At 37.8% G+C, this 57,671-nt stretch carries 37 protein-coding genes and 1 tRNA gene (1 of these 38 running past the window's edge); 18 read left to right on the top strand and 20 right to left on the bottom strand.

The window, feature by feature from the left end; all coding sequences use genetic code 11:
• The 3 genes from F6K23_RS02640 to F6K23_RS02630 all read left to right on the top strand — a co-directional run.
• On the top strand, window positions 1–5,274 hold the 3' portion of the coding sequence (locus F6K23_RS02640; RefSeq protein WP_293150256.1) for a phytase. 744 nt of this gene lie to the left of the window's left edge; only the last 5,274 of its 6,018 coding nucleotides appear in the window; its start codon lies off the left edge, out of view; it ends in the stop codon at window positions 5,272–5,274.
• A gap of 377 nt (window positions 5,275–5,651) precedes the next feature.
• The gene (locus F6K23_RS02635) at window positions 5,652–6,950 is read left to right on the top strand and encodes an AAA family ATPase (protein ID WP_293150254.1); all 1,299 of its coding nucleotides are present in this window, start codon (window positions 5,652–5,654) and stop codon (window positions 6,948–6,950) included.
• The gene (locus F6K23_RS02630) at window positions 6,947–7,618 is read left to right on the top strand and encodes a retron system putative HNH endonuclease (RefSeq protein WP_293150252.1); all 672 of its coding nucleotides are present in this window, start codon (window positions 6,947–6,949) and stop codon (window positions 7,616–7,618) included. Before F6K23_RS02635 ends, F6K23_RS02630 begins: the two co-directional genes overlap by 4 nt.
• A 182-nt stretch (window positions 7,619–7,800) precedes the next feature.
• Here F6K23_RS02630 and F6K23_RS02625 read toward each other — a convergent pair whose 3' ends face one another.
• The gene (locus tag F6K23_RS02625; protein ID WP_293150250.1) at window positions 7,801–8,676 is read right to left on the bottom strand and encodes a Uma2 family endonuclease; all 876 of its coding nucleotides are present in this window, start codon (window positions 8,674–8,676) and stop codon (window positions 7,801–7,803) included.
• Between the two features lie 322 nt (window positions 8,677–8,998).
• Here F6K23_RS02625 and purN point away from each other — a divergent pair, with 322 nt between their 5' ends.
• A complete protein-coding gene (purN, locus tag F6K23_RS02620; protein WP_293150248.1) occupies window positions 8,999–9,649 on the top strand; it encodes a phosphoribosylglycinamide formyltransferase in 651 nt (216 codons plus the stop codon).
• A 444-nt stretch (window positions 9,650–10,093) separates the two neighbouring features.
• Here purN and galT read toward each other — a convergent pair whose 3' ends face one another.
• From galT to F6K23_RS02605, 3 genes are all read right to left on the bottom strand, one after another.
• Window positions 10,094–11,104: a galactose-1-phosphate uridylyltransferase gene (gene galT / locus F6K23_RS02615; RefSeq protein WP_367267597.1), complete on the bottom strand. Its 1,011-nt coding sequence runs from the start codon at window positions 11,102–11,104 to the stop codon at window positions 10,094–10,096.
• Between the two features lie 245 nt (window positions 11,105–11,349).
• Window positions 11,350–12,330, bottom strand: a complete 981-nt coding sequence (locus F6K23_RS02610) for a pentapeptide repeat-containing protein (protein WP_293150244.1) — start codon at window positions 12,328–12,330, stop codon at window positions 11,350–11,352.
• A 1,035-nt stretch (window positions 12,331–13,365) separates the two neighbouring features.
• Window positions 13,366–16,116: an AAA-like domain-containing protein gene (locus F6K23_RS02605; RefSeq protein WP_293150242.1), complete on the bottom strand. Its 2,751-nt coding sequence runs from the start codon at window positions 16,114–16,116 to the stop codon at window positions 13,366–13,368.
• Window positions 16,117–16,577: 461 nt separating this feature from the next.
• On the opposite strand from F6K23_RS02605, the gene F6K23_RS02600 reads away from it, so the two are divergent.
• Together F6K23_RS02600 and F6K23_RS02595 are read left to right on the top strand one after the other, a co-directional pair.
• Window positions 16,578–16,934, top strand: coding sequence for a hypothetical protein (locus F6K23_RS02600; protein ID WP_293150240.1), 357 nt, complete (start codon window positions 16,578–16,580; stop codon window positions 16,932–16,934).
• A 144-nt stretch (window positions 16,935–17,078) separates the two neighbouring features.
• Window positions 17,079–18,107 carry an LD-carboxypeptidase gene (locus F6K23_RS02595; RefSeq protein ID WP_367267606.1) on the top strand — a complete coding sequence of 343 codons (1,029 nt, stop codon included), beginning with the start codon at window positions 17,079–17,081 and terminating at the stop codon, window positions 18,105–18,107.
• Window positions 18,108–18,301: 194 nt separating this feature from the next.
• On the opposite strand, the gene F6K23_RS41395 is transcribed toward F6K23_RS02595, so the two are convergent.
• From F6K23_RS41395 to F6K23_RS02575, 6 genes are all read right to left on the bottom strand, one after another.
• A complete protein-coding gene (locus F6K23_RS41395) occupies window positions 18,302–18,694 on the bottom strand; it encodes a zinc ribbon domain-containing protein (RefSeq protein WP_367267596.1) in 393 nt (130 codons plus the stop codon).
• Window positions 18,613–19,464 carry an RNA-guided endonuclease InsQ/TnpB family protein gene (locus tag F6K23_RS02590; protein ID WP_367267595.1) on the bottom strand — a complete coding sequence of 284 codons (852 nt, stop codon included), beginning with the start codon at window positions 19,462–19,464 and terminating at the stop codon, window positions 18,613–18,615. Before F6K23_RS02590 ends, F6K23_RS41395 begins: the two co-directional genes overlap by 82 nt.
• Window positions 19,448–19,546, bottom strand: a complete 99-nt coding sequence (locus F6K23_RS41390; protein ID WP_367267594.1) for a helix-turn-helix domain-containing protein — start codon at window positions 19,544–19,546, stop codon at window positions 19,448–19,450. Before F6K23_RS41390 ends, F6K23_RS02590 begins: the two co-directional genes overlap by 17 nt.
• Window positions 19,547–19,864: 318 nt before the next feature.
• Window positions 19,865–20,383 carry a hypothetical protein gene (locus F6K23_RS02585; RefSeq protein WP_293150236.1) on the bottom strand — a complete coding sequence of 173 codons (519 nt, stop codon included), beginning with the start codon at window positions 20,381–20,383 and terminating at the stop codon, window positions 19,865–19,867.
• Between the two features lie 336 nt (window positions 20,384–20,719).
• On the bottom strand, window positions 20,720–21,211 hold the full coding sequence (locus tag F6K23_RS02580; RefSeq protein WP_293150234.1) for a hypothetical protein: 492 nt from the start codon (window positions 21,209–21,211) through the stop codon (window positions 20,720–20,722).
• Window positions 21,212–21,812: 601 nt separating this feature from the next.
• Entirely contained in the window at window positions 21,813–22,739 is a 927-nt protein-coding gene (locus tag F6K23_RS02575) for an NAD-dependent epimerase/dehydratase family protein (RefSeq protein ID WP_293150232.1), read from the bottom strand.
• A gap of 375 nt (window positions 22,740–23,114) precedes the next feature.
• Between F6K23_RS02575 and F6K23_RS02570 the strand changes: the two genes are divergently transcribed.
• From F6K23_RS02570 to F6K23_RS02555, 4 genes are all read left to right on the top strand, one after another.
• A complete protein-coding gene (locus tag F6K23_RS02570) occupies window positions 23,115–26,546 on the top strand; it encodes a response regulator (protein WP_293150230.1) in 3,432 nt (1,143 codons plus the stop codon).
• Window positions 26,547–26,614: 68 nt separating this feature from the next.
• Window positions 26,615–28,654: a sensor histidine kinase gene (locus F6K23_RS02565; RefSeq protein WP_293150228.1), complete on the top strand. Its 2,040-nt coding sequence runs from the start codon at window positions 26,615–26,617 to the stop codon at window positions 28,652–28,654.
• Window positions 28,655–28,983: 329 nt separating this feature from the next.
• Window positions 28,984–29,175 (top strand): hypothetical protein, encoded by a 192-nt coding sequence (locus F6K23_RS02560; RefSeq protein ID WP_293150226.1) that lies wholly within the window; start codon window positions 28,984–28,986, stop codon window positions 29,173–29,175.
• 171 nt (window positions 29,176–29,346) lie between these two features.
• Window positions 29,347–29,817 carry a phosphate-starvation-inducible PsiE family protein gene (locus tag F6K23_RS02555; RefSeq protein ID WP_293150224.1) on the top strand — a complete coding sequence of 157 codons (471 nt, stop codon included), beginning with the start codon at window positions 29,347–29,349 and terminating at the stop codon, window positions 29,815–29,817.
• 379 nt (window positions 29,818–30,196) lie between these two features.
• Here F6K23_RS02555 and F6K23_RS02550 read toward each other — a convergent pair whose 3' ends face one another.
• From F6K23_RS02550 to F6K23_RS02520, 7 genes are all read right to left on the bottom strand, one after another.
• Complete coding sequence (locus tag F6K23_RS02550; RefSeq protein WP_293150223.1) at window positions 30,197–30,883, bottom strand: hypothetical protein; 687 nt, start codon at window positions 30,881–30,883, stop codon at window positions 30,197–30,199.
• A gap of 1,154 nt (window positions 30,884–32,037) precedes the next feature.
• A tRNA-Glu gene (locus tag F6K23_RS02545) sits at window positions 32,038–32,110 on the bottom strand.
• A 99-nt stretch (window positions 32,111–32,209) separates the two neighbouring features.
• On the bottom strand, window positions 32,210–33,643 hold the full coding sequence (locus tag F6K23_RS02540; protein WP_293150222.1) for an S-layer homology domain-containing protein: 1,434 nt from the start codon (window positions 33,641–33,643) through the stop codon (window positions 32,210–32,212).
• Window positions 33,644–33,713: 70 nt separating this feature from the next.
• On the bottom strand, window positions 33,714–34,583 hold the full coding sequence (locus tag F6K23_RS02535) for a DUF4231 domain-containing protein (RefSeq protein ID WP_293150220.1): 870 nt from the start codon (window positions 34,581–34,583) through the stop codon (window positions 33,714–33,716).
• A 490-nt stretch (window positions 34,584–35,073) separates the two neighbouring features.
• Window positions 35,074–35,871 (bottom strand): pantothenate kinase, encoded by a 798-nt coding sequence (locus F6K23_RS02530; protein WP_293150218.1) that lies wholly within the window; start codon window positions 35,869–35,871, stop codon window positions 35,074–35,076.
• 607 nt (window positions 35,872–36,478) lie between these two features.
• On the bottom strand, window positions 36,479–37,414 hold the full coding sequence (locus F6K23_RS02525; protein WP_293150216.1) for a hypothetical protein: 936 nt from the start codon (window positions 37,412–37,414) through the stop codon (window positions 36,479–36,481).
• A 902-nt stretch (window positions 37,415–38,316) separates the two neighbouring features.
• On the bottom strand, window positions 38,317–39,819 hold the full coding sequence (locus tag F6K23_RS02520) for a bifunctional orotidine-5'-phosphate decarboxylase/orotate phosphoribosyltransferase (protein ID WP_293150214.1): 1,503 nt from the start codon (window positions 39,817–39,819) through the stop codon (window positions 38,317–38,319).
• Window positions 39,820–40,163: 344 nt separating this feature from the next.
• Between F6K23_RS02520 and F6K23_RS02515 the strand changes: the two genes are divergently transcribed.
• From F6K23_RS02515 to miaB, 7 genes are all read left to right on the top strand, one after another.
• Window positions 40,164–40,877 (top strand): hypothetical protein, encoded by a 714-nt coding sequence (locus F6K23_RS02515; RefSeq protein WP_293150212.1) that lies wholly within the window; start codon window positions 40,164–40,166, stop codon window positions 40,875–40,877.
• A gap of 36 nt (window positions 40,878–40,913) precedes the next feature.
• Window positions 40,914–41,372: a hypothetical protein gene (locus tag F6K23_RS02510; RefSeq protein WP_293150210.1), complete on the top strand. Its 459-nt coding sequence runs from the start codon at window positions 40,914–40,916 to the stop codon at window positions 41,370–41,372.
• Between the two features lie 216 nt (window positions 41,373–41,588).
• Entirely contained in the window at window positions 41,589–41,987 is a 399-nt protein-coding gene (locus tag F6K23_RS02505) for a type II toxin-antitoxin system RelE/ParE family toxin (RefSeq protein ID WP_293150208.1), read from the top strand.
• A 5-nt stretch (window positions 41,988–41,992) separates the two neighbouring features.
• A complete protein-coding gene (locus F6K23_RS02500) occupies window positions 41,993–42,706 on the top strand; it encodes a helix-turn-helix domain-containing protein (RefSeq protein WP_293150206.1) in 714 nt (237 codons plus the stop codon).
• 98 nt (window positions 42,707–42,804) lie between these two features.
• Window positions 42,805–43,590, top strand: coding sequence for a Uma2 family endonuclease (locus F6K23_RS02495; RefSeq protein WP_293150204.1), 786 nt, complete (start codon window positions 42,805–42,807; stop codon window positions 43,588–43,590).
• Between the two features lie 132 nt (window positions 43,591–43,722).
• Window positions 43,723–49,158: a tetratricopeptide repeat protein gene (locus F6K23_RS02490; RefSeq protein ID WP_293150202.1), complete on the top strand. Its 5,436-nt coding sequence runs from the start codon at window positions 43,723–43,725 to the stop codon at window positions 49,156–49,158.
• Window positions 49,159–49,256: 98 nt separating this feature from the next.
• On the top strand, window positions 49,257–50,612 hold the full coding sequence (miaB, locus tag F6K23_RS02485; RefSeq protein WP_293150200.1) for a tRNA (N6-isopentenyl adenosine(37)-C2)-methylthiotransferase MiaB: 1,356 nt from the start codon (window positions 49,257–49,259) through the stop codon (window positions 50,610–50,612).
• Window positions 50,613–50,991: 379 nt separating this feature from the next.
• Here miaB and F6K23_RS02480 read toward each other — a convergent pair whose 3' ends face one another.
• Window positions 50,992–51,435 carry a hypothetical protein gene (locus F6K23_RS02480; protein WP_293150199.1) on the bottom strand — a complete coding sequence of 148 codons (444 nt, stop codon included), beginning with the start codon at window positions 51,433–51,435 and terminating at the stop codon, window positions 50,992–50,994.
• Window positions 51,436–51,768: 333 nt separating this feature from the next.
• On the opposite strand from F6K23_RS02480, the gene F6K23_RS02475 reads away from it, so the two are divergent.
• Window positions 51,769–52,509 carry a dienelactone hydrolase family protein gene (locus F6K23_RS02475; RefSeq protein ID WP_293150197.1) on the top strand — a complete coding sequence of 247 codons (741 nt, stop codon included), beginning with the start codon at window positions 51,769–51,771 and terminating at the stop codon, window positions 52,507–52,509.
• A gap of 278 nt (window positions 52,510–52,787) precedes the next feature.
• Here F6K23_RS02475 and msrA read toward each other — a convergent pair whose 3' ends face one another.
• Both msrA and F6K23_RS02465 read right to left on the bottom strand, forming a co-directional pair.
• Window positions 52,788–53,321 carry a peptide-methionine (S)-S-oxide reductase MsrA gene (msrA, locus tag F6K23_RS02470; protein ID WP_293062660.1) on the bottom strand — a complete coding sequence of 178 codons (534 nt, stop codon included), beginning with the start codon at window positions 53,319–53,321 and terminating at the stop codon, window positions 52,788–52,790.
• A 713-nt stretch (window positions 53,322–54,034) separates the two neighbouring features.
• On the bottom strand, window positions 54,035–57,671 hold a 3,637-nt coding region (locus F6K23_RS02465; protein WP_293150195.1), incomplete at its 5' end, for a hypothetical protein.

Genomic DNA, 57,671 nt, shown 5'->3' with positions numbered 1-57,671 from the left:
AATTTTGGAGGTTTGAATCCTGGTAATTCTTTTGTGATTATGGGAGACAAAAATGCTGACCCAGTTGATGGAGATAGTTTCAATAATGCTATTAATCAATTATTAGGGAATCCTCTGGTTAATACTTCAGTAACTCCTGGTAGTAATGGGGGAGTTGATGCTACAAACCGTCAAGGAGGAGAAAGTGCAAATCATGGAGGCAACCCTGCTTTTGATACGGCAGATTTTAATGATGCGGAAGGTTCTGCTGGAAATTTACGAGTTGATTATGTTTTGCCTTCAGAAAATCAAGAAATAGTTGATGCTGCTGTTTTTTGGCCGGAGGAAAATAACCCTTTATTTGACTTAGTAGGAGATTTTCCTTTTCCTAGTTCAGACCATCGTTTAGTTTGGGCAGATGTTACTAATGAAAATCGTAAAACTGTCACAAATATTGAGTTTATTGGGGGGGTAGAATTTGAGACTGGGTTGGATTTTCAAGGTACAGAAGTAGGTGGTATTTCTGGTATTAGTTATGATAAAGGTTTGGGAATTTATTATGCTATTTCTGATGACCGGAGTCAGAATAATGATGCCCGTTTTTATACTGTTGATATTGATTGGAGTGATGGTACTCTTGATGATGGAGATGTTGAATTTACAGATTTTACTACTCTATTAAATAATGATGGAGTACCATTTCCCGAAAATGGTGTTGACCCGGAAGGAATTGCTTTTAATGGTGAGAATTTATTCATCTCTTCGGAAGGAAATGTTAATGAGGGTATCGACCCATTTGTTAATCAATTTTCTTTAGGAGGAGAACAATTAAATGAGTTGACAATTCCAGATAAATTTTTACCTAATGAAGATGGCACTCAAGGCATCAGAAATAATCAGGCGTTTGAGAGTTTAACAATTACTCCTGACCGACGTTATCTCTACACAGCAACAGAAAGTGCTTTAGTACAAGATGGTGAACGTCCTACTCTGGAAAATGAGAGTACTTCTCGGATTATTAAATACGATTTAGAAACTGGGGAAGCTATTAAAGAATTTCTCTATTTTGTTGACCCTATTCCTGTTGCTCCAGACCCAGAAGATGGTTTTGCTGATAATGGCTTAGTTGAATTACTTGCCCTTGATAATAGCGATACTTTATTAGCTTTAGAAAGGTCTTTTACTGTGGGGGTTGGTAATAATATTCGCCTCTATGAAGTCCAGTTACAAAATACAACAAATATCCAAAATTTTGACAGTTTAATTAATCCTGATGACCCTGATGGAGAGTTATTTGATGTTGATGCTATAGCTGAAAAACGACTATTACTAGATTTCGGAGAATTAGGCATTCGTTTAGATAATGATGAAGGGATGACATTCGGACCTGTTTTGCCTGATGGGTCTCAGTCTTTGGTGGTAGTTAGTGATAATAATTTTAATGCTGGAAATCAAATTACTCAATTTTTAGGTTTCTCCCTAGATATTGATAGTATTCCTGTTGTTTATCCTACTGTTGAAACTCCAGACACGAACAGAATTGAAACAGGTATTGATTCAGATGACCCAGCAATTTATCTACATCCTAATAACCCAAGCCAAAGTTTAGTTATTAGTACATTAAAAGATGCTGGTTTAGAAGTTTATGACTTAAACGGTGAAGTTTTACAAGAAATTTATCCTGATACTCCTGGGGATGTTCGTTATAACAATGTCGATATTGTTTATAACTTCCAAATAGGAGAAGAAACAGTAGATTTAGCAGTAGCAACTGACCGGGCAAATGATACTTTAGCAATTTGGAGTATTGACCCTCAAACTCGTCAACTTACTAACATTACTGCTGCTAATCTTAGCGACCCTGAAGTTTCAATTTTTGGTGTAGATGATGGGGAACAAACTGCTTATGGTTTAGCAACTTATACTAATCCTAACACTGGGGAAACTTACGCTTTTGTTAGTCAGCGAGATGGCGACCAAATTGCTCAATTAGAGTTAACAAGTAACGAAGATGGAACGGTAAGTGCCACAGAAGTTCGTCGTCTAGATGTACCTATTCCAGAAGGTGAAGAATTGGATGGTGCTCAAGTCGAAGGAATGGTAGTAGACCAAGAATTAGGATTTCTTTATGTTGGTCAAGAAAACTTCGGAATTTGGAAATTTGAAGCAGAAGTTGATGGTAGTAATGAAGAAATTTTAGTGGATGAAGTTGGTGAGAATATTCAAGCGGATGTAGAAGGTTTAACTATTTATTATGCTGAGAATGGTAATGGTTATTTATTAGCTTCTAGTCAGGGAGATAATACTTTTGCTGTTTATGAACGGGAAGGCAATAATGAATATATTGGTAACTTCTTTGTAGGAGATTTTGCCAATATTGATGGAGCAGAAGAATCTGATGGTGCAGATGTTATTAACTTGCCTTTAGGTAACAATTATCCGAACGGTTTATTGGTAGTTCAAGACGGCGCAAATGAACCAGAAGCAGTTCTACAAGATCCAGAAGATGGAGAAATTCAAAACTTCAATACTAACTTTAAATTTATCCCTTGGGAAAATGTTGCTAATGCTTTTGAAGAACCTCTAGAAATTGACCGTTTGAGTTATAATCCTCGGCAAATATCAGACAGCCTAATTAATGGCATTGCCAGTGGCGACACTACTCAGACTTCAACAGTGTTATGGGCAAATAGTAACACCCCTGGAGAAATAACATTTGAAGTTGCTACAAACTCCGACTTTACTAACATTATTCAGACAGTTAGTACAGAAGTAACAAATGCTCCAGCAAAAGTCGAAATTGAAGAATTAAACCCCGGCACCGAATATTATTATCGAGTCACCGACGCAGCAGGTTCAACAGAAATAGGAGAATTTGAAACCTCTGCCGAATTAGGAGAGCAAAACGGTTTAAAATTTGGAGTTTCCGGAAACTGGCGAGGCGAACTTGCTCCCTATCCAGCTATTAGTAATGCTGATGAAGCAGACTTAGACTTCTTCGTTTTACACGGCGATATAATTTCTGCTGATACTCCCTCTCCAGCAGTACCAAAACCACAAGCAGAAACAATAGCAGAATTTCGAGCCAAACATCAGGAAGTATATAGCGATCGCTTCGGCGAAAATACTTGGGCAGACCTCCGTGCCACCACATCAATTTTGGCCACAATAGACGACCGTGAAGTTATAGACGAATTCTCCGGTGGTGTTCCTGCAAATACTGACCCCCGTTTTCCAGAAACAACAGGGTTAACTAACGATACCGAACTCTATGAAAATGGTTTACAAGCGTTCCAAGAATTTAATCCTTTGCGAGATGAATTCTATGGAGATACAGGAGAAAACCGTACCGCAGGAGAACGACAATTATATCGTTTCAATACTTACGGCAATGATGCTGCCACCTTTGTTTTAGATGGTCATTCCTTCCAAGACCAAGAATTACCAACTCCTGGAGCGACTCAAGAAGAAATAGCAGCATTCCTGGCAGCTTCTTTTGACCCCAGTCGGACAATGTTAGGAGAAGCACAACTAGAAGACCTGAAAAACGACTTACTCCAGGCAGAAAATGATGGCATTACCTGGAAATTTGTCATGGCACCCGAACCCATGCAAAATTTTGGAACTGCAGTAGGAAGCGATCGTTTTGAAGGTTATGCTGCGGAACGGACAGAAATTCTCCAATTTATTGATGAGAATAACATTGATAACGTGGTATTCGTGGCAGCAGATATTCAAGGTACTATCGTTAACAACATAACTTATCAAGAAGAATTTGGTGGGGAACAAATTCCTCTAAATGCTTTTGAAGTTACTACGGGTTCCGTTGCTTTTGACCTTCCCTTCGGTCCTAATGTGATTGAATTAGGTGTTGAATTCGACCTCTTGACTCCTGAACAACTAGCTTTATACAACAGTTTGCCAGTTGCAAGCGATGGTGACAGTGAGGTTAATGACAGAGATGATTTTCTCAAACAACTCATCAATAGTGCTATCTCTCCTCTTGGTTACGATCCTATTGGTTTGAACGATAATTTAGAAATAGCAGACGGTCAAATTGATGCGACTCTTGTTCAGGGTGACTACATTGCTACTCATACCTTGGGTTGGACGGAATTTGAAATTGACCCTGAAACTCAACAATTGCGCGTTGTCACTTATGGTGTGGAACCCTACACAGAGGAAGAGTTATTAGCAAACCCAGAAGATATTATTAACCGTCCACTACAGATAGTAAGTGAATTTGTAGTTAACCCCACTGAAACCATTGAACCAATAATAGTAGGTATTGATGTTGAACCCGAAACTGTTAGTGAAAATGCAGGTCAATACACCCTAACTTTCAATTTAAGTGAAGCTGCTCCAGAGGGAGGTTTACGGGTGATTTGGTCAGAAACAGATACTGATGATGCGTTTGGCGATATCGAATTTCCTCCTGAGTTAACCAATGCTTCTGACCTAGAAGAACTCGATGCAGTAGGGGATGAACTCGCACGTTCCGCTATTACCATTGAGGAAGGAGCAACTACAGCAACTGTTACCTGGACAACTATTCCGGATGAGGAGTCGGAAGGGGAAGAAACCACAACTATTGAGTTGATAGAAACAGAAGACTATGTAGTTGATGTAGAAAACCAAGTTGCTCAAGTCACTATTGTCGATCCAGTTGACCAAGAAATTCCTGGTAATACAGAAGATGAACGTCTCAACGGTAGCTTTGGAGATGATACGATCGCTGGTTTAACAGGAAATGACACTCTCGTTGGTAGTGGTGGTGACGACTTAATTATTGGCAGTCGTGGCGATGACTTCCTTTATGGTCAAGATGACGATGATGTTTTAGAAGGTCGTCTTGGTTTTGACTTTCTCTTTGGTGGGGATGGCGACGATGAAATGAATGGCGGTCAAGGTCGCGATCGCCTCAATGGTGGAAGTGGAGATGACACCATGACTGGTGGTGCTAGTATTGACCGTTTTATCTTTGCCACAAATCAGGAATTTGATGCTGATGATATTGGTGTGGATGAAATTACTGATTTTGTTGTTGGTCAAGATAAAATTCTCCTGAGTCAAACAACATTTACTGCCATTAACAGTATCGCAACAGAATTTGCCACTGTTACCAGTAATAATGCTGCTGCAACTTCTGAAGCAGTTATTGTTTACAACTCTAATAATGGTGCTTTATTCTACAATACTAATGGTAGTGCTGGTGGTTTTGGTGATGGCGCTCAGTTTGCCACTTTGAGTAATGGAGCATTGCTTGAAGTTGAGGACTTTATTATCAGAGGGTAGAAGATCCCCCCCTACCCACCTTTGAAAGGGGGGAGAAGTCCAGTAGTTAGCGGAGCGTAACTGAGCGAAATATTAAGGATAGGCAGTGCATTACATTTCATTAATACGCCCTACTGGAGTTATGTTATAGTATTTGCTTGTAGGAGTTTGGTTTTCAAATCTCATTTGGGTTTGGGGACTGAATGCCTACAATTTTTTTTTCACGAATTATTTCTGATATAGAATCTGGTGTGCGATTCGTCATTGCGACGATAGGAAAAAATCTCAAGGTTTTAGGAGATTGCTTCCTTCCACGGAGTGACCGTCGCAATGACTTGGATATACTAATTATCTGAATTTTATATGATGACTATATGAAAACTTCTATTTTATAACTGATGAAAATTAAACGTTTAGAAATTAATTGTTTTAGAGGAATAAAGAATTTAACTATTGATTTTGTTACTACAGAACCTACTGTATTTATTGGAATTAATGGAGTAGGGAAATCTAGTATTTTAGATTGTATAGCAATTCTCTTTTCTTGGCTTTTATCTAGAATTCAGTATGAACCAAAAAGGACAATACAGGATTTAGCTTTAGATGATTTTATAGATAAATCAAAAGGAAGACGTTTTAGCGAAGAGGATATTAAAAATGGATATGAAACAACTGACTGTGAAATTATCTTTTCAATTGATGGTTTAGAAAATCAAATAGGTTTAGCTCAAAACAACGGTGGAGGTTGGGGAATATCTATAAAATCACCATCAATAGTAGATGATATTCGTACTAAATTGAAAAATAATTCTCAACTTGATATTCCTCTAATTGTTTACTATCCTGTTAATCGTTCTGTACTTAGTGTACCTTTAGAAATTGAAGTTGAAGACTACTCTTTCAAACAAGTTGATGGTTATGAACAAGCACTTGATGGAATACAAATTAATTTTGATAGCTTTTTCAAATGGTTTAGAGTAATAGAAGAAACCGAAAATGAAGAACTTCGAGATGATATAAAATATCGCGATCGCCAACTTGAAGCAGTCAGAAAAGCTATCTATTCTATATTAGGAAAAAATGATTTTAAGGATATTAGAGTCCGTCGCAAACCTTACCCAAGAATGACAATCAAAAAACAAGACCAAGAACTTGATATTCAACAACTATCTGATGGAGAAAAAAGCTTATTAGCATTAGTAGGTGACTTAGCAAGACGTTTAGCAATAGCTAATCCAAGTTTAGGCGATCCTTTAACAGCAAGTAGTGTGGTATTAATAGATGAAATTGAACAACATTTACATCCTGCTTGGCAGCGTCAAGTAATTCCTAAACTTACAGAAACATTTCCTAATTGTCAATTTATTATTACTACTCACTCTCCACAAGTTGTCAGTCAAATTAAACCGAATAGCGTTTATATTTTGGAAAAAATAGATGATAATGTCATTCTTAAACATCCTTCTAGTTCCTTTGGTAGAGATAGTAATCGTATTTTAGAAGATTTAATGAAAGTTCCTGAACGTCCACAACAAATCAAAGAAAAATTGATGGAATTATTTCGATTAATAGATAGTGGAAATCTTGATTCAGCTAGACAACTACGGCTAGAAATTGAAGAAGAAATAGGTACTGATGAACCAGAATTTGTCAGAGCAGATATATTGATGCGTCGGCGGGAGATTTTGAAAAAGTGAAGTATATAAAAAAGGGTAATGAACCTGAAGATTTAGCAAAATTTAAAGCGTCTGCTAATGAAGATTGGCAACCTACCTATAATGATTTAAGGAGCAAAGAAAAAACTAATATTCATCAAAAATTACTTGAGGAACAAGGTTATATTTGTTGTTACTGTGGCATGGAAATTGATAAGAAAAATAGTCATATAGAACACCTCAAACCCCGTAGCATTTTTCCTGCAGATCAGCTAAATTATAATAATTTATTAGCATCGTGCCAACGTGAAAGAGAAAAGAAAGAACCTCCCCATTGTGGTGTCAAAAAAGCAGATTGGTATGAAGAAAAGTTGATGGTTTCCCCTTTAGAACCTAACTGTGGTGATTTTTTTCGCTATACTGGTTCTGGAGAAATTTTACCCACTAATGTTTTAGATAAAAAAGAAAAAGAAATTGCTCTGAAAACAATTGATAAATTAGGATTAGATATTGATAAGTTGAATGCAATGCGTAAAGCAGCAATTGATGGTATATTAGAAGTTGTAGAAAATCTTGAAAAATCAGAAATAAAGGAATTACTAGATAGTTTTGATAAATTGGATAATCAAGGTAAGTACATCCCTTTTTGTCCAGTAATTACTTACATTATTCAAGAATATTTTCTTGGGGAAAATGAACTGAAATTTTAAGAATTTAGGATATTTTGAAAGAAGCGATCGCTCCAGTTTTACAAGACTTTTCAGATTGATAAACCATATCGTCACAACCAAAACCCTCTAAGGACGAATGCCATTCGCCCCTACAATATAGACTCTTATCTTTAATACCGAACTAAGTTCTATCGTGCTACCCGAGCGCACATAATATTATTCTATTCAGTATATAGTTTTCGTAATTCATCTGCTGAAGAAATCAGGGGAATTTGAGAAACAATTCTCTCTAACAATTTCACATCATTAATTTCTGAAATCTCGGATAACATCCCTACGAATTCATCACCAAACTTGAGTTTTAATCCCATTTCAATTGCCAATAATAACGCCTGTTTAATTTCAGCATTCTTTTGGGATATTTCAGCATCCTTTTGAGATATTTCAACATCCTTTTGAGATATTTCAGCATTTTTTTCTGCTGCTATTTCATCTCCTGTTTGAATTACATTTCCATCGACATTGCACCAACGCAACCAAGTACCATTAATATTTTCAAACGTACCACTCCAAAGAGTTAATCCCAGATTCACATCAGGAAACCAAGCATCATTTTTAGGGATGTAAGAATTAAATTGAAGTTGAAATACTTGCAGTACAGTTTCACTTAGTTTTTGCAATGGATCGTAGACAACATAATAAGGAATTCTTAACTTTGCATAGTCTGTTAATTTACTTCCTAATTCATTGCCGGGAGTGGGAGAAACAACTTCAATTACTACATCTGGTGGTTTGCCAAATTCCCAGAATAAATAAGAACGAACGTTACGTTCCCACCATTCTTTTTCACCAACAATATTTAAACTTAAAAAGACATCAGGGACAATTCCTGAAGCTCGGACATGAGAAAATAAACCCACATTAGCAGCAACGATAAAAGGAACATTTATTGGTATTTCCGCACCACTATAAAATACAGTTGTGAGTAAACGTTGTTGTTTTTCATTAATAAAACTATCCAAGGGAGTATCATCCTCCAGAATCATATTACTGATGTCTGGATATTCATGGGGCAGAAGTGTCAATTTTTCTGACATAATTACCTCCAGATTGATTTGGGAATTGTTTAATATATTGTATCGCAGGGAGTAGGTAGGGACGTTGCATGCAACGTCCGTACAGGGAGTAGGGGAGTAGGGGAAAAAATTAAATAGGTGGTAGCGCATTGTAACGGTCGTACATTATTCGGCCATGTTTGTTACGAGAACAGTGGGAGCATCTTGCTCCCGTGCCAGGTATTTCTCTTTGCTGTAAACATTACGGGAGCAGCAGTTATTGCTTCTTCCCTCTTCCTTCTTCCTTCTTCCCTCTTCCTTCTGTTATATAATCTAAACAATTCCCACTATTTAACTTGAAAAAATGACAACAGAAGCTCAACAATTCAATTCTAATTCTTTTCTAATTTCTCCAGCTATCTCTGATAATTTTTCGGCAAAAAATTATCCTTTGAAGTTAGGAATTCTTGCCTCTGGAAGTGGTAGTAATTTTGAGGCTATTATGGAAGCCATAAATAATCAAAAATTAAATGCTCAAGTTCAGGTAATGATTTATAATAATCCTGGAGCAAAAGTTAGAGAGAGAGCAGAAAAATGGGGTGTGCCGACAATATTATTAAATCATCGAGAATGCAAAAATAGAGAAAAATTTGACGGCAAAATTGTTGAAACTCTACAAGAATATGATGTAGAGTGGGTAATTATGGCTGGTTGGATGCGAATTGTTACTAAAGTTTTAATAGATGCTTTTCCTAATCAAGTTATCAATATTCATCCCAGTTTATTACCTAGTTTTCGAGGTATTAAAGCCATCGAACAAGCATTAGAAGCTGGAGTAAAAATAACTGGTTGTACGGTACATTTAGTAGATGTAGAAGTAGATAATGGTCCAATTTTAATGCAGGCGGCTGTACCAATTTTGCCTGACGATACACCAGAAACTTTGCACGAAAGAATTCAAATACAAGAACATCAAATTATTGTAGGAGCTATTGCTCTTGCTGCATCAACTTAGAAGGAAGAAGGAAGAAGGAAGAAGGAAGAAGGAAGAAGGAAGAAGAATGTTTTCCTTTCCGAAAAATTGTAGTTTAAAGCCTCCTCTTTTAAGGGGAGTTCATTAATGGATAATGGATAATTGATAATTGATAATTACCTCTGGTTAAAAACGTTACAAAATTGAATATAAGGAAATATTATTTCTTCTCTTTGTCCATTGGATATGGCTCTGAGACCTCGCCATCCCACCCTACGGCAAGCTCCGCTTTTTCCTGACGGAATGCTCCGCAAACATGTCGCGTAGCGTTAACGAAGTTGTGCGCCAGCAAAACGACCTCTTTTTTCCCCTTAAAAGGAGAGGCTTCAAGGCGTGAATTATTTAATTATTAATTATTCATTATTCGGTAATTGTTAATTATTAATTATTCATTATTCATTATTAATTGTTGAATATTCCCTGCTATTAAGTAGTTAAAAATTCTGCATCTAGTTCTGGAAGGGAGGGATTAATTCTAATACCAGAAGCAATTTCAAAACCTGCTGGTGTGGTAAGTCGAGGTTCAATTAGACAATACCAATGTACTTGAGGTTCTTCTGCTTTATAACGAGCCGCAGTGTTAATTACATAATTATAATCTGGGTCGTTTAATTTTTCTGATAATTTGGTGAGAATATTTTTGAGAATTAATGCAAAATCTGATTTTTCTTGCTCTGAAATACTACCAAAATCACCTTGATGTTCTTTTGGCATTATCCAGATTTCAAAAGGTGCTTTAGCAGCAAAGGGAATAAAAGCTAAAAAGGATGAATTTTCCTCAATTACTCGCGTTTTATTTTGTTTTTCAAATGCTAATATTTCACAGTATAAACAGTGCCCAAATTCATCATAATATCTTTGAGCTTCTTCTTCTTGCCAGCGCCGATGTTGGGGAACAATGCTAGTAGCAATAATTTGAGAATGGGGATGGCGTAAAGAAGCACCTGCTTTTTTACCATGGTTTCTAAATATAATGACCATCATACTTTCATCTATTTCCATAAGTTCGATGTAACGTTGATGGTAAGTATCAATTATTATCTCTACTTCTTGGATAGACATTGTGGGAATATCTTTGCTATGATCGGCACTTTCAATAATTACTTCATGTCTACCATAACCAGGCATGGTCAGATAAATTCCTTCTAATTTTCGATCGGTATTTCCATCGGGGGTTAAAGCGGGAAATCTATTAGGAATAACGCGCACTTGCCAGTTAGTATTTTCTGGGTTTCGTTTCTCTAATAAAATACCTCCTAGACGCTCTTCATTACCAGGACAAAAAGGGCAGTTTGGAGAGTGACTTTCTACTTTTTCTTGTACTATATCTTCTTGTTGAAAATCCTGGGGACGTTTGCCTCGGTTTGGCGCATAAATAACCCATTCTCTTGTGGTTTTGTTGAGCCGAATGTGACTTTTGTTCATATTATTTAGCAATCTTATTTGAGTTGTGAGATATTGTAGATTTTAGGGAACAGTTCAACAATTAATAATTAATAATTAATAATTATTACCTCAAAGGCAGAGGGCAAGAGGCACTTATGCTCTTTGCGCAGCATTCCGTAGGAAAGGGAATTAAGCAATTTTCCCTTCTTCCTTCTTCCTTCTTCCTTCTTCCTTCTTACTTCTGCCTTATGCCTTCTTCCTTCTTCCTTCTTCCTTCTTCCTTCTTCCTTCTTCCTTCATTTCTCTGGTAAATTTAGCTGAGAATAAAATTCTCTAGAATATTTAGCTTGTTGCCAGTTATTAGCAGATTTAATCTGTAATGGATTCAGCCCTTTTGTTTTTTGCAGATTGGTATCTTGTAGATTAGCATCGTGAAAGTTTGCTCCTTGTAAATTTGCTTCTTGTAAGTTTGCTCCTTTCAAATTTGCACTTTGAAAGTTAGCGTTTTTCAGATAACAACCTTGCAGATTTGCTCCTTTTAAATTTGCTTCTTGTAAGTCAACACCTTGAAGATTTCCTAGTATATAAGCTCCCTCCAAATTCGCTTTTTGTAAATTTGCTTCTAAGAGATTAACTCCCTCCATATCGGCATTTTTTAGATTTGCTGAACTAAGATTGGCTTTTTGAAGTTGAGTTAAAAGAAAGAAAGTATCTTGAAGATTTGCTCCCCAGAGAAAAGCTCCTTGTAATTGAGTTAATTCAAATTTACCTCCTCGAAGGTTGGCTTCTAAAAGTTTTGTTCCTTGAAGATTTGCTTCTTTAAAATCTACATCTACTAAATTAACTTGGTCTAAATTGGTTTTAGGTAAAGATAAACCTTTTAAACAAACACCTCCTTTTACAAGTTCTTCTAGCGCTTTGATTCTAGCATAGCTAATTTGTAATCCTTGAGCAGAGTCAATTACCTGCCAAGCTTGATAATGGGATTTCTTTTTTCCCCACCTAATGTAAATAACTAATGCTGTGACAATGCTAATATTTTCAATAGTTCCTAGAATTTCTGAGTCTTCAAGGGATTGTAGAAAAGCTTTACCCCACTCTGTTTTTTGTTCTATGGTATTTTCAATATAAATAATTCCTAAAATCAACAAAATAACGGTGAGTAAAATAGTAGCAATTTCTAATAAACTATAGATAAATCTCAGTGTACTTCTGAGTAATCTTGCGAATTTTCGCTGATTGTTTAGTGAGGATAAATATTTGTTAAAAGAAAGCATATTGGCAGGATTATAAGTAGGTTTTTATCAGGATAAAATAAATACATTTGATGCACTTTTAATTGTGGTATTAAGGTAAGGCAGAAGGCAGAGGGCAGAAGCGGTGCGACCCCGCGTCGGCGTCAGACGCAAGGGAATGCGCACCAAGAGAGGCAGAAGGGTTAGAAGGATTTGGATAAATTAGCTTTTCATAACCGGATTTGGTATAATACCAATTCCCATACATTAGTGCTATACTTGGGCAATACTTCAGTTGTCAACTGATCGGTACAAGCCAAATTACTTTTTTGCTAATTTTACCTAAGTTAATGTTAATTATTCTTATGTTTGCTTCACCGCCACTCCCCCACTCCCCTGCTCAACAAAATGTAGAAAAGTTTTTGAGAAATGATATAAAACCTCACCGTCTACAGGGTGCCTACAATTGAATGGGGTATGATATCATCTCCGGATAATCAGTGACAAAAAAACTTTATCCCTTCTAACCTTTTCTTCTGTTCAGCATAAGTGCCTTCCTTCCACTAAAGTATAAGTATTCAAGCGGACATGATATAAAACCCCATCAAATTTATCACTTTTATCACTTATTATCCGGACATGATATAAATACATCGTTTATAGACTTGCTACAGGAGAAAATGGTGAAAATCTAGTATTTATCAACAAATTCATAGATGTAAACTTGGAATTTTATAGCACTACGCAAATAGGTTAGGGCAACTATAAACACTCAAACTTAGTTAGGGATTATAGCATTTTAAAAAAAGAATATTACGAATAATAAGCATTATTAAAAGACAAGTGCAGAAGATGTCCCTTGAACTAAGCGGTGCGACCCCGCGACGACGCCAGCTCGCTTGCGGAACGCGCACCAAGAGAAAAAGATAAATTATGACCTAATAAATGGTATTAAAACTATTCATTCTGACTCCTAAGAAATAACCTAGTTATTTGTAGCAAATATTTATCAATTTGGTTTTACTTCTGACTTCTGACTTTTGACTTCTGACTTGCGCGTAGCGCTATAGTTTGGCTTCACAGTCGATAGCTAAAATATTTCCGATACAATTCACATAGAGGCATGACTAAATTACCTTGAAACTTTACTAATCCCATACTGCGTAATTTGAATCCTTCTTTTGTGCCTATAGGTATAGGGTAGTCTATCGTAATAATTTGTTTAATTGCTGTTAATAATTCTGGGTGTTCTTCGAGATTATTTAAGTGGCGACGTAGGTGGTCACAATAGGGGCCTTCTTCTGTGGGAGCGACCTGTAATAGCTTTTCTAAAGTTATTCTTCCCCGGGCAATTTGATAGAGAGCTTGACGTACTAAATAAGGATGTCCTCCTACCATTGCCATTAACTCTTTTATCTGTTCTGAAGACCATTCTAGATGATGTAATTTGACTAAATTTTCTACTTCTTCCCAGTTGAGTTCTCGTAACTCTATAGGCAAACCGACATTAAAAGGTGACTGATTAATATTTAGAGGAATATAAACTTCTTTTGAATGTACAATTACTAACCTTAACTTTTGCCAAACTGCTTCATTTTTACCACGTTCATGCCAAGTCCTGAGCAAAGCAAAAAAGGAAGTAGCAATTTCTGGATGTTGAAAAACTTGGTCTACTTCATCTAACCCTAAAACTAAAGGAGTAGAAATTTCTGATAGTAGATATCTTTGAAAATAATTTGTACATTTATTTTTACTTCCTAATACTCCTTGCCAATATTCAGATAGTTTTTCTTCTAGATTCAGTTCATTAGTAATACTGGCACAAAACCACTTTAAAAATAAATCAAGATTAGTCAAAAATTCTTCATCTGCTGACTGAAAATTTAAACAAGCTTTGCAATATCCTTGCTGTTCAGCATAATTCAAAATTCTACTCATTAAAGAAGTTTTTCCCATCTGTCTAGGTGCTTTAACTCGAATCAATGCTCCCGGATTCATAATAGTTTCATAACACTCTGACTCTATGGGCGATCGCTCTATATAAAAGAGAGAATGAAGTGGTACTTGACCAGAGGGAGTATCCAGTAATAACTCCTTTTCATTGTGTTGAAAATTGCCTGGAGTTTGAGTCCCCATCCACTTTTTTCTTCTTCTTTCTTCCTCCCCCCTTTCAAGGGGGGGCAAGGGGGGATGCCTTCTTTCTTCTTCCTTCTCCCTTCTTCCTTCTTCAACTTGCGAATTACCTGGTTGTGTCACATCAAAATTAATAGGTTGTGAGATAATCGCTGTTTTTGCTTTTTCCTGCTGAATCCTTAATTCAGTTAATTCTAATCTAACTTTCTGGAGAGACTTCTCTAAATCTTCTAGAGTCAATTTATCCCCTGATAGTTGTTGATTAATTATCTCTAAAAAATCGCATTCAAAAATTTCTTTTACTATTTGATTATCGCGCATTTCTTGCATGAAATTAACAGCTACTAAGTTTAATAAACCTCCCACATCTCTTTGCAGCTTTTCTAAGTATCCATCTGGTTCATCTCCCTGGAGTAAAACCAGAATAAAACTTTGGCATAAATTCTTAATTTCATCTACAGGAGGTAAAGGAATTAACAAACAACTAATATCTTCAGGAAAACTTGTAAAATATTCTGTTTGATTGATTTTTTTTAATTCACTTTTCAACTTAGATATTTTACGATTAACCCAACCCAAATTTTCTCGTTTTTGCTCAGAATGAAATGGTGAATATTGAAGTATTGTCGGAAAAGAACCTCCAATCTGATTTCTATATTCAATAGCAATTTTTTCTTGTGCCTTTAATAGCGACATACTGACAGTTTTGTAAAGTTCACAATTCACAGAAGTGCTATTTTGCTGAAGGCGGTCTACAAAAAAATCTAGACAACTTTGAAAAATACTAAAATCGCAATTTTTATGCTGACAAATTAAACCAATAGTTATCTTTAATAAAATCCAATTTAATATTCCAGAAATCGGTTCAATATTACCCTGTAATGCTTGTAAAGCTACAGCAGCATCCGAGTAACGCTGTTTCCAATTAACCCTAACCATTTTTGTTAGAAAATTAGCTAACTTTTCACTGATATTAGGAACTAATTTTTGCAAGTCTATCTCACCTAGTTCATCTTGGATAAAATTCCTGGGTGTAACTCCTGTCAAAGCTTGAATTGCAGTAATACCCACAGCATAAATATCACTAGCAAATTGTGGTCTTCCTTGTGCTTGTTCCACAGGCATATAACCAGGAGTACCTACTGCAATTGTACTACTAGATTTTCCCTGAGAATTAACTACAATATTACTGACTTCTTTAACTGCACCAAAGTCAATTAACATTAATTTTTGGTCGCGGTCTCGCCGCATAATATTCCCTGGTTTAATATCTCGATGAATTACCTCATCTTGATGTACAAAAGCTAAAACTTCTAAAATTTCTGACAAAAAATTTAGCACTTTAGCTTCACTCCAAGGCTGACTCATTTCTGTGCTTAAATCGTGACCTATTATCAGTTCTTGAACTAGATAAAATTCTTGATTATGCTCAAAATAAGCATACAAAGTAGGAATTTTATCGTATCTACTAAGTCGGTTAAGAATTTGACCTTCTTGCTCGAATAATCTTTGGACTTGTTGATGTTTAATTGTTGGTTTTAGCCGTTTAACAACACGCTGAGGTTTGGGATTTGCTGGTATATCTATATCTTCAGCAATATAAGTTTCTCCAAACCCACCCCCACAACCTAATTGTTCTACAATTTTGTAATGTTGCCTGAGAGTTTGACCAATTAAAGAATTATTTTCAGACATTTTTAGTTCACAATCTTGAAGGAAATTACTTCATCATTTACTATCTTATCATTAGCTCAAAGAGAGAAAATATATTCTGTAATATCATTTTTAAATTTAATGCTATTCATCAATTTAGAGACTGTTTGTTAAAGGAATATTAAATCCAGACGTAGTGCAGTGACACAACTAAAAATTCAGGCCCTTGTAGAACGAAGTGTTAGTATAGTTCATCCGCAGGATAAACCCAACAAAGCTTTGTAACATTACTGTTGAGAAATGGCATTAGTTATAATATAGCAGTTCCCAAGAAGCGTGAGGTACAATTAAGTAGGGGATCGCTAATCATAAAATCAACCCCATTACTGATGAAAGCTTGTTCTATCAACTGCGTACAAAATCAGTATAAAATCATATAATTGTCCGGGTGTTTATATACTAAATCTAAATCTATTTTATGATTACCAATATTTTCAGATAAAATGGATAAAAAAGAAAACGAGTTACCAATAATTAAGCCAACAATTAAGGTGAGAAAGGAATTTCAAGTAAAACAAAATAATTTGATCAGTAAAAACGCTATATCATCAATATTTTCCCAGAAAAAGAATCAAAAAGAAAATGATTTACCAACAATTAAGGTAAAAAAAGAAGATCGAGAAAAACTGATGAATATGAAGAATTTTCTAGAAACGATCAGTAAAATTGCTATATTTATGGTGAATTTACCAATTTCATTGCTTTGTTGTGTATTTGGCACTATATTAATTGTATTTTTTGTAATTCCATTTTATATTTTTTATAGTGTAATGCTGAGTATATCGTATCATAAAAAATAGCATTGAATCTTAAAACCAGAAGACAAGTTAATATTTTTAGGCAACTTTTTTTCAATTTATATTAGTAAAAATTCTGGTTTTACTTGTACTTTTTACTATAGAATATAATCAAAAAAATTATGTGTTTTTATTCCTACTTTAATGATGAGCGATCGCCGTTATTTTTTAAAATTGCTAGGTCTAAGTTTATTGGCAACTCAACTCGCTGCGACAAATAAGCGATCGCTCCAGGTTGCCTCAGCAGTATCACCGCAACCTATCCTCAAACCACCCCGCCTCAAAGTAGGCGATACCGTAGCAGTAGTTAGTCCTGCTACCATGATTTATAAACATCAACTCAAATACGTCAATTTGGTTTTAGGGCAACAAAAATTAAAAGTAAAAGTTGGCACCCATGCTCTCGATCGCTATGGATATTTAGCAGGTAAAGATATAGACCGTGCAGCAGATATCAATGCCATGTTTGCGGATGACGAAGTAAAAGCATTAGTAACAACCACAGGTGGTTGGGGTAGTAGTCGCATCTTGCCATTATTAGACTATGACTTAATTCGGAAAAATCCCAAAATAATCATTGGTTATAGCGATATTACTGCCCTGTTATTGGCGATATATGCTCGCAGTGGTCTGGTGACATTTCACGGTCCCTTTGGTACATCTTCCTGGAATAAATTTTCTGTTGGTTATCTCAAAGATATCCTGTTTGAAGGAAAGGCGATGACCTTGCAACCTCCCATAAATATTGTGGAAACTATTACGAGTGGAAAAGCACGGGGGCGACTGGTGGGAGGAAACTTGTCTGTGTTAACAGCAATGGTGGGGTCAAATTTTTTACCAGACTGGCGAGGGAAAATTTTGTTTGTGGAGGAGATAAGAGAAGATGTTTATCGGGTAGACAGGATGTTGACTCATTTGAGTTTGGCAGGTGTATTGCAACAGTTAGAGGGTTTTGTTTTTGCGCAATGTACTAGATGTCTGGATGAAGAGGATGATTTTCCCACGTTAACTTTATGGCAGGTTTTGTTAGATCGTATTCGACCTCTAGGTATTCCTGCTTGGTATGGTACAGCGATCGGTCATATTCGGAATAAATTTACAGTACCATTGGGAGTAGAGGTAGAGATAGATAGCGATCGCGGTACGATTCAGATGTTGGAAACTGCTGTGGTTTAAGGAACGGAGATTGATAAATACAGGACTTATATTATGTCCGGATAATCTGTAGAGGGCAAATGCCATTTGCCCCTACTAGATATGCTAGTTCTGTTTGACATCCTCCCCGGCCTAAAGGCACGGGGATTCCTACCGAGCCGTAACTCCTCGGCGGGTTGACGTCTCACAGGCTGCTGCTACCGTAGGCGGTAGTCTTACACTTGCCTCCACGTCCGTTTCTTGCTCCGCGTTCCCTTGCGCCTTTCGGCGGCGCGGGTTCGGTGCGCTTTTTTGTCTCCGAATGCCCAAGGAGCGACTAATATATTTATCGCTGCGTTTTCATCACGGTCGTGTTTTGCACCACAGTTTAGACACTCCCATTCTCGCACCTGAAGGTCTAGCTTGCCACCTTTAAAGCCACAGTTTGAGCAAATTTGAGAGGTAGGCTCCCAACGATTAATTACTCTAAAATCGCGACCATATTTTTCTGCTTTTCCTTCTAGGAATGTTCTGAAAGTTCTCCAGCCTAAATCTGATATTGCTCTAGATAATTTACGGTCTCTTGGTGCGCGTTCCGCAAGCGAGCTGGCGTCGTCGCGGGGTCGCACCGCTTTTTCACCATACCAGAAACGTTTAAATCTTCTAAAACAACTGTTTGGTTTTCACGAATTATTTCAGTAGATAATTTATGTAGAAAATCTGTCCTTGTATCTTTCAGTTTGGCATGGAACTTAGCAACTCTAACCCTTGCTTTTTCATACCTTTTTGACCCTTTAGTTTTATGAGATAATGACTTACTTAACTTTCTTAATTTCTTAATTCGTTTCTTCAGTGGCTTAGGAGCATCAACCTTTGTGCCATCGCTAAATGTGGCAAAGGTTTTAATACCTAAATCTATACCTACTGAATTATCAGTTTGAGGTAAGACTTCTGGTTGTATTTCTACTACAAAACTCAAGAAATATCTATGATCGGAATCTTTAATTACTGTTACTGATGATGGAGGAGCAGGTAACTCTCTTGACCATACTATTTTCAGCTTTCCAATCTTAGCTAAATAAACTTTATGTTGACCAACTTTAAATCCTCCCTTTGTAAACCTAGCAGTTTGCTTTGACTTTCTACTTTTGAATTTAGGAGGTTTAATAGGTCTACCTTTTCTCTCACCTTTTGTCGATTTGAAAAAGTTTTGATAAGCCTGATTTAAATCATTCAAAGATTGCTGCAATGGTATAGCAGAAACTTCTGATAACCATTCTCTGTCTTCAGTCTTTTTCGATTGAGTGATAAACTGTTTTTGTAGTTGAGAATTATTGGGTTTCTTTTCTCCCGATCTATACTTTTGTTGGCAACAAGCTAAACTATCGTTCCAAACCACACGGACACAACCAAATAGCTTTGCGCTCTCGGTATTTTTGTCCCGGTGTTGGATAGATACGATACTTAAATCTAGCTTTCATAATTTGACTCTTAAACTAACAATATGATAACATATTTATTGAAATAAAATCAACTACTAAAAAGTCGCCCTAGAAGGGCGAGGCTTTAAACCCAATTTTCTGGTAAGTCCTGTTGAAGTAATTTTAGAAATTCTCAACAGATATTATATAACCGGATTCTATGTGCAATTAACCGGATTTGATATCACAAGGGAAGAAGCAAAAAAAGAAGAGGAGGAATAGAAGATTGCTTCCTATCGTCGCAATGACAACTATTCAACCGGATTGTATATTATGCCTTGAGAGCTGACCGCTAACCGCTGAGTGCTGACTGCTATTTTAAACAAAAGTCACTTCTCGGTAAAAAAGAAAATCTTCTTCTATCGGAGTTAACTGTGAAGACTCATAACCTTCAACAATGGCAATAGGATCATTTTCAACTAAAATTGTGGCTCCAAGTTCACCTTCCGCAATATCAAAATCAAAATCAGAACTACCTATGATAAGTTTTATTGTATCTCCATCAGATGGATCGAAATTTTGAATTAAAGCAACTCCTTCACCCTGATAAAAGGTTGTTGAACCTGTGAAAAAACCACGACCATTAACACTTGTTCCTCCCAAAAAAAAGTTATCTTGACCTGCACTTCCCACCAAAGTATCAAATTCGTTACTGCCATCACTATATGTTACAACTGGCGAGGAAGTGAACTCTTGAGATTGCCCGAATTGCCGACTAGCTTCCTCTGGTGTCACGACTCCGTCATTATTGAAGTCAGGACCTGGCAAACTTAAAAAACTGGGTCTGGGAGTTACATCAACGCCATAAATGTCTTTTTCCCCTTCCCCATATCCCAAAATTACATCGCTACCGGGAGTACCAGTAAAACGTGCAGAGCGTTGTTAAAATTGACCATATTCTCTATAGTGAGCTTGACCTGTGGGAAAAACACCATTATTAACTGCCTCAGCTACACCAGAATTTTGTCCCAAATAGAATGAATCTACAAAACTGGTAGTCTGCAAATTTTCTATACTACCAACTTGGATAAAATGAGAAAATCCACTTACATAAGTACCTGTTTCTACCTGTGATGCTACATCATTATATTTTTGTAGGTAAAAAGTTTCGGCGTTGGTGAAAAGAGGTATGATATCATGTCCAGATCAGAGCGTTATAGAACGACCTGACGCTTACGCGATCGTGCTGACGCAACGCTTCGCGTTAACCTGCGTTGTGCGCCAGCAAACAAAAAACTTTCTTCTTCTTTCTTCTTCTTTCTTCTTCTTTCTTCTTCTTCTTTCTTCTTCTTTCTTCCCTCCTGTCTCCTGTCTCCTGTCTCCTGTCTCCTCAGTAATTAAGATGAATATCATACAGTAATTCACCAACGCCAAAGTTTCATCATAATCAGGACTTGTATTGTTGCGTCCCTCTTCATAACCATAATTAATGAAATGTTCTAGTCCTGACGCAAATATGTTTGTTTGTAGAATATTAGCTACACCAGGATTATTTTCTAAGTAGGTTGTTTCGTCATAGTAACGGGAAACTTTTGTGCGTCCTTCTGTTAAACCATAACGTTGAAAATGATCTAATCCTGATGTTACTAGACCTTGAGTAATTGCTGCACTAATACCTGGATTTTGTTGTAGATAATATTCCTCGTCAAAAATATCAAAGTTCATTGAATTTATCCTCTGTAATGTATGTAGTGCGGGCATCTTGCCCACGATGGGCGTACCTAAAAATGGAATGTGCTGTATCTTAATTCTTATGTTGATTCACCAAATCCGGAAATGTTTTTACCGAATAATTAATAATTATTAGAGTTGTTGGGAATCAAACCCAAAAAATGGCTAAAACCCTTATCAGTCAAGGTTTATAGTGCTTTGAATTCTAAAATTCTGAAACTCTTATACAGTAAGCTTTTGAGCATTTTAATTTTTTATTTCCCAACAACTCTATTAATTAAATAATTCAGCTTTATTAGTCTCCCCTTTCAAGGGGAAAAAAGCGGTTGAGGGATGGCGTTTGCTATCGCAAAGCTGCGCTAAAAGCGGAGCGGCTCTGTCAAGAGCGGGTCCCCTCGCCATATCCAATCAACCAAGACAGCGGTCGTTTGCGGAGCATTCCGTAGGATGGGATGGCAAGGAGACCTCGCCATATCCAATCAACCAATCGACCAAGAGAAGAAATAATACTTCCTTATATTCAATTCCGTAACGGTTTTAAACAGAGGTAATTATCCATTAATGAAAACTATTCCCTATTCCCTAGCGCTACACACTATAAAATTTCATCATCAATTGAAAAATCTACTTCTTTTTTGTCACGACCGGAGGCAAGAAAATCATTTTCAAATGAATCTTTCAAACCAGAAACTAAATCAAATTTTGGCTGCCAATTTAGTTCAGTTATAGCTTTATTTATACTGGCAAAGAAATGTTGAGTTCGTAATGGAAAGGCTTTCTTTTTTCCAAAGTCAAATTGCTTCGGATCGTAATGCACTAACTTAATAGAATCAGGAGATTTTCCAGCAGCTTCAGCACAAGCACGAGCTAAACCATCAAAAGTTACATAACGCTCTCCAGAAACATTATAAATTTGCCCAATTGCTCGATCGTTTCCTAATACATTTGCCATTGCCATTGCTAAATCTTTGACATGACCTAATTGAGTAATGTGGAGTCCATTTCCCGGAATAGGAATCGGGCGATCGCGTACAATTCTGTCAAAAAACCATGCTTCTAGATCGTTATAGTTTTGTGGTCCATAAATATAAGTAGGGCGAATTGAAGTCCAGGGTAAACCTTGATTTGTTAACTCTGTTTCTGTTTCATATTTTCCTAAATGACGACTTTTTGGGTCTATAGCATCTCCTTCTATATGAGGCATTTGGTCAGACTTTAAATAAACCCCCGCAGAACTCATATAAATGAAATGTTGTACTCGGTCTTTGAAGATTTCAGCTAAAGGTTTTGTATCAGTTAATTTTCTGCCATTATTATCAAAAATAGCATCAAATTTTTCTGGCGCTAATTTTTCTTTGAGTTGGGTGGCATCTGTGCGATCGCCATGAATTTCTTTAACTTCTGGAACTGGACTCGGTTTATTACCACGGTTAAATAGCACCACTTCATGTCCTTGTTCAACTAGAATTTTAGTTAAATAGACTCCAATAAATCGAGTCCCACCCATAATTAGTATTCGCATTTTTCCTCTTTTTTACCAACAACTAATAATTTCATCATACCCATTTACCAAGCCAAAAGTCAAAAATTAAATTCCATGATTAGTTTTAGGGGCATAAACAACCTTGATTTTTTATTTTTTAACTTGATTAAATCTCTCAAGACTGTACTTATTTTCTGGAAGCAAATCATACTGAAATTGAAGATCAATATTAAACTTTAAGGAATAGGGAAGATGGAAAATGGAAGAAGCTATAACTAGAGTTATAAATTAATATTTATGAAAGGCGATTCAATTAAATCATCAATGAATTTAAAAATTGCTATGGTAAGTATTGTATTTTAATTTTTGTTTCAATAATTTCAAAGTCATAGTAATACCAGGGTTAATTTACTTATGTCAAATCAATATTTAGATGGTTCAAATAAGAATAAATATCGAAAAGCTTCTCTACGTAAAGTTTTTGTATTACCTATTGTGCTGCAAATTATGTTTGCTGTAGGTTTGACCGGATGGCTCTCGTTACGCAATGGACAAAAAGCAGTCAATAATGTTGCTAGTCAATTACTCAATGGAGTGACAACCCGTGTCGATGAACATTTAGAAAGCTATCTAAAAATTCCTCCATTGATTAATCAAGTTAATAGAGATGCTATTCGTCTCAATAATTTAGATGTAGAACAACTCTGGGATTGGCAACAATATTTATTTAAACAAATGCAACTATTTCCAAATATTAGTAGTATTAGTTTTGGCTCTACCGAAGGAGAAGTAGTATGGTTGATTAGATTAGAAGATCAAAGCTTACAATTAGGAATTAGTGATTATTTAACAGCAGGAAATCTAGAAAAATATACTCTTGATCGACAGGGAAATATTATCCAACCACGAATTGAAAGTTTTCCATACGATCCGAGGAATAGACCTTGGTATCAAGCTGTTATCGAAGCGGGAAATCCTACCTGGAGTAAAATTTATCTTTGGATAGATGGAGATAATTTTGGCATTTCTAATGGATTACCTTATTATGATGAAAAAGGTATTCGTAAAGGTGTACTTAGTATAGATTTAACTCTTGATAAAATCAGTCAATTTTTAAGTAAACTAAAGATAGGTAAATCAGGAAAAGTATTTATTGTTGAACGTTCTGGATTAATAGTGGCTACATCCATTTCAGAAGAGTTATTTATGACTCCAGGTAATGAACAAAATTTACAACGACTGCCAGCGATAGAAAGTAGTGTACCCGTAATTAAAGCTTCAGCTCAATACTTACATAAAACTTTCCTTGGCCTGACTAAAATCAATCAAAGTCAACAGCTAAGTTTTGAGTTTAATAATCAACGTCACTTCCTAGAAATCAAACCTGTAAAATATGGTTTGGGTATTGACTGGATTATTGTAGTAGTAGTTCCAGAAGCAGATTTTATGGAAGAAATTAATATTCAAAGACGCAATACAATTTTATTATGGTTAGGAGCTTTAGGATTAGCAATACTTGGTGGAATTTTAACTTCTAGATGGGTGATTCAACCAATTATCAGCTTGAATAAAGCAGCTAGGAATTTTGCTCAAGGAAATTGGCAACAAAAAGTAGATATTAAACACTCTGATGAACTAGGAGAATTAGCCCATTCATTTAATACAATGGCTGTACAATTACAAGAATCATTTACTACTCTACAAGCGAAAAATTATGACTTACAAAGATTAGATAAACTTAAAGATGAATTTTTAGCAAATACTTCTCACGAACTTCGTACTCCTCTGAATGGAATGATTGGAATTGCTGAATCAATGTTAGATGGAGCAACAGGAGAATTATCGGAAATACAGCAAAAAAATTTATTAATGATTGCTCAAAGTGGTCATCGACTTACAGATTTAGTCAATGATATTCTTGATTTTGCTAAACTGAAACATCAAAATCTGGAGTTGCAGTTAAAACCTGTAGGGATCAGAGAAATAACAGAAGTAGTTGTCACTCTTTGTCAATCTTTAATAGGTACTAAAAATTTAGAATTAGTTAATTCTATTCCTGTTGATTTACCTCCGGTTTATGCTGATGAAAATCGCCTGCATCAAATTTTATATAACCTGATTGGTAATGGGATTAAATTTACAGATACTGGGAAAGTAGAGATATCGGTAGAGATTATTAATCAACAAGAAAATTCCCAGTTCAATAGTCAGCATCCAATTCTCAAAAACCAACAATTAGCAATTACTATTTCTGATACTGGTATTGGTATTGCAGAAGATAAACTATACAGAATATTTGAATCATTTGAACAAGCTGATGGTTCCACAGCTCGTCAATATGGAGGTACTGGTTTAGGTTTAGCAGTTACTAAAAAACTGGTGGAATTGCACGGAGGAAAAATTTGGGTGAAATCTCAAATTGAAATAGGTTCTCAATTTACTTTCACTCTGCCAATATCTACAGAACTTGCTATTAGTAACAATTCCGATATATCAAGATTTACAGATGCTAATAATATAGCTATAACTGGAGAAAAAGAAGAAGATATTGTTATTCAAGAAGAGTCAAAGGATGATGCAATTAAACCACTAGAAACTGTCCAAAGATTTCAAATTATGATTGTCGATGATGAACCAGTAAACTTACAGGTACTCGTCAATATTTTATCCCTCCAAAATTATGCCATAGTTCAAGCAATGAATGGTATAGAAGCTTTGAAAATAATTGAACAAGGTTGTCAGCCCGATCTAATTTTATTAGACGTAATGATGCCAAAAATGACTGGTTATGAAGTTACACAAAAATTACGACAAAATTTCTTACCTAGTGAGTTACCAATTCTGATGTTGACTGCTAAAAATCAAGTTTACGATTTAGTAGAAGGGTTGAATGTTGGTGCTAATGATTATCTGACTAAACCTATTTCTAAAAATGAACTAATTGCCAGACTTAAAACTCATTTGAGACTATCTCAAATTAACAGTTCCTATAGTCGATTTGTGCCTCACGAATTTCTCAGATTCCTCAAAAAAGACTCTATAATTGATGTGGAATTAGGCAATCATGTAAGTAAAAAAATGGCAGTAATGTTTTCTGATATTCGCTCTTTTACCGCTCTTTCAGAAACAATGACACCCCAAGAAAACTTTAACTTTGTTAATTCATATTTAGGGCATGTCAGTCCAAAAGTTAGAGATAATTATGGATTTATAGTCAAATATTTAGGAGATGGAATGATGGCTGTATTTCCTAATGGAGCAGATGATGCTGTTAAGGCAGGTATTGCCAAAATAAAAGAAGTTGTAGAATACAATATTATTAGGAAAAATCAAGGTTATAAACCTATTTCAATTGGCATTGGCATTCACTTTGGACAAATGATGGTAGGTATGGTGGGAGAACAAGCAAGAATGCAAGGTGATGCTTTTTCAGATAATGTAAACTTAGCTGCTCGTTTAGAAGGATTAACAAAATTTTATGGCGTTTCTATCATTATTAGTGAAGCAGTATTTAATAATTTAGTAGATGCAAATCAATATCAAATTAGATTTTTAGATCTAGTCCAGGTTAAAGGGCGGAATCATCCCATTAAAATTTATGAAGTTATGGATGGAGAAACCGAATCTTTGCTAAAGTTAAAAAGACAGGTTAAGTCAAATTTTGCTCAAGGAGTTTTACATTATCAACAACAAGAATTTACCATGGCAAAGGAATATTTCCAGAAAGTATTAACAGTAAATCCAAATGATAAAGTGGCAGAAATTTATTTAGAACGAGTGAATAATTTTTTATCAAAGGGCACACCTACGAACTGGCAAGGAATTACAATCTGGAATCAAAAATAATCAAAAACTTGAGCAAATTGTATCTGTATAATTGAAATGTAAGTAGGAAAAAATTAGCGATCGCTACCATGCCAAAGTTATCATTAAACCCTCTGTTTTACCAATCCCCACCAAAACTCCCCCTACGAGTCGTAGTCATTGTCCCATTTGTGCTGCAAATTATAGCAACAGTAGGATTAGTGGGATATCTTTCATTTACCAATGGTAAGCGCGCTATCAACGACCTAGCTAATCAGTTACAAAACGAAATTACAGCTCGTATTCAGCAGAAACTGAATATTTTTTTAGAGACTCCCCATTTGGTTAATCAACTAAATGTAAATGCTATTCGTCTTAATCAACTTAATATTCAAGAAATTAATGATGTGGAGCGTCATTTATGGCAACAAATTCAGTCTTTTGATTCCATTGGTGTCATTGGTATTACATCTACATCAGGAACAATGATCGCAGTCAGTCGCCAAGATAATAATAGATTTAATATCATCATTACAGACGAATCGACAAAAGGAGAACTTCAGGAATATGCTACCAACGCTCAAGGGGTGCGGACTAATCTCACAAAAGTAGTTCCGGAGTACGACCCCCATATACGACCATGGTATCAAGATGGTATCGCTACAGGTAAAGCAGGTTGGGGTGAGATATTTAGATCGCTCATTGATCAAAGAGTAGAAATTATGGCGACTCAACCAGTAATTGATAATGATGATAATGCGATCGCTTTAGTCACTGCTACTCTCACCTTCTCTCAATTGCATGACTTTCTCAAACGCTTGAAGATTAGTAAATCTGGGGAAGCTTTCATTTTAAATCGTTATGGACAATTAATCGCTAGTTCCGCCACTTCTGAACCTTTTATTCAAGACAATGGGGATTTAGAATTAATAGACGCTTCCAACAGTAATGATCTTTTAGTTAATTCTGCAAGTAAACACCTGAAAGACAGGTTTGAGGATCTCAATCAAATCCAAAGCAATTTATTACTTAACTTTGATATTGATGGTCAACAACAATTTTTACAAGTCGTACCTTTTAACGATCAATATGGTTTAGATTGGTTGATTTTGGTAGTAATTCCCGAAGCAGATTTTACAGAACGTATTCATGGGAATACTCGAATTACTATTGCTCTATGTTTCATCGCATTAATAATAGCAATTATTTTTGGTTTATTCAGTTGTGAATTGATTATTAAACCAGTCAAAAATTTAAAGCAAGCAGCAACTTCTATATCTATTGGAAAATGGGAACAAAGAGTAAAAGAAGTTCCCATTGAAGAGCTAGCAGTATTAGCTCAAGGATTTAATCAAATGACCGAACAGTTAAAAAAAACATTTGTTGAATTAGAGAACAAAAATACAGCTTTACAAGAGGCAGACCAGTTCAAGGATGAATTTATGAAAAATATTTCCCATGAACTGAGGACTCCACTTAATAGCATTATTTGTTCTATAAAATTAATCCTTGATGGCTTTTGTGATAGCCAAGAAGAAGAAACTGAATTATTACATCAAGCTGATAAATCTGCTATTCATTTACTGAATTTAATTAATGAACTTTTAGATTTGGTGCAAATTAAGGAAGGCAAACTTCCGGTCAATAAAAAGTTAGTAAATTTGTATGATTGTTTAAATGAAATAATTGATTCTCAGCAATCTATAATTCAACAAAAAAATCTGCAACTCTATAAATCTAATATCTCTAAATCCATATTTGTAGAAGCTGACCCCAAAAAGCTAAAGCAAGTATTCTTAAATATTCTTGATAATGCAATTAAATTTACTGAAACTGGTAGTATTACTATTGATGCTCAGATTAAACCAAGTATTAATACTTATGATATAGATCAAGTACCCATTGTAGTAGTAACTATTAAAGATACAGGAATTGGGGTAGAACCAAGGGAACAGTATAAACTATTTCAATCTTTTGTCATGGTAGATGGTTCGACTACTCGTGCTTATAGTGGTTGTGGTTTGGGATTATCAATTTCTCGTAGTTTGATGGAATTGATGGGGGGTAATATTACTCTAGAAAGTGCTGGAAAAAATCAAGGTACTACAGTTTCTATCTCTTTACCCATTACTCTCAAAACTAGAGAATAGGGGATAGGGAAAGTGGCAATAGTAGCTAGATTTTTCCAACAGAGGGAAGATATGGTTTTTTTATAGCAGAAGAAAGAAGGAATAATCTGGCATTGTCTGAGTTTTAAACTTTTGATATGTCCGTACCCTTTCCTTTGACTACTATATATAGCAATCACCGAATCAGATGTGAGAATTTTATTGCTTCGGTGTTTCCCATTCCCTGTTCCCAGTTAAGTGTTCCCTAAAAATCTACAATATCTCACAACTCAAATAAGATTGCTATAACTAATTACCAACTTGATATAATCTTATTCTAATTAGGCAAAACTAAAATCTAGAGTTAAAATATGCCATCCAATTCCGATCGTTTACCAGAACAAGATTCAGGAGTACCTAATACCTCCGAATTATCTCCTTTAATCAAAAATTTATCAATCGCTACCTTGGTGGGAATAATAGCTTTTGTTGGAGTAAGTTCTTTGATTATTGCTGCTAGTCAAAACAATGTTAATGACATTGAAACAACAGAAGAAAAATAGAGTTTTGCACACTCAAAAAGTTAAAAACAAAAAATAACATTCTCTCAGTTTCCGAATCCGAACTCAAGTCCCTAATACCAATTAGATTAAAGAATGTTGCACAACTGTAATTATCAGGCATAGGGAATAGAGAGTAGAATATTGATTCAAATAATATAACTAAATATAAAAATGAAGAATTTCCTTAAAACTCTCAAGAATATTTTTCTTCCTGAAAAAGATGATCTTTTTCTAGGATTAGTTGAAAATATAGAAGTCATAGTATCTAAAATTCTATCTTTAGCATTGATAGCTGTAATTATTTTTGCTGTCTTTGACGTGATAGTTTTTATCTCTCAACAACTTTTTTTTACATCTCATCCTTTGTTTAAAGATACATTATTTGAAATATTTGGACTATTTTTAAATATTTTAATTGCCCTAGAAATTTTAGAAAATGTTACAGCTTATCTCCGCAAGCACGTCTTTCAAGTAGAGTTAGTAATTGCTACTTCTTTAATTGCTGTAGCTAGGAAAATTATTATCTTTGATATTGATAAAAAAACAGGAGAAGATTTAATCGGATTAGGATTTGCTATTATTGCTCTATCCATTAGTTTCTGGATTATTCGAACGCAAAAAAATAGACCATCTAATCATTAATATTATCGTCGCTACCCTGCCCTGGCGTTTTTAATTTTAGGTATTAGGAAGTAGATTTTTCCATAGCATTATTGTGGAACAACTCTTGTTGAAAACCCCACACCTCATCTGCGGTGAAGACAAGTTTATTGAGGTATCATATTACAGCAATTTCCAACTTAATGAGGCACAAAACCTATTCTGGACAGCAGGGAAGAGGAAAGAGTAAAGAGAGATTAATATTTAACTGGAATGATATAATTTCCTTTACTACCAGCATCGTTAGTAGGGGGAAACGGTCGGAAAACCATTCTTGAATACTTAATAATGCCGATGATACCGGATTTTATATCAACTCCAATTTAAGATTGAACCTACAACCTACAACCTACAAACTTCTTCAATTATCTTGGTGCTTAAACATAGAAGTAGCGCCGAATGTTGCGAAAGCTAATAAACCTAATATTGAAGTAGGTTCGGGAACAGGAGTTAACATTATATTATCAAAGTTTACATCACCAGAACTAGCAATATAAATTTGAGTAATATTTTCAAAACCATCTATTGATAGAGTTTCAAAAGGCAAGGATATATCGTTACCAATGGAATATTCTATAAATTGACCAGAAACTTGCATTGTTGGATCAAATGTTGTGGAAATCAAGATTTTAGTATCATCTGTTGTATAACCAGTAATTGCATTTTCATTCTTCCGCAATTGATAATCTAAACTTTTTAAAGAGAAGATGCCACCATTTTTTAAAGTGATAAATGAACCTAAAAGTCCTAATTCATTAGTAAAATGTTGAGCTTCATAATTCTGACGAGCATGAAAATGTGAAGTATCACTAAAATAAGCTGATGAACTGCCTATTTCCTGTGCTGAAAATGCTGCTACATTAAACCCATTTTCCATGAAACATTTACCCGCACTCAATGGAGAAGTACAAGTGTTGGGATTGGAATTATCATATATTTCAAAATCATAAGTAATTGTTGCTGCGTTAGTTTGCCCACTACCAACAAATAGTATCGCTAAAGTTGCACAACAGCTAATACCCGTAGTTTTTAATCTTTTGAAGATCATATTATTAATGCCTAAATTTCAGTAAATTAATCATGGAGATAATAGCACTGAATTTCTGAAATTACAACTGCTTTGATCTGATTTTTATCTATGACAAAATGTCATACTTTTTTTAGTTAATTAAAGATGATAACTGATTTTTTAATTATTATCAATTTAACTTAGGAGCTATTTCAACAATGAATAATGAATAATGAATAATGAATAATGAATAATTACCTCTCCTTGAAAAGAAATTGAAGAGGATTAACAAATTCATGAAAATTTTTTTTCACAGGAGTCGATTGGATATGGCGAGGAGACCTCGCCATCCCATCCTAGGTCATGCTGCGCAAACGACCGCTTATTATTCCCTTAAAAGGGGAGGCGCATACCCACAATTTTTCGGTAAAAATAAGTTGTACAAATTTTATCTGGGATAAATTGTGAAATACAGCTTCCATCAAAAAAACTCTAATGGTTATTTTTACACGAGTCCTTACTGTTTAATAACTGATTATTTGAATTATAAAAGTGAGAAAATTTTCTATTTAAGGCCAAAAATATAGATTAAGGTGTAACTACCTTTTTTGAATTTGGTATAATACTAATTTGATCAACGTTTGTTACAAATAGACGTTGCATGCAACGTCCGTACGAAAGAAGGAAGAAGCAAGAAGGAATAAATATTGAAAAAAAAGGGAAAACTATAGATATAACCATCTAAAATGAACTGGAGAAGTTATTTTTAAGCATATCCGAATCAAGATGCACTTTTTATAGCAGGCGTTGCATATTTGTGGGATGAATTGTAGTCTTGGAGAAAAAAGAAGTTAGAAGTATGAAAGATCAGATGTACCTGTTCCAAAAAGATTCATCCCTTGATTCAGCAACGCCTATAGCATTCTTTTTTCAAACTGGTATAAGGGGATAAAAAAGAAAATTATGCATCTTCTTGCCTCCCTATTGCAGGAGGTAATGATAGCCTCTGATACAAGACGCTAACTGATATAGCAATCGAAGGAAATGCTAGGATATATAAAAAGTTTAAAACTCAGGGAACGCCAGATTTTTTCTTCTTCCTTCTTCCCCTGATATTGACCTTGACTATGACTATTTTCCCCAAAAAAACAAAAAATAACAGAATTAATATTTCTGCTATCCTTAATTTATTATACCCCCAAGGGAATTCGAATCCCTGTCGCCTCCGTGAAAGGGAGGTGTCCTAGGCCTCTAGACGATGGGGGCTTGTTTGTTTCTTTTCACTCTTACTAAGTTAGCGAATTCCTAAATAAATGTCAAGGGGTATGAAAAAAAAATTTTCGCTAAACTGTTTGACTATCTTGACTACTGAAGATTGTGGCTTTGTTGTAAAGCCATCTGAGCCGATATACCCTCTTTTTGGTCTCCAAAATACCATAAAACAGCAGCAGCTTCAGCCCGACTCACTGTTTTATCTGGCCTAAACAATTTAGTATAACCAAAAACCCGCCTAACATTAGAAAAATTATTTTGAGCATCTGCCAATACAGCTCTTAAAGCGGCAGGGTCAATCCTAGAAGCATCTTGAAAGTCCCAAGCTTCTTTAACTTTCTCCACTGTGGCCTCTGGCAATGGCTTGCGAAAATCTAGAGGTACTTTCCACATAATCAAATCCTCACGGGTTAAAAAATCATTTGGACGAAATTTAACTACATTAGTATCTCCAGACAAAGGACTAGGAATTAAACCAGCTTCTGCCAAACCTTGAATTATGGCAAAGTCTGGGTCGGTTTTCGGGACATCTTCAAAAATTGGTGTTTCATTGACCCCTGCTAATCGGATTTGTTTAGCAGAATTATTAGTAAAAATCTTATTATTAGTATTTACCAACCACCGAACATATTCCCGCCTAGTAACAATATTCTGAGGATCGACTAAAAGAGTAGTAGTATCTGGATTATCTTGATTTTTGGGTTGTGGCTGCTGAAATACTCCCAGTTTGGACAAATCTGCTATGTATTGACGTAATCCTAAAGGCACATCTCTAATAGCTTTTTTCAAGACAGGGGACTCTGGAGAAGTGGGTATCGGCACTGGGGTTATATTACCGGGAGGGAATTGTGTAGGAGTCGGTAACGCGGCTACTCCGGGAGTGGGCAAAGGTGCCGGGAATAATGTAGTTGGAGATGGCTCAGGAATAGGTGATGCTGTGAAATTGGGAGATGGCTGAGTTTCTAGCTGGATAGTTGATGGAGAAACTGGGACGGGTGGAGGCGAGGGTATATTAGTAGTTTCTTCATTCTTGGATTGATAGTCTATCTCATATTCTGTTGCTGTTCCTGGAGTTTGGCTTGGTTTGAGGGATACCTCTACCTGCAAATCATTTTTTTCTGCCACCAGAGATCCACTACCCTCTTCGGTAGGTTCGCTAATAATTTCCCAATTCTTGTCTCGAAATTCTTTTTGATAGAAATTTTGGACTACATTAGTAGGGTCTGAACTACTCCAAACTGTTTTTTGCTCTTGTTCGGATTTTTCAATTAATTCGGAGTTAGGATATGGAGAGATTTCTGAAGGAAAATCAGCCGGAATTTGTGTTGGTTGTTCAGGTTGTTGGTTGTTTTGAGTGGTGTTTTGAACTAATTGGTTAAAAGGAGGGTTATTTTTTAACTGGGGGTCTGCAGCTAAAATTTTTTCTAGTTCTTTACTTGAGGGATTATTTGCACAAGCACTGACTGACATTAATAAACAAATAGTTAAACTGGTAAATATAGAAGGTCTATTTAATAACATATTCATTAATATAAATTTAGTTGCTATTTTTCAGGGAGGTTTTTGTTTCCTCCCTTGATTCTCAAAACTATATTTTTTAGGTATTCTTTAACAAGGATTTTGCCTGTTCAGCAGATAAGTTGTTTTTTTCTTCCTTTTTTTCTTCCTGTTGTGTTGATTCCTGTCCTTCTACTTGTTTGAGATGAATAGTATTTACCTTAGTAATAAAATTAGCTATAGAATTTCTAGCTTTTTTGCCACGTTCAGTTGTATCTTCTACATCATAAATTCTATAAGATACATTTGCACCTAAGATAAATTTCTCCTGTTCTGCTTCTAAGAGTTCCACAACTCGATTAGCAGAAATCCAATTTTCTTGGAAAGGAAATGAAGTTACAACACTAGCAACTATAGAAGCGATCGCTGGACAAATTACAGGTAACCATTTTAACCAAGCCTGACCAGTTTCCAATTTATCAACAAGGACTAAAATGGGGGTAACTCCCGAAAAAACTATTGTGCCTAACTGCAAAATATAGTAGATATTTCTAGCTTTTTTCCTGGTCTTTTTGTAATCGTCTATTAACTCTTGAGTATAACGTAAAGCTTTTTCTACTTCTTGAGTTATCTGAATATTTTCTGGAGAATTTTCTAGTTGTAAAACATTACCGTATAAGGTTGCTTTTTTAAGTAAATCAGAATCCTTGATTGTTTTAGTGTAGTTGATTTGTAATTGCCGATTTAGGAGATACAAAAAAATAAACAAAGCAATAGAAACTGCTAAAACTATCGACAATTTAATCTGATCTGAAAATAAATAAACACCAATTCCTGAGCCAATAATAGTAGAAAAAGATATATATTCACATATTCTCAAAAATGATAGGATACGTGGGCTGGATGGTGGAGATTTATAATTATCGGCCTTGATATTTAACTGAGAATCAAGGGTTTCCGAACTTGTCATATTCTGTTTATTCCTTTGATTTGATAAGTGGACTAAAATACTCTCCTACTAATGAGATAGTATAGTAAGGGCAGAATTATATTAATCTATTATTAATATATTATTTTACCGAGCAAATTACTTATATTTATTTTTGGCGTTGGTGAATCAACATAAGAATTAAAATATTTGGACTAACCGTAATCAACATAAGAATTATTAATACCCCTTTCATTACTTGTTCCCGAACAACATACTGAACGAACTAATCTGTACTGTACGGACGTTGCATATTACGTTCCTACCTATTCTTACAGCCACGAAAATCATAGCTAAATTCACCAACACCTTATTTTTATATTTTAAATTAGTATATTTGACGCTAAATTTTGGCGTTGCATAGTGACGAATGATGTTAGATTTTTGATGAACAGAATGTTGGATTAATCAATTGCTAGAATGATTAATATTAGGTTTTTTTAGTCAAAATCTAAACTAATTTTTGGCAATATCATTTCATAATGTGCAAACCCCAAATTTTTGCTATACCCCAAAAAATTACTTCCGGTGCATCAATGATAGTTGCACCTAACTCAGGAAAAAGTTTTGTGAAATGAGTTAATAATAAGATGCGATCGCCTCCTGTCAGCACTATTTGTCCTTCAGGAAATTCTTCTCGCCAAGCAACAATATAATTTTGCATACCTGCCAATACTGTATATATTACCCCGCTTTGAATGGCTGTTGCTGTTTCTTTTGCCCACCGTGGAGGTAACTCTACTGGTATATCGACCAAAGGTAACATAGCTGTTCCTGCTATCAAAGATGATAATTGCAACCTTAACCCTGGTAAAATAGACCCCCCCACTATTTTTTTTTGGACATCAGCACCAGTAAAAGTAATTGCTGTACCAGCATCTATTACTAGCACAGGCCAACCCAATTTTGTGCCTGCACCCAAAACCGCTAAAGCTCTATCTATTCCCAAGGTAGGATAAAGTCCTTGCAGCGGTAGTTTTTCTAAAGTAATCATATCAGACCAAGGATAAGTTTGCCAAAGTGCTGTTTGTTGAGGAACTACTGATGCTATTAATAAAGGCATCTGATGATTGAATTTTATATTCTGAGTTTCTAATATACTTTTGAGTAGTTTTATTACTACTGTTTCTCCATTAATATTTCCCTGATTTTCCAAATCTTGAATACGATCTATATCCCAGGTTTTCTGAAGTATTGCACCCACAAAATATCCCCAGTGTAACCGGGTATTTCCAATCATTAAACCGAGCCATTCTTGATTTTCAGACATATATAGTAATTTCATTAGAGTTGCGTAAAAAAACATGGTCGCTTTTAGGCAACAGGCAACAGTTCATTAATTGATAATGGATAATGAATAATTGATAATTACCTCTGGTTAAAACCGCTACGGAATTTAATATAAGGAGATATTATTTCTTTTCTCTTGGTCGATTGGATATGGCGAGGAGACCTCGCCATCCCTCGACCGCTTTTTTCCCTTAAAAGGGGAGGCTTCAAGGCGCGAATTATTTAATTATTAATTATTAATAACTCGGTAAGAAGGTTTGCCGAACTTTTTACTGTTAGTAAATAACTAGCTGTTGTTTGACACATCATTTGAAAACGCTATATAAATATGTTCGACAATTAATAATTAATAATTACCTCTCCTTTAAAAGAAGAGAATTGACTCAAAGGAAATTTTTTCTTTATTATCCCCTTAAAATGGGAGCCTTTAAACGACAATTTTTAGGCTAAATTTTCACGATTAGACATCTCTAATCATCAAAAATAAAATCAGTTATCCCAAAGAAATTATCAATTATTTCCCTGTACGGACGTTGCATGCAACGTCCCTACTCCCTACTCCCTACTCCCTCTTTTGGTGAAGATGTCTATTTGTAAGGAAGTCCTACATCTAAACCAGAAGTATATATAGCAACTGCTTGGTCTTGCATATTAAAGACTATTTTTATGCCTGTATCATCAGGATTTTTCCATTCATAAGCACCCTTAATTTGATTTTCTGCTTGTGACTCATCTGATGTAACTTCTTGTTCTCTACCAAGAGTATTATTAACTTGCATTTCCCTTGCTTCTCTTGATTGTACAAAAGCTTCTGAGTCAAATTCGGGGTCTATTTCTCCCTCTGCTCCAAGAATATTTCTTATTTCTTGGTATGTCATCCCTAACTGCAATCTTTCATATTTTTGTCGGGTAATTGAATAAACTGGTTTGGGTTGATTCCAGAAAGGATTACCAAAATTATAAGTATTCATATTTTTAGTCCGAATAGTAACCACTTTCTGATTAGAATCAAAAATTATACTCATACTTGTACCATCAGGATTAACCCAATTATATGCAACAGTATTAGCATTAGTTAAAGGATTATCTCTTGTGGGTTGTTTTATTCCTTCACTACCAATAATTTCTCTAACTTCATCATAAGTCATCCCAACTTTAATATTTTCAAAATCTGTACTGGTAACTACAGGAGGTTTTCGATTAACTCCGAAGTTAGTCGCGTTCAAATTTTGAGCAGATAATTTAATCAGTTTATTCTCTGAATTAAATACTGCAACTATACCTGTATTATCATTATTTAGCCAGCGATATGCTACACCAAAATTTTCTGTTGTTGGGCTATTATATTCTGTATAAACTTTGCCTTCTCTTCCCAATATTTGCTTGACTTCTTGATAGGTCATACCAATTTTTAAATTATTATAATCAGCTCTAGTAATTCGATTAGCTAGAGCAGGCTTAAATTGTAGATTTAAGATAGAAATAAAACTACTAATAACTGTTACCAATAAAAACTTTTTCATCGTAATTATCTGACTTAAATATTTTCTATATTTTAATGTAAGTATTTCCTACAGAATGCTGCGCAAACAGCAGTCAGCTATCAGCTATCAGCTATGAGTTATTAACTCATTATCGCACCGAAAGTATCCAATATATTCAGGTTCTATAAAAATAGTGAATTACACAAAAATCATATTATTAGGACTTACGCAGATACGCTATATATAGTACTCATAACTATTGTCCAATAGTTACTGGACTCTATACACAGTGTCTTTGCGTAAGTCCTGATTATATAGAATCCGGATAATTACTATAGCTAAGTCATTGCGACGGTCACTGCGTGGAAGGAAGCAATCTCAGGGTTTGAGGAGATTGCTTCCGCTTCGTCGCTGCGGACGACTGTTCAACCGGATTTTATATTAGTGGGATAGACTCATGTTTGCTTCCCCATTCCGCACCGAAAGAAAAAGGCAATCGACTAACCTTAGTAAGTTATTATCTTCAAAAGCTGTTTGCTTCCAGATGACAAACGGAAATACTATTTGCGGAGCATTCCGTAGGAAATGCTTATATCTGTTTGCAGAGCATTCCGTAGGAAATGCTTACATTTTATACCAAGCGTGAAAAAGAATCAGGACTTACGCAAAGGCACTATATACAGGGTCTTGGTCTGTTATGCTAGCGCTAACACACCCTACTAATAGCGTTCATGCGTAAGTCCTAAGAATGCTATAAAAAGTGCCTGTCAATCAAATATGCTTAAAAATAGTAGCTTTCGTTCATTTAAAATAGTTATGTTGATCGTTTTTACCTTTTTTTTCAGAATTTTCTCCTTCTTCCTTCTTCCTTCTTCCTTCTTTCGTAAAGACGTTGCATGCAACGTCCCTACTATTTGTAAAAAACACTTATCAAATTGGTATTAATGATGATTTTTCAGAATATCAAATTGTTCAGAATTAATCTTGCTAGACTCATATAAAGTTTGAGCAATTTCTGTCAAAGTCAATACTGAATAACTCCGATATCCATTTGCTTGTAACTTATCTTTTACTCCCCGTTCATGGTCAATAAAAACAACAATATCTTCTACTTGCAATCCCACTGATTTAAGTTTATCTGCTCCCTTCATTACACTATTACCACTAATCATAATATCATCCACAACAACAATTTTTTCCCCTGGTTGAAAATGTCCTTCAATTAATCGACCAGTGCCATAAGCTTTCACCTCTTTCCGAGGAAATATCATCGGACGTTCTAGACGTAAAGCTAAACCTGTTGCAGTGGGCAATGAACCATAAGGAATACCTGCAATTCTATCAAATTCTAATTCTTTGATAATCTCTGCATAAGCAGTAACAATTTTATGGAATATTTGAGGAATAGAAATGATTTTTCGTAAGTCTATATAATAAGGAAAAGTCGCCCCCGATGCTTGTACATGGTCGCCAAAAATAATACAGCCAATATCATAAAGTTGTAAGATTAAATCCCGGTGTGGTTCATGCTTTAAAAAACAAACATCTGGCAACCACAATTCACAAGTAGGACTACCTTCAACTACCTGTAGACGTTGTTCATTAATCCTATCTCTTAAGGTTTCAATTTCTTGATTTGGATGTGCTGTACCAAATAATTTTGGTGGGATTGGTAATAATAATCCTTCACCATTAATATTCAAACCAGCAGCTAAAAGTTGAGTTAATTCTTCAGGATTAGCAATATCGTTTTCTTGCGCTATATCTCCCTGAATTAATATTAATCTTTCGGGAGCAATTTTTCTGATTCTAGCTAGAATATCTGGCATTACTCCTACTTCTAAACCTAACTGTTCAATAGTTCCCCAACTTTGAGCTTCTTCTACTAATTTGAGATAAAGAGGTTGCTCTTGATTTGGGAATTCTTGTAATACTGCTGCAGAAGAATTTGCTGTAGCACAAAGTAGGAAAACAGTTTTGCCTGGATAAAGTAAAAAAGGTGTAACTAAATCAAGACCAGTGTAAGGTGAAATTGTACAAGCATCTACTTGTAAATCTTGAAAAATAGTCCTAGCAAATACCGTACTTGTATTGAAGTCGCCGTGTTTAGCATCTAAAATAATTGGAATTTCAGAAGGAATAGTTTTTATGGTTTGCTGAAGTAGTTCTAAACCTAGTATCCCCAAACATTGATAATAGCCTAGAGAAAGTTTATAAGCACATACATATTTTTCTGTTTGAGTTATTAAAAAATAGAGCCATTCCCACCAATCTTGAATTAATTCTTGATTATCTTTTTCTGGAGGGTTAGCAAATAAAGATTTTGCTGGAATATTTTGGTGGGCAGCTTCTTTAGGTAAACTTTCTGGGTCTGGATCTAATTCGAGATAAAGTAAACTTTGATTCCGTTCTATACTGTTTAGTAGTTTGTCAAAAAAGTTCATAATAGTTGATTCTAACTACGAGTGCTGTAATTATTTAAAATTATAGTAAGCAAACAGCCGTCAGCTATCAGCGTTTCAGCTATTACTTTTAATTTTGGATAAAAGCTTTACTAATTGAGGCATAATTTATACTTACTACTACCAAAGTAGGCTTTAAAGTCTATATTCATTTAAACCTCCTCATAAGAGCTGAGAGCTGACAGCTAATAGCTGAATGCTTACAAATTATATGATAATATAATAATTTATTACTTAATTTATACAAGGTATTATTAAAATTTAGGTACTTAGTGAGCAAGGCTCCTACTGTGGCCTATATCTTAACAGTTAATCAATAATAATCAATGGAGGTAATTTATATTTTGCAAGCTAAGGAGATAAAGGCACAATTAAAATCTTTGATTCAGGGAGCATCTTTAGTAGATTCAGATTTGGCAAAAAGATTAGATGAAGTAAATAAATGGATTAAACATTTAAAACCTGGTACTCTGACAGCCAAAAAATTTGTGATGCTTTTTTTGAGACAGCTTATTAAAGATTCTCAAATTTTTCTAATTATTAAATCTATCCCAAAGGAAATTGAGCGAGAATCTTACTATCAGAAAATGACCCCTACAGAACAATATTGGTATAAAGAATTATTCCCAAAATGGCTACAAGAAAAAGACCCTAAATTTTATATTTGGAAACAAAAACTAATGTCAGGAAAGTTTACTCAGGAAGATAGGGAAATAATTCAGGCGATCGCTAATCAAATTAAACTTAATCAAGGCACAGTTTTACAACGCTATATTGTTGATTTATCTATGGCAACAGATATTATCGTTAGTGGTAGTCAAGAGAAACCGTTATGTATTCAACTTACAAGTTTATCTAAAAAATTTGCTAAAGATAAAGTAGAAAAGTGGCAACATACTCTAGTATTTTGGGAAATTGACAGAGGACTTTTTTTAAGCTATAATCCAGGTAAAAAATATTTTAAAAATGAATTAGTCAAAACCATATTAGATAACAGCGATAATCTCCAGAAAGGTAATTATTTAAAGTGTAGTTTGTAACTGAATGTAGATCGACTGAGGAAAAATATTAATATTATGACGACAAACAAAAAAAATCCTCCCGAAGAGAAATTAGCAGAGTTTACTAAACTATTAGAATCAGCTCGAAAATTACAAGATGATATTTTAAATTCTGGCTTAGATGCAGCAGACCTTTATGTGGAAGATATTGATGGAGATTGGTTAGAAAATTGGGATGATAATACTTATTTTGACTCTATAGTTTTTCTGCTCGAAAGTGATGATTTAGTAGCAGTAAAAGTCAGGGAAAGATTACGAGAAAAATCTACATCAGAAATTGCTTCAGAGTTAGAAAAAATGTGGCAAATTTCTGACGAGCATGAACGTATTTTTGCTGTAAAAAAATTATTGGCTGGTGGTGTTAGTGTAGGTAGTAATAATCGAGATATAAGTGATAAAAATGAAGAAGATGGAATTGAACTTTTGGAATTAGCTGAAGAATTGCTAGAGAAATTAGATAAGATTTTTGAGTAATAGGAATAATTGATAATGAATAATGAAGACTATCTATAATTATCAATTATCCATTGGAAACTTGACCACATCTTTTATTGGTTCAGGTGCATCTCCATTTTGAATAAAGCCAAAAATTTATCGCTAGTCAAACAATATTCTTCTCAAGGAATATTAAGCTTTACATTCCGTTAAAGGAATATTAGGATAGAGATATGTTTGTAATTAAGTAGCTAAATGACATGGAATTGGGAATTGTATCTAGATGAAACAGAAAAAATACCAAAAGATTTACTAGCTTTTTTTGTGAGATTAATACCGGAAGAAGAGAAATCTCCAGATTTACCAAAACCAAAGCTAACAGAAGCAGAAACTAAGCGACTTCAGGTTAATCTTAAATATCTCTGCGATAAAGGTTTAGCATCTTTGACTAGGGATAATTTTGATAAACTGGAGGATGATTTGTATGAATTTAAACTCACTAAAAGTATACACAATCCTAGATTTATACTCACAACGTTAACTCCTCAAAGATTTGTGATTTTACACGCTTTTAAAAAGAAAAATAATGGTGCAATTAAAGAAAAAGATAAACTAATTGCCAGACAAAGATTAGAGAATTTAAGAAATAGGTAAAAACAATGAAATATAACTTTCAAGAATGGTTAAAAACAGACATAAGCGATGAGCCAGAAGTAATATTAGCAGGTAAATTAGAATACCTACGATTATATTTAACTGATGCTATGCGATCGCTACGAGAAAAAGCTGGATTAACTCAAGGCCAACTAGCAGAAAAATTAGGAGTACAACAGGCGGCAGTTTCTAAATTAGAGTCATCATTAAAAGACCATAAATTAGAATCAGTGCTAGATTATTTGCATAAACTCAATGCAGATTTATTGGTAGCAGTTAAACAAGAAGATGAACTAATTCAGGTGAGCGATAATGATGGAATGATATTAATAGATTTGCCAGAGGAAATAGAAGATTTAGCAGAAGTGGAAAAAATGAGTTTGCGTGAGTATATCTTGGCAGCTATTCAGCATTTTTCACAAAAGAAAGTTTCCGTTAGAGAATTTATTGAAAGTGATGATCAAGTAGCAGTAAAAGTCAGAAATAAATTAGCCAATAAATCCTTATTTGAAATAGCTTCAGAGTTAGAAAAAATGTGGAAAATTTCTGACGAGGATGACCGTCTTTTTGCTGTAAAAAAAATATTAGCTGGTGGTTTTAGTGTGGGTAGTAATAACCGAGATATAAGTGATAAAAATGAAGAGGATGGAATTGAACTTTTGGAATTAGCTGAAGAATTGCTAGAGAAATTAGATAAGATTTTTGAGGAACAGGAATAAGAAAAGAAATTGTCGATACCAAAATTTTTCAGCAAGCACTACTCAAATTTGCGATGCTATAATCTCAATTATACTTATTAGTTATAAGGTAAAGCACAATGGTTTTAACTGCCCAACAATTAGAGGCAATAATGCCGGATGCCACTCAATTAGAAAGCGACGAACCCGAAATGGAAAGTTCTCAACATTATATGCAACTGATGTTGCTAGTTTCTTGTCTGGAATGGTTGTGGCGCGATAGAAATGATTATTTTATTGGTGCTAATTTGACTATTTTTTACAGTCGCCAGTACCTAAAAACTAAGGATTTTCGTGGTCCTGACTTTTTCTTAGTTAAACAAACCGAAAAGCGACCTCGGAAGTCCTGGGTAGTTTGGGAGGAAAACGGTAAATATCCCAACTTAATTATCGAGTTATTGTCGGATTCTACTGCTAGAGTCGATCGCAACTTGAAAAAAAATTTATATCAAGATAACTTCCGTACCCCAGAATATTTTTGGTTCGATCCCGAAACTTTGGAATTTATAGGATTTCGTTTAGAACAAAATGGCTATCAAGAAATTCAACCGAATAACCAAGGTTGGCGTTGGAGTGAAGAATTAGAATTATACTTAGGAGTAGATGGAGAGCAACTGCGTTACTTCACTGCTAACGGTGAACGAGTGCCGACTCCCCAGGAAGCAGCGATAGAAGAACAATTGCAAGTTCAAGAGGCTCAATCGCAAGTTCAAGAGGCTCAATCACAAGTTCAAGAGGCTCAATCGCAAGTCCAAGAAGCTCAATCACAAGCCCAAGAGGCTCAATTACAAGTTCAACAAGAACGAGAACGGGCGGAACGCTTGGCTCAACGTTTGCGAGAACTGGGTATTAATCCCGACGAATAATATTAAGTCATACACCATTTGTAGGGGGCGAATGGCTTTCGCCCTTTACCTTATAGGGTTTTGGTTATGACGTGAAGTCATCAAAATGCTTAAAAATTACTATTTTATTCAACTATAAATTCATCAAAAATTATGGCAAAAGGATTTGGGGAACCAAAGGCTGAAAAAGCATCTCAAGGGCAACAAGCTTATTTAATGTTGATTATAGAATTGCTCAATTGTCCGAGGGGTTCTACCAGTGGGGCAGAATTTAAGGAGGTTTTAAACGGCCACCAAGAGCTAGCTACGCCGGAGTTATTGGAGGTAATGGCAGAGGAGGCGGAAAATTTGAGGGATAATAAAAATTGGGACAAGGCAAATTCCCTGTTAAGTCTGGCGCTGCAAGTGGGGGAGGTGTTGGGAAGTTCTGAGAGAGAGGCGGTTGTCAGGCAGGAAACTGCGGATGTTTTGAGTCAAATGGGGAGGCGCGAATATGAAATTAGTCAGTTTTCTGAAGCGCTACAATTTTCCGAACTGAGTTTAACCATATATCGAGAACTTTCAGACTGTCAAGGAGAGGTTGATGCACTCAATGGTTTGGGTAAAAGTTGTCGGTGTTTGGGCGAGAATGAAAGGGCGATCGCTCTGCATCGGGAATCTTTGGCTATTGCTAGGGAAATTGCATATAGTCAGGGAGAGGTTGATGCGCTTAATGGTTTGGGAACGGTAGATAATTTTTTGGGAAAACAAGAGGACGCAAAGGCTTATCATCAAAATGCTTTGAGTATTGCTGAGGCGATCGGGTATGCTAAAGGGAAGGCTGATGCTTTTAATGGTTTGGGTAATGTTTGTAGAAGTTTAGGAGAATACGAAGGGGCGATCGCTTATCATCAAAAATGCTTGGTTATTGGCAGGGAAATTAAAGATCGTTGTGGAGAATTTGTTTCTCTCTGGAATTTAGCTCTTAATTATCAGTCTTTGCAACAACACGAGAAGTCTTTGGAGTGCCAACAAAAATCTTTGGTTGCTGCAAGAGAAATTAAAAATCGTTGGTGGGAGTCATACTCTTTGGAGACACTGGGCAGCACTTATCGTTCTTTGGGTGAATATGAAAAGGCGATTGAATTTTATCAACAGCGTTTAACTATCAGCAGAGAACTTAAAGACCTGAAAGGGGAGGATGATTCCGTAACCGATCTAGGTCTGGCGTACAATTCCCTAAAGCAATACGATCGGGCAATAGAGTTCTTGGAACGGCGTTTAGAAATCAAGCGGGAACTCAAAGATCGTGAAGGGGAGGCAAGCTCTCTAGGTCTTTTGGGTGAGATGTACGACTCTTTGGGGCAGCATGAGCAGGCGGTTGAATTTCATCAACAGTCTTTAACTATCTGTAGGGAGTTGAAAGACTTGGAGGGAGAACTTTTCTGCCTGAATAATTTAGGTAATGCTTACTGTTCTCTAGTCAAACAACTGAAAGCAGAGGGAGACGACAAAGCCGCAGCAGAAAATATAGAGTTAGAGATTGTAGTCTACCAAAATGCTCTGGAAGTTTGCACAAAAGAAGCTTTTCCCAACAAATGGGCAGATACCCAGAATAATTTGGGTTTAACCTACGGATATAGAATCAAAGGAAACAGGGCAGAAAATCTGGAATTGGCTATTGCTGCCTACCAAAATGCCCTAGAGGTTCGTACTAAAGAAGCCTTCCCCAACAAATGGGCAGCGACTCAGACTAATTTGGGTTTAGCCTACTCTGAGAGAATCAAAGGAGACAGGGCAGAAAATTTGGAATTAACCATTGCTGCCTACCAAAATGCCTTAGAAGTGTACGCGAAAGGTTACTTCCCCAACAAATGGGCAGCAGTTCAGAATAATTTGGCTATTTTCTACCAAAACAGAATCAAAGGAGACAAGGCAGAAAATCTGGAATTGGCTATTGCTGCCTGCAAAAATGCTCTAGAGGTTCGCACTAAAGAAGCCTTCCCCAACAAATGGGCAGATACTCAGGCTAATTTGGGTTCAGCCTACTCTGACAGAATTAAAGGAGACAGGGCAGAAAATTTGGAATTGGCTATTGCTGCCCACCAAAATGCCCTAGAAGTTCGCACTAAAGAAGCCTTCCCCAAAGACTGGGCAGCGACTCAGAATAATTTGGGCAATGCTTACTCTGACAGAATTAAAGGAGACATCGCAGAAAATCTAGAAAAGGCGATCGCAGCCTACCAAAATGCTTTGGAAGTACGCACCCAAGATGCTTTCCCTAGTGACTGGGCAATGACTCAGATGAATTTGGGTTTAACCTACTCTAACAGAATCAAAGGAGACAGAGCCGACAATTTGGAATTAGCCATTGTTGCCTACCAAAATGCTCTTTCAGTTCATACTAAAGAAGCCTTCCCTAGTGACTGGGCAATGACTCAGATGAATTTGAGTTCAGCCTACTCTAACAGAATCAAAGGAGACAGGGCTGAAAATCTGGAGTTGGCGATCGCTGCCTGCAAAAATGCTCTGGAAGTACGCACCCAAGAAGCTTTTCCTAACGACTGGGCAGGGGCTCAGATAAATTTTGGTTTAGCCTACTCTGAGAGAATTAAAGGAGACAGAGCCGAAAATCTGGAGTTGGCGATCGCTGCCTGGCAAAATGCTCTGGAAGTTTACACCAAAGATGCTTCCCCTAGGGACTGGGCAACGACTCAGATGAATTTGAGCAATGCCTATTTGCAGAGAATACAAGGAGACAGAGCTGAAAATCTGGAATTGGCGATCGCTGCCTGCAAAAATGCTCTGGAAGTTTACACCAAAGATGGTTTCCCTTGGAACTGGGCAATGACTCAGATTAATTTGGGCAATGCCCACATAGAGAGAATCAAAGGAGACAGGGCAGAAAATCTGGAATTGGCGATCGCTGCCTACCAAAATTCCATACAAGTTTACACCAAAGATGCTTCCGCTTGGAACTGGGCAATGACTCAGATTAATTTGGGCAATGCCTATTTCCAGAGAATACAAGGAGACAGAGCTGAAAATCTGGAATTGGCGATTACTGTCTGCAAAAATGCTCTGGAAGTTTACACCAAAGATGGTTTCCCTTGGGACTGGGCAATGACTCAAATTAATTTGGGGAATGCCTACAGAGAGAGAATCAAAGGAGACAGGGCAGAAAATCTGGAGTTAGCCATCGCTGCCCTCCAAAATGCTCTGGAAGTTTACACTAAAGTAACTTCTCCTTGGAACTGGGCAATGACTCAGATTAATTTGGGAAATGCCTACATAGAGAGAATCAGGGGAGACCAGGCCGAAAATTTGGAATTGGCGATCGCTGCCCTCCAAAATGCTCTGGAAGTTTACACTAAAGTAACTTCTCCTTGGAACTGGGCAATGACTCAGATTAATTTAGGGAATGCTTACAGAGAGAGAATCAAGGGAGAAAAGGCCGAAAATCTCGAGTTAGCAATCGCTGCCCTCCAAAATGCTCTGGAAGTTTGCACCAAAGATGGTTTCCCTTGGAACTGGGCAATGACTCAGAATAATTTGGGTGCTGCTTACAGAGACAGAATCAAAGGAGATAGGGCTGAAAATCTGGAGTTGGCGATCGCTGCCTTCCAAAATACTCTGGAGGTTTATACAAAAGCTGCTTTTCGCAACGACTGGGCAAGAACTCAGAATAATTTGGGTGCTGCTTACAGAGACAGAATTAAAGGAGATAGGGCCGAAAATCTGGAGTTGGCGATCGCTTCCTTCCACAATGCTCTGGAAGTTTACACCCCAGCAGCGAATCCTGCTATGTGTCTCAACACTTCCCGTAGTTTAGGCGAACTCCACTTCAAGGAAGGCAACTGGCAGTCTGCCGTAGATGCCTACAAACAAGCCATAACCGCAGTGGAACTCAGTCGTAGTTGGTCAAAAGACGACGATCGCCGCCAACAAATCCTCGAAGAAGCGCTCGGCGTTTACAAAAACATCGTTCAATGCTTCGTCAACCTCCAGCAATACTCCCAAGCTTTTGCATACGTCGAACGTTCTCGCAGTCGGCAGTTAGTTGACCTCATGGCAAGTAAAGACCTTTACCACAAAGGAGAAATTACCACGGAAGCCGAGGAACTGTTGCAGCAATTTGAATCTTTGGAACAGCAAATAGAGCGCTTGAGGTCTTCCAAGCAATCCCAAGATAACCGAGAAACCAGGGATGCTGCCACCGCTACCCGCCAACGTGCTGCTTTGGAAGCTAAAAGTGAAGCCATAGCCAAATTAGAAGCTGAAAAGCAGGAAGTTTACCGTCACATTCGCAAATTCGACCGAGTGTTGGCGGAAGGTATTCAAGTTGCCCCCTTGGAATTTTCCAAATTGCAGCAACTCATAGAAGACGAGACCACCGCCATCCTCAGCTTTTACAGCACCAACGACGACACCTACGTTTTCATCGTCCGTCGCAGTGGAGTTGATGTTCATAGCTGTCCAGGGCAAGGTGGGGGCGAGTTACAAATCTGGTTGATCTACAACTGGTTAGAACCTTACGTTACCACTGATGACTGGCGTCAACAGATGCCCTCAAAACTTGCAGAAATCAGTCAGCGGTTGCAATTAGATAAATTAGTAGAGAAATTAGACGACATCCAAGAACTAATCCTCATCCCTCATTTATACCTGCATCAAATCCCCTTTGCTGCCCTACCCCTGGCAGACAACCACTATTTCGGCGACAAATTCCTCATCCGCACCCAGGCAAGCTGTCAAGTTCTCGACTTCTGCCACCAGCGTCCACCCCTGGCAACCAGTTCTCCCACCTACGGCATTGTTGAAAACACTACCCAAGACCTACCCTGTTCCAGCTACGAAGGGCGACAAGTTGCCGAAATGTACCAAGTTGCCGATAGCCAATATCTCCAAGGCAGTCAAGGCACTGTCAGCAAGTACAAAAAACTCTTGCCCCAAGTGCAACGGTTACTATCAACCCACCATGCTCAATCTCGCCTGGACAACAACCTCGAATCTGCCCTCATCTTAGCTGATGGCAGAATAACCCTGGGACTGCTATTATCTCCGGCGTTCCGTTTCCCGGATTTAGATGAAGTGTTCCTGTCTTGTTGTGAAACCAACCTCGGAAGCACAGACATCAGCGATAACATGATGACCTTAAACACAGGGTTTTTATGTGCTGGCGCTAGGGGAGCAGTTAGTAGCCTTTGGTCGGTGGATGATTTAGCCACTTCTTTATTTTCGGTATTTTACCATCAACTGCGCCAGGGAGGTAAAAATCGTCCCCAAGCATTGCAACTCGCTCAACAGAAATTACGACAGTTGACTGGCAAGGAGTTTGAGGAGCAGTATAGAGAGGATTTGGAGAAAACACTAAAAGAGAAATTCAAGGAAGCTGGCAAACGGAGGCGAGAAACAAAAAAGCAGCGGGACAGTCACCCCCAAGATTCCCCGGAATATAAAGAGTGGGATAAAAAATGGAAAGAGCAAGGTAAAATTTACAATCGCATTGGCAAAACAATTGAAGACCTAAAGCAAAAAAGCAAAGAGGAATATCCTTTCGCCCATCCGATATATTGGAGTGGTTTTATTTGTGCAGGTTTGAGGAGTTAATCTAGAAATTTAGGCAAGCGATCGCCTCCCTAAAACCAACCAATTTATGATATAATATTAAACTCTTGTATAATATCATTTTATTCCATTAGTTTATTATGACCACAACTCCCCGTCGCTATCACATTACTACTTTCGGCTGTCAAATGAACAAAGCTGACTCTGAACGCATGGCAGGTATCCTAGATAATATGGGCCTCATCTCTTCAGATGACCCCAACGATGCCAACATCATTCTATACAACACCTGCACCATTCGCAACAATGCCGAACAAAAAGTCTACTCTTATCTAGGTAGACAAGCAAAACGCAAACACCAACAACCAGACCTCACTCTCATTGTTGCTGGATGTGTTGCTCAACAAGAAGGAGAAGCACTCCTGCGACGAGTACCCGAATTAGACTTAGTTATGGGACCTCAACACGCTAACCGCTTGCAAGACTTATTAGAACAAGTATTCAATGGCAACCAAGTAGTCGCTACTGAACCCATTCACATTGTGGAAGATATTACCAAACCCAGACGGGATAGCAAAGTCACTGCTTGGGTAAATATAATTTATGGTTGTAACGAACATTGCACCTATTGTGTTGTTCCTGGTGTCAGAGGTAGAGAACAGTCTCGTTATCCCGAAGCTATTCGTGCTGAAATGGAAGAGTTAGGGCAACAAGGTTATCCAGAAATAACATTGTTAGGGCAAAATATTGATGCTTATGGACGCGACTTACCGGGAGTGACAGCAGAAGGACGCAATAAACACACATTCACAGATTTACTTTATTATGTGCATGATGTACCCGGTGTTGAACGCATTCGCTTTGCTACAAGTCACCCCCGCTATTTCACAGAACGTTTAATTAGAGCTTGTGCTGAGTTGCCCAAGGTTTGCGAACATTTCCATATTCCCTTTCAGTCTGGAGATAATGAATTATTGAAGGCGATGGCAAGAGGTTACACCCATGAGAAATATCGTCGAATTATTGATAAAATTCGGGAACTGATGCCAGATGCTTCTATTAGTGCTGACGCAATAGTAGGTTTTCCTGGAGAAACTGAGGCACAATTTGAGAATACCCTGAAGTTAGTCGAGGATATTGGGTTCGACCAGTTGAATACTGCCGCTTATTCTCCTAGACCAGGAACTCCAGCAGCTTTATGGGAAAATCAACTGCGTGAGGAGGTGAAAGCAGATAGACTACAACGGTTGAATCATTTAGTGGGTGTGAAAGCAGCAGAGCGATCGCAACGTTATATGGGTCGTACGGAAGAAATTTTGGTTGAAGGTACTAACCACAAAAATGCTGCTCAAGTTATGGGTCGTACCCGTGGCAACCGTCTGACATTTTTTGAGGGGGATATTAATGAGTTGAAGGGTAAGTTAGTCAAGGTGAAAATTACTGAAGTACGTCCTTTTAGTTTGACAGGAGAAGTCAAGCAGTTAGTTGTGGTTTAACACTTGTCAGGATGGGTTTAGTGAATCAGTGAACAGTTATCAGTTATTATAATGAGATATCCCGAAGGGAAGAATATCGGAGTCTACATACCCCCCATCCAGGTAAACTACCCGCTTTGCAACCAGAAGTGTCAGGGTGTGAAACGAACCTGTTAAAAATATTAAAAAATATTAACTGATGACTGATGACTGATAAGTTGCACCCAGATAACTTGCTAAATTTTTAGAGACAGAAATATTCTATTTAATTCAGTAATTTAGCCTTTGATCAAGAGTAATATTTAACTAAATTATGAATTTTTATGAACTACAAACAATGCCATAATAACTTAGAGATAATTGTGAAAATATCTCTTCTTTAATCAAGGAGTTGGTAAATTTACTCTCCTCTGTAAGTTACTTGTTCTTTCCTAACAACCATTCCGTTTATAGCCATACTAAAATGACTATTGTCTATCATAAAAGTTTTACTTCCATCAATGGCTAAATATCCTTGTTCACCACTCACAGGTAATTCTAAAAGTTTACTAGGATTTGATTTTGCACCAGCTACTAAAGTTAATTGACCATTACCACTACGACAAATATTAGCAAAATAATTTTTAGATTCAAAGTATTTTACCTCAGACCAATTTTCTCCTTTTTTCTCGCAAATACGCCACTCTTCACGGGATGCTTCAGCAAGTAATATAGATTTGTTGTCAATTTTTTTTGGGTTAGAAGCTAAAGCTTTAGATGAAGAAGTTAAAGTTAATAAGGCAAATGTACCAAGTGTCAATAGTCCTAATTGAAAAAAATTTTGATTGATTTTAAGTGAATTCACGGCCAGCTCCTTGAAATCTAAATTAATGTTGAAAATTTATAGTTTCATTACAATGAATTATTATTTTCATTGCTGTTTAACTTCATTAAGACTATTGTTGACTAAAAATCAGCAAAAATCAACCTAGAAAATACTGAATTTTTCCGGAAAATTTTTTGAGAATAAATTGTCGCAAAAGTAGATCCATAAAATCACCTATAGTCTAACGTGTAAGCAATACAAGCCTTCAAAGTATAGATGTTATCAAGTAAGTATCCCCTAGAAATTACATAATTTTGCTAAAGTTAAGCTGTATTGTAGAAAAATTCCTCAAGACAATAATGGAGATAATAGGTGCAAATTACTAAACGTAACATCGAGTTAAGAGTTGATGATAGTTTAATGCGTGTATATGTAGTAACTCCCAAACCAGACGGAGTATATCCAGGTATTGTATTCTACAGTGATATCTATCAATTAGGAAGTCCGATAATTCGTCTAGCTAATTATTTAGCTGGTTATGGTTATGTAGTAGCTGCCCCAGAAATTTTTCATCGTACTGAGCCAGTTGGTTTCGTTATTGAGCCAGATGACCTGGGGAGAATGCGGGGTAATGACAATGCACGTCGAACTAAAATAGCTGAATATGATGCGGATACCAGAGCTGCGATCGAATTTCTCAAAACAGAAAGTTCAGTTGCTGAGGATAAAATAGGTGCTATGGGTTTTTGTATTGGTGGGCATTTAGCATTTCGCGCTGCTTTTGAAAAAGAGATAAAAGCCACAGTTTGTTGTTACCCGACTGGTGTTCCCAGTGGTAAGTTAGGTCAGGGAGTTGCTGATACAATTAAACGAGTGAATGAAATTCAAGGTGAGATGCTCATAGTATTCGGTACTCAAGACCGTCATACACCAGAAGGCGATCGCCAAACCTTAGCTCAAGCTTTGGAACAAGGGAGTATAGCTCATCAAATTTTCTTATATGAAGCGGAGCATACTTTCATGCGTGATGACGGTTATCGTTATGACTCTGCTGCAACTACTTCAGCTTGGTCTCAAATAATACCTTTCTTTAATCGTGTGTTTAACAATTAATCAAAGAAAGCACTATTTTAGTTAATTAATGATAATTGGCGTTGCTGAATCAAGCTATGAAACCTCAATTTGGCAAAATCTAAAATCCTTTTCAGTTAATAGTTCAGTGATTCGCGTGCGCGATCCGTCCCTAAATTGCCATTAAAGAAAAATCATAGCAACCCATCAGCAACGCCTCATAATTTAGTATAGCTTGGGTAGAACACAGTAAAACAGAAAGTTCACTTTTCCCAACCTATGATCGCCAAACTTATTCTTAATAAGAATACGAAAACTCTTTATGCAGATACCTTATCTGGGAAATATTTCTTGAGTTTTTGCAACTTTGGAGGAATGGAAAATACACAATAAGGTTGATTAGGATTCTTGTTAAAATAGTTTTGATGGTACTCCTCAGCTCTATAATATTCCTTCAAATCAACCACTTCAGTAACGATCGGATTATTAAACGTGCCATTATTATCCAAAGTCGAAATAACTTCTTGAGCAATATCTTTTTGTTCTTGGGAGTGACACATAATAATTGAACGATACTGAGTACCAACATCATTCCCCTGTCTGTTAAGTGTTGTGGGGTCGTGAGTCACAAAAAATATTTCTAATATTTCACGCAGTGATATTTTTTCAGAGTCAAAAGTGACTTTTACTACCTCAGCATGGCCTGTTTTTCCAGAACATATAGATCTATAGTCAGGATTCTTAGTATTTCCTCCAGCATAACCAGATTCTGCCTCTTTAACCCCTGCTACAGAAAGAAAGACGGATTCTACACACCAGAAACATCCACCACCCAATACAATTGTATCTAACATGAATTTTTGCCTCCAAATTTTGGCTATAATTTCCATTAAGTATTATTGTAAACTGATTAGGGAATAGCAATCTTCAGTTCAAACCAGTCATATCAAGTCCGGTAGCATCGGAGTGCGTATCATGAAGGTGAAGAAAAAAGAGCGATATTCCTACGCAACACTACCGCGATCACCACTATGCCAAAAAGCAGCAGTCCTCATTAATATAGAATACAACTATTTCTGCAACTTATTAAACTTCAGGTATATCTATAGTTTTTACTTTAGTCTACCTTTGTGAAAACCGCTAGAATTCAGATTCTAATTTTTTACTAAAAAAAACCTTGCAGGTTTCTAATACCCACAAGGTCTTTTTTTTATTCATTTATGAGAATTGACTATTGACATCCTCCCGACGCTGCACTTGCGTGAAAGCGCGGGATTCCTAACCATCGCGCTCTTAGGTCTTTCTGCTGCCTCTTGCAGAGGAGCTGCGCTAACAATGCACCAGCCTCCAAGGCCCTCGCCTCTTTTCGGTCTAAAGGCGCGCTCCACAGACTGACACTGCTAGCCCAGCAGCCAAGTTTTAACTCTAACACACTATTGGCATACACCGCAAAATTGATTGGTTTTTCCTGCGGAATACTGCGCAAACATCCCGACGCTCCCCTTCGGGAGAGCGCGGGTCTTCAACCAACGTTGAGATAAAACTCAACTGTCAAGTCTCAAACACATCAATTTGTAGTAGTAGGTTGAACGAATAGGGGTGGTGCCTCTGCTTGTGCCTCTGGTGGTGCCTCTCCTTCAAAGGTCATTAGCTCTCCACCTTCTTCTATCATGTCATTTACAATCAGTGCTTCTTCTTGCAATATCTGCAATTGTTGGAGCAACGTTACATCGTTAGTTTGAAGATCTGTGAGGTCTACAAGCTCCCCTGTATTAGTTACAACATCTCCAAATACAGTGTTAGCAGGTACTATATTGCCATTTCCTAAATCCACTAACAGTGTAGGACCGCCGGCTGCAGGAACAGCTTCTACACTTGTAGGTCGGCCAACAGGACTAACATTTATTAGATTCGGAAGAGCAAAGTTAGTGACTCCATCACCACCATATAAAGTTCCTAATACCCGGAATAGAGATTCGTTTCCAGCGATCGGTAGCAACTGACCTTCAAGAGATAAGAATCCTGGAGGAGCTGCAGTACCAGCAAACAAAACTACTTCTCCAGGGAAGAAACCTGCAGGAGCATCCTCTGTTGCAATTATATAAGCCAGTTGTGGACCTACTTGAACGGATAGACCAGGAAGGCCAGGAGCACCAGCAGGACCTACTGGACCTACTGGACCCACTGGACCAGGAGCACCATCTAATCCTGGAGTTCCTGGTATACCTGCCGGACCTACTGGACCTGCCGGACCTACTGGACCTACTGGACCTACTGGACCTGCAGGACCTGCGAGACCAGGAGCACCATCTAGTCCTGGAGTTCCTGGTACACCTGCCGGACCCACTGGACCTGCCGGGCCGGCCAGACCAGGAGCACCATCTAATCCTGGAGTTCCTGGTACACCTGCCGGACCTACTGGACCTGCCGGACCCACTGGACCTGCCGGACCGGCCAGACCAGGAGCGCCATCTAATCCTGGAGCACCAGGAGCGCCATCTAATCCTGGAGTTCCTGGTACACCTGCCGGACCCACTGGACCTGCCGGACCCACTGGACCTGCCGGACCGGCCAGACCAGGAGCGCCATCTAATCCTGGAGTTCCTGGTACGCCGGCCGGACCCACTGGACCTGCCGGACCCACTGGACCTGCCGGACCTGCGAGACCAGGAGCGCCATCTAATCCTGGAGTTCCTGGTACACCTGCTGGACCTACTGGACCTGCCGGACCGGCCAGACCAGGAGCGCCATCTAATCCTGGAGTTCCTGGTACACCTGCCGGACCTACTGGACCTGCCGGACCGGCCAGACCAGGAGCACCATCTAATCCTGGAGTTCCTGGTACACCTGCCGGACCCACTGGACCTGCTGGACCGGCCAGACCAGGAGCACCATCTAATCCTGGAGCGCCTGGAGCGCCATCTAATCCTGGAGTTCCTGGTACACCTGCCGGACCCACTGGACCTGCCGGACCCACTGGACCTGCTGGACCGGCCAGACCAGGAGCACCATCTAGTCCAGGAGTTCCTGGTACACCTGCCGGACCCACTGGACCTGCTGGACCGGCCAGACCAGGAGCGCCATCTAATCCTGGAGTTCCTGGTACACCTGCTGGACCTACTGGACCTGCCGGACCGGCCAGACCAGGAGCGCCATCTAATCCTGGAGCGCCTGGAGCGCCATCTAATCCTGGAGTTCCTGGTACACCTGCTGGACCTACTGGACCTGCCGGACCGGCCAGACCAGGAGCGCCATCTAATCCTGGAGCGCCTGGAGCGCCATCTAATCCTGGAGTTCCTGGTACACCTGCTGGACCTACTGGACCTGCTGGACCGGCCAGACCAGGAGCGCCATCTAATCCTGGAGTTCCTGGTACACCTGCTGGACCTACTGGACCTGCCGGACCCACTGGACCTGCTGGACCGGCCAGACCAGGAGCACCATCTAATCCTGGAGCGCCTGGAGCGCCATCTAATCCTGGAGTTCCTGGTACACCTGCCGGACCCACTGGACCTGCTGGACCGGCCAGACCAGGAGCACCATCTAGTCCAGGAGTTCCTGGTACACCTGCCGGACCCACTGGACCTGCTGGACCGGCCAGACCAGGAGCACCATCTAATCCTGGAGTTCCTGGTACACCTGCTGGACCTACTGGACCTGCCGGACCGGCCAGACCAGGAGCGCCATCTAATCCTGGAGCACCAGGAGCGCCATCTAATCCTGGAGTTCCTGGTACACCTGCCGGACCCACTGGACCTGCCGGACCTACTGGACCTGCTGGACCGGCCAGACCAGGAGCACCATCTAATCCTGGAGTTCCTGGTACACCTGCCGGACCCACTGGACCTGCCGGACCCACTGGACCTGCCGGACCAGCCAGACCAGGAGCGCCATCTAATCCTGGAGCGCCTGGAGCGCCATCTAATCCTGGAGTTCCTGGTACACCTGCCGGACCCACTGGACCTGCCGGACCAGCCAGACCAGGAGCGCCATCTAATCCTGGAGCACCAGGAGCGCCATCTAATCCTGGAGTTCCTGGTACACCTGCCGGACCCACTGGACCTGCCGGACCAGCCAGACCAGGAGCGCCATCTAATCCTGGAGCACCAGGAGCGCCATCTAATCCTGGAGTTCCTGGTACACCTGCCGGACCCACTGGACCTGCCGGACCAGCCAGACCAGGAGCGCCATCTAATCCTGGAGCACCAGGAGCGCCATCTAATCCTGGAGTTCCTGGTACACCTGCTGGACCGACTGGACCTGCCGGACCTACTGGACCTGCTGGACCGGCCAGACCAGGAGCACCATCTAATCCTGGAGTTCCTGGTACACCTGCCGGACCCACTGGACCTGCTGGACCGGCCAGACCAGGAGCGCCATCTAATCCTGGAGTTCCTGGTACTCCTGCTGGACCTACTGGACCTGCCGGACCCACTGGACCTGCTGGACCGGCCAGACCAGGAGCACCATCTAATCCTGGAGCGCCAGGAGCGCCATCTAATCCTGGAGTTCCTGGTACACCTGCCGGACCCACTGGACCTGCTGGACCGGCCAGACCAGGAGCGCCATCTAATCCTGGAGTTCCTGGTACACCTGCCGGACCCACTGGACCTGCTGGACCGGCCAGACCAGGAGTTCCTGGTACACCTGCCGGACCCACTGGACCTGCTGGACCGGCCAGACCAGGAGCGCCATCTAATCCTGGAGCACCAGGAGCACCATCTAATCCTGGAGTTCCTGGTACACCTGCCGGACCCACTGGACCTGCTGGACCGGCCAGACCAGGAGCGCCATCTAATCCTGGAGCACCAGGAGCACCATCTAATCCTGGAGTTCCTGGTACACCTGCCGGACCCACTGGACCTGCTGGACCGGCCAGACCAGGAGCGCCATCTAATCCTGGAGCACCAGGAGCACCATCTAATCCTGGAGTTCCTGGTACACCTGCCGGACCCACTGGACCTGCTGGACCGGCCAGACCAGGAGCGCCATCTAATCCTGGAGCACCAGGAGCGCCATCTAATCCTGGAGTTCCTGGTACACCTGCCGGACCTACTGGACCTGCTGGACCGGCCAGACCAGGAGCGCCATCTAATCCTGGAGTTCCTGGTACACCTGCCGGACCTACTGGACCTGCTGGACCGGCCAGACCAGGAGCGCCATCTAATCCTGGAGTTCCTGGTACACCTGCCGGACCTACTGGA

It is taken from the genome of Okeania sp. SIO2C9 (assembly GCF_010672455.1).
Classification (GTDB): domain Bacteria; phylum Cyanobacteriota; class Cyanobacteriia; order Cyanobacteriales; family Microcoleaceae; genus Okeania.
Note: the sequence above shows the minus strand (reverse complement) of the source record. Positions and strands in the feature narration are given on the sequence as shown.

Excerpts from the sequence above, each read along its gene's own strand:
- F6K23_RS02635 (WP_293150254.1), top strand. The coding sequence starts at position 5,652 with ATGAAAATTAAACGTTTAGAAATTAATTGTTTTAGAGGAATAAAGAAT.
- F6K23_RS02625 (WP_293150250.1), bottom strand. The coding sequence starts at position 8,676 with ATGTCAGAAAAATTGACACTTCTGCCCCATGAATATCCAGACATCAGT.
- purN (WP_293150248.1), top strand. The coding sequence starts at position 8,999 with ATGACAACAGAAGCTCAACAATTCAATTCTAATTCTTTTCTAATTTCT.
- F6K23_RS02610 (WP_293150244.1), bottom strand. The coding sequence starts at position 12,330 with ATGCTTTCTTTTAACAAATATTTATCCTCACTAAACAATCAGCGAAAA.
- F6K23_RS02605 (WP_293150242.1), bottom strand. The coding sequence starts at position 16,116 with ATGTCTGAAAATAATTCTTTAATTGGTCAAACTCTCAGGCAACATTAC.
- F6K23_RS02600 (WP_293150240.1), top strand. The coding sequence starts at position 16,578 with ATGGATAAAAAAGAAAACGAGTTACCAATAATTAAGCCAACAATTAAG.
- F6K23_RS02595 (WP_367267606.1), top strand. The coding sequence starts at position 17,079 with ATGAGCGATCGCCGTTATTTTTTAAAATTGCTAGGTCTAAGTTTATTG.
- F6K23_RS41390 (WP_367267594.1), bottom strand. The coding sequence starts at position 19,546 with ATGAAAGCTAGATTTAAGTATCGTATCTATCCAACACCGGGACAAAAA.
- F6K23_RS02580 (WP_293150234.1), bottom strand. The coding sequence starts at position 21,211 with ATGAACTTTGATATTTTTGACGAGGAATATTATCTACAACAAAATCCA.
- F6K23_RS02575 (WP_293150232.1), bottom strand. The coding sequence starts at position 22,739 with ATGCGAATACTAATTATGGGTGGGACTCGATTTATTGGAGTCTATTTA.
- F6K23_RS02570 (WP_293150230.1), top strand. The coding sequence starts at position 23,115 with ATGTCAAATCAATATTTAGATGGTTCAAATAAGAATAAATATCGAAAA.
- F6K23_RS02565 (WP_293150228.1), top strand. The coding sequence starts at position 26,615 with ATGCCAAAGTTATCATTAAACCCTCTGTTTTACCAATCCCCACCAAAA.
- F6K23_RS02560 (WP_293150226.1), top strand. The coding sequence starts at position 28,984 with ATGCCATCCAATTCCGATCGTTTACCAGAACAAGATTCAGGAGTACCT.
- F6K23_RS02555 (WP_293150224.1), top strand. The coding sequence starts at position 29,347 with ATGAAGAATTTCCTTAAAACTCTCAAGAATATTTTTCTTCCTGAAAAA.
- F6K23_RS02550 (WP_293150223.1), bottom strand. The coding sequence starts at position 30,883 with ATGATCTTCAAAAGATTAAAAACTACGGGTATTAGCTGTTGTGCAACT.
- F6K23_RS02540 (WP_293150222.1), bottom strand. The coding sequence starts at position 33,643 with ATGAATATGTTATTAAATAGACCTTCTATATTTACCAGTTTAACTATT.
- F6K23_RS02535 (WP_293150220.1), bottom strand. The coding sequence starts at position 34,583 with ATGACAAGTTCGGAAACCCTTGATTCTCAGTTAAATATCAAGGCCGAT.
- F6K23_RS02530 (WP_293150218.1), bottom strand. The coding sequence starts at position 35,871 with ATGTCTGAAAATCAAGAATGGCTCGGTTTAATGATTGGAAATACCCGG.
- F6K23_RS02525 (WP_293150216.1), bottom strand. The coding sequence starts at position 37,414 with ATGAAAAAGTTTTTATTGGTAACAGTTATTAGTAGTTTTATTTCTATC.
- F6K23_RS02520 (WP_293150214.1), bottom strand. The coding sequence starts at position 39,819 with ATGAACTTTTTTGACAAACTACTAAACAGTATAGAACGGAATCAAAGT.
- F6K23_RS02515 (WP_293150212.1), top strand. The coding sequence starts at position 40,164 with ATGGAGGTAATTTATATTTTGCAAGCTAAGGAGATAAAGGCACAATTA.
- F6K23_RS02510 (WP_293150210.1), top strand. The coding sequence starts at position 40,914 with ATGACGACAAACAAAAAAAATCCTCCCGAAGAGAAATTAGCAGAGTTT.
- F6K23_RS02505 (WP_293150208.1), top strand. The coding sequence starts at position 41,589 with ATGACATGGAATTGGGAATTGTATCTAGATGAAACAGAAAAAATACCA.
- F6K23_RS02500 (WP_293150206.1), top strand. The coding sequence starts at position 41,993 with ATGAAATATAACTTTCAAGAATGGTTAAAAACAGACATAAGCGATGAG.
- F6K23_RS02495 (WP_293150204.1), top strand. The coding sequence starts at position 42,805 with ATGGTTTTAACTGCCCAACAATTAGAGGCAATAATGCCGGATGCCACT.
- F6K23_RS02490 (WP_293150202.1), top strand. The coding sequence starts at position 43,723 with ATGGCAAAAGGATTTGGGGAACCAAAGGCTGAAAAAGCATCTCAAGGG.
- miaB (WP_293150200.1), top strand. The coding sequence starts at position 49,257 with ATGACCACAACTCCCCGTCGCTATCACATTACTACTTTCGGCTGTCAA.
- msrA (WP_293062660.1), bottom strand. The coding sequence starts at position 53,321 with ATGTTAGATACAATTGTATTGGGTGGTGGATGTTTCTGGTGTGTAGAA.